The sequence below is a fragment of the Shewanella sp. TB7-MNA-CIBAN-0143 genome (genome assembly GCF_040310065.1).
In the GTDB taxonomy this organism is placed as follows: domain Bacteria; phylum Pseudomonadota; class Gammaproteobacteria; order Enterobacterales; family Shewanellaceae; genus Shewanella.
On sequence record NZ_JBEOPL010000026.1, the window covers coordinates 1 to 57,671 of the forward strand.

General features: G+C 40.8%; 54 protein-coding genes. 18 read left to right on the forward strand and 36 right to left on the reverse strand.

Annotated features, from left to right (window positions below):
* Positions 1-610 precede the first annotated feature (610 nt).
* Positions 611-1,171: a D-glycero-beta-D-manno-heptose 1,7-bisphosphate 7-phosphatase gene (gene gmhB / locus AAEY97_RS18180; RefSeq protein WP_350979295.1), complete on the reverse strand. Its 561-nt coding sequence runs from the start codon at positions 1,169-1,171 to the stop codon at positions 611-613.
* A gap of 201 nt (positions 1,172-1,372) precedes the next feature.
* On the opposite strand from gmhB, the gene AAEY97_RS18185 reads away from it, so the two are divergent.
* Entirely contained in the window at positions 1,373-2,047 is a 675-nt protein-coding gene (locus AAEY97_RS18185) for a GntR family transcriptional regulator (protein WP_101088186.1), read from the forward strand.
* Positions 2,048-2,160: 113 nt separating this feature from the next.
* Positions 2,161-3,243: a ketoacyl-ACP synthase III gene (locus tag AAEY97_RS18190; RefSeq protein ID WP_101088184.1), complete on the forward strand. Its 1,083-nt coding sequence runs from the start codon at positions 2,161-2,163 to the stop codon at positions 3,241-3,243.
* A 53-nt stretch (positions 3,244-3,296) separates the two neighbouring features.
* Here AAEY97_RS18190 and AAEY97_RS18195 read toward each other — a convergent pair whose 3' ends face one another.
* The 4 genes from AAEY97_RS18195 to AAEY97_RS18210 form a co-directional block, all read right to left on the reverse strand.
* Positions 3,297-3,986, reverse strand: coding sequence for an exonuclease domain-containing protein (locus tag AAEY97_RS18195; RefSeq protein ID WP_101088182.1), 690 nt, complete (start codon positions 3,984-3,986; stop codon positions 3,297-3,299).
* Positions 3,986-5,833, reverse strand: a complete 1,848-nt coding sequence (locus tag AAEY97_RS18200) for a DUF294 nucleotidyltransferase-like domain-containing protein (RefSeq protein ID WP_351000609.1) — start codon at positions 5,831-5,833, stop codon at positions 3,986-3,988. Before AAEY97_RS18200 ends, AAEY97_RS18195 begins: the two co-directional genes overlap by 1 nt.
* 131 nt (positions 5,834-5,964) lie before the next feature.
* Positions 5,965-7,683 (reverse strand): sodium:solute symporter family protein, encoded by a 1,719-nt coding sequence (locus tag AAEY97_RS18205; protein WP_101088178.1) that lies wholly within the window; start codon positions 7,681-7,683, stop codon positions 5,965-5,967.
* Positions 7,684-7,694: 11 nt separating this feature from the next.
* Positions 7,695-7,961: a DUF4212 domain-containing protein gene (locus tag AAEY97_RS18210; protein ID WP_011637017.1), complete on the reverse strand. Its 267-nt coding sequence runs from the start codon at positions 7,959-7,961 to the stop codon at positions 7,695-7,697.
* Positions 7,962-8,320: 359 nt separating this feature from the next.
* Between AAEY97_RS18210 and AAEY97_RS18215 the strand changes: the two genes are divergently transcribed.
* Positions 8,321-10,489, forward strand: coding sequence for a diguanylate cyclase (locus AAEY97_RS18215; RefSeq protein WP_351000612.1), 2,169 nt, complete (start codon positions 8,321-8,323; stop codon positions 10,487-10,489).
* Here the strand turns inward: AAEY97_RS18215 and AAEY97_RS18220 are convergent.
* Complete coding sequence (locus AAEY97_RS18220; protein ID WP_192115924.1) at positions 10,479-11,978, reverse strand: alpha/beta hydrolase; 1,500 nt, start codon at positions 11,976-11,978, stop codon at positions 10,479-10,481. The two genes, AAEY97_RS18215 and AAEY97_RS18220, sit on opposite strands and share 11 nt — an antisense overlap.
* 102 nt (positions 11,979-12,080) lie before the next feature.
* On the opposite strand from AAEY97_RS18220, the gene AAEY97_RS18225 reads away from it, so the two are divergent.
* Positions 12,081-12,647, forward strand: coding sequence for a DUF6942 family protein (locus AAEY97_RS18225; protein WP_351000616.1), 567 nt, complete (start codon positions 12,081-12,083; stop codon positions 12,645-12,647).
* Between the two features lie 4 nt (positions 12,648-12,651).
* Here the strand turns inward: AAEY97_RS18225 and nadE are convergent, their stop codons facing one another.
* From nadE to recR, 6 genes are all read right to left on the reverse strand, one after another.
* Positions 12,652-13,482 (reverse strand): NAD(+) synthase, encoded by an 831-nt coding sequence (gene nadE / locus AAEY97_RS18230; protein WP_101088172.1) that lies wholly within the window; start codon positions 13,480-13,482, stop codon positions 12,652-12,654.
* Positions 13,483-13,598: 116 nt separating this feature from the next.
* Entirely contained in the window at positions 13,599-14,903 is a 1,305-nt protein-coding gene (locus AAEY97_RS18235; RefSeq protein WP_101088171.1) for an inosine/guanosine kinase, read from the reverse strand.
* A gap of 610 nt (positions 14,904-15,513) precedes the next feature.
* A complete protein-coding gene (adk, locus tag AAEY97_RS18240; protein ID WP_101088169.1) occupies positions 15,514-16,158 on the reverse strand; it encodes an adenylate kinase in 645 nt (214 codons plus the stop codon).
* 136 nt (positions 16,159-16,294) lie between these two features.
* The gene (locus AAEY97_RS18245) at positions 16,295-17,158 is read right to left on the reverse strand and encodes a tetratricopeptide repeat protein (protein WP_351000619.1); all 864 of its coding nucleotides are present in this window, start codon (positions 17,156-17,158) and stop codon (positions 16,295-16,297) included.
* A gap of 66 nt (positions 17,159-17,224) precedes the next feature.
* On the reverse strand, positions 17,225-19,138 hold the full coding sequence (gene htpG / locus AAEY97_RS18250) for a molecular chaperone HtpG (RefSeq protein ID WP_101088165.1): 1,914 nt from the start codon (positions 19,136-19,138) through the stop codon (positions 17,225-17,227).
* A 278-nt stretch (positions 19,139-19,416) separates the two neighbouring features.
* Complete coding sequence (recR, locus tag AAEY97_RS18255; RefSeq protein WP_101088163.1) at positions 19,417-20,016, reverse strand: recombination mediator RecR; 600 nt, start codon at positions 20,014-20,016, stop codon at positions 19,417-19,419.
* Between the two features lie 618 nt (positions 20,017-20,634).
* Between recR and AAEY97_RS18260 the strand changes: the two genes are divergently transcribed.
* Entirely contained in the window at positions 20,635-21,471 is an 837-nt protein-coding gene (locus AAEY97_RS18260; protein WP_182745035.1) for a GGDEF domain-containing protein, read from the forward strand.
* A 61-nt stretch (positions 21,472-21,532) separates the two neighbouring features.
* On the opposite strand, the gene AAEY97_RS18265 is transcribed toward AAEY97_RS18260, so the two are convergent.
* Together AAEY97_RS18265 and AAEY97_RS18270 are read right to left on the reverse strand one after the other, a co-directional pair.
* Entirely contained in the window at positions 21,533-21,766 is a 234-nt protein-coding gene (locus AAEY97_RS18265) for a helix-turn-helix transcriptional regulator (protein WP_101088159.1), read from the reverse strand.
* Complete coding sequence (locus tag AAEY97_RS18270) at positions 21,759-22,259, reverse strand: hypothetical protein (protein WP_059746794.1); 501 nt, start codon at positions 22,257-22,259, stop codon at positions 21,759-21,761. Before AAEY97_RS18270 ends, AAEY97_RS18265 begins: the two co-directional genes overlap by 8 nt.
* Before the next feature lie 335 nt (positions 22,260-22,594).
* On the opposite strand from AAEY97_RS18270, the gene AAEY97_RS18275 reads away from it, so the two are divergent.
* Positions 22,595-22,867, forward strand: coding sequence for a hypothetical protein (locus AAEY97_RS18275; protein WP_351000624.1), 273 nt, complete (start codon positions 22,595-22,597; stop codon positions 22,865-22,867).
* Positions 22,868-22,928: 61 nt separating this feature from the next.
* On the opposite strand, the gene AAEY97_RS18280 is transcribed toward AAEY97_RS18275, so the two are convergent.
* From AAEY97_RS18280 to AAEY97_RS18310, 7 genes are all read right to left on the reverse strand, one after another.
* Positions 22,929-23,261 (reverse strand): YbaB/EbfC family nucleoid-associated protein, encoded by a 333-nt coding sequence (locus tag AAEY97_RS18280; protein WP_011637860.1) that lies wholly within the window; start codon positions 23,259-23,261, stop codon positions 22,929-22,931.
* A gap of 143 nt (positions 23,262-23,404) precedes the next feature.
* Positions 23,405-26,251, reverse strand: coding sequence for a DNA polymerase III subunit gamma/tau (dnaX, locus tag AAEY97_RS18285; protein WP_351000626.1), 2,847 nt, complete (start codon positions 26,249-26,251; stop codon positions 23,405-23,407).
* A 150-nt stretch (positions 26,252-26,401) separates the two neighbouring features.
* The gene (gene apt, locus AAEY97_RS18290) at positions 26,402-26,953 is read right to left on the reverse strand and encodes an adenine phosphoribosyltransferase (RefSeq protein ID WP_101088153.1); all 552 of its coding nucleotides are present in this window, start codon (positions 26,951-26,953) and stop codon (positions 26,402-26,404) included.
* A 134-nt stretch (positions 26,954-27,087) separates the two neighbouring features.
* Positions 27,088-27,453 (reverse strand): YbaN family protein, encoded by a 366-nt coding sequence (locus AAEY97_RS18295; RefSeq protein WP_101088151.1) that lies wholly within the window; start codon positions 27,451-27,453, stop codon positions 27,088-27,090.
* A 378-nt stretch (positions 27,454-27,831) separates the two neighbouring features.
* Positions 27,832-28,593, reverse strand: a complete 762-nt coding sequence (locus AAEY97_RS18300; RefSeq protein WP_351000629.1) for an HvfC family RiPP maturation protein — start codon at positions 28,591-28,593, stop codon at positions 27,832-27,834.
* Positions 28,593-29,456: an HvfB family MNIO-type RiPP peptide maturase gene (locus AAEY97_RS18305; protein WP_162022809.1), complete on the reverse strand. Its 864-nt coding sequence runs from the start codon at positions 29,454-29,456 to the stop codon at positions 28,593-28,595. The genes AAEY97_RS18300 and AAEY97_RS18305 overlap by 1 nt, the downstream gene beginning before the upstream one ends.
* Before the next feature lie 100 nt (positions 29,457-29,556).
* Positions 29,557-29,985 (reverse strand): HvfA family oxazolone/thioamide-modified RiPP metallophore, encoded by a 429-nt coding sequence (locus AAEY97_RS18310; RefSeq protein WP_101088145.1) that lies wholly within the window; start codon positions 29,983-29,985, stop codon positions 29,557-29,559.
* A 327-nt stretch (positions 29,986-30,312) separates the two neighbouring features.
* Between AAEY97_RS18310 and dusC the strand changes: the two genes are divergently transcribed.
* Both dusC and AAEY97_RS18320 read left to right on the forward strand, forming a co-directional pair.
* The gene (gene dusC / locus AAEY97_RS18315) at positions 30,313-31,257 is read left to right on the forward strand and encodes a tRNA dihydrouridine(16) synthase DusC (protein WP_351000633.1); all 945 of its coding nucleotides are present in this window, start codon (positions 30,313-30,315) and stop codon (positions 31,255-31,257) included.
* Positions 31,258-31,603: 346 nt separating this feature from the next.
* Positions 31,604-31,975, forward strand: coding sequence for a TraR/DksA C4-type zinc finger protein (locus tag AAEY97_RS18320; protein WP_157822830.1), 372 nt, complete (start codon positions 31,604-31,606; stop codon positions 31,973-31,975).
* Between the two features lie 123 nt (positions 31,976-32,098).
* Here AAEY97_RS18320 and AAEY97_RS18325 read toward each other — a convergent pair whose 3' ends face one another.
* The 12 genes from AAEY97_RS18325 to trmJ all read right to left on the reverse strand — a co-directional run bounded on the left by AAEY97_RS18325 (position 32,099) and on the right by trmJ (position 44,298).
* Positions 32,099-34,636 carry a TonB-dependent receptor plug domain-containing protein gene (locus tag AAEY97_RS18325; protein WP_351000636.1) on the reverse strand — a complete coding sequence of 846 codons (2,538 nt, stop codon included), beginning with the start codon at positions 34,634-34,636 and terminating at the stop codon, positions 32,099-32,101.
* A gap of 792 nt (positions 34,637-35,428) precedes the next feature.
* Positions 35,429-35,860, reverse strand: a complete 432-nt coding sequence (gene ndk, locus AAEY97_RS18330) for a nucleoside-diphosphate kinase (RefSeq protein ID WP_041413046.1) — start codon at positions 35,858-35,860, stop codon at positions 35,429-35,431.
* A 164-nt stretch (positions 35,861-36,024) separates the two neighbouring features.
* Positions 36,025-36,921 (reverse strand): 30S ribosomal protein S6--L-glutamate ligase, encoded by an 897-nt coding sequence (gene rimK, locus AAEY97_RS18335; protein WP_101088137.1) that lies wholly within the window; start codon positions 36,919-36,921, stop codon positions 36,025-36,027.
* Positions 36,922-37,093: 172 nt separating this feature from the next.
* Positions 37,094-37,429 carry an ISC system 2Fe-2S type ferredoxin gene (gene fdx, locus AAEY97_RS18340; protein WP_101088135.1) on the reverse strand — a complete coding sequence of 112 codons (336 nt, stop codon included), beginning with the start codon at positions 37,427-37,429 and terminating at the stop codon, positions 37,094-37,096.
* An 8-nt stretch (positions 37,430-37,437) separates the two neighbouring features.
* Complete coding sequence (gene hscA, locus AAEY97_RS18345) at positions 37,438-39,297, reverse strand: Fe-S protein assembly chaperone HscA (RefSeq protein ID WP_350979285.1); 1,860 nt, start codon at positions 39,295-39,297, stop codon at positions 37,438-37,440.
* Positions 39,298-39,369: 72 nt separating this feature from the next.
* Complete coding sequence (gene hscB, locus AAEY97_RS18350; protein WP_101088130.1) at positions 39,370-39,894, reverse strand: co-chaperone HscB; 525 nt, start codon at positions 39,892-39,894, stop codon at positions 39,370-39,372.
* A 56-nt stretch (positions 39,895-39,950) separates the two neighbouring features.
* A complete protein-coding gene (iscA, locus tag AAEY97_RS18355) occupies positions 39,951-40,274 on the reverse strand; it encodes an iron-sulfur cluster assembly protein IscA (RefSeq protein ID WP_011637876.1) in 324 nt (107 codons plus the stop codon).
* 14 nt (positions 40,275-40,288) lie between these two features.
* Entirely contained in the window at positions 40,289-40,672 is a 384-nt protein-coding gene (iscU, locus tag AAEY97_RS18360; RefSeq protein ID WP_011637877.1) for a Fe-S cluster assembly scaffold IscU, read from the reverse strand.
* Between the two features lie 72 nt (positions 40,673-40,744).
* Positions 40,745-41,959, reverse strand: a complete 1,215-nt coding sequence (locus AAEY97_RS18365) for an IscS subfamily cysteine desulfurase (protein WP_101088128.1) — start codon at positions 41,957-41,959, stop codon at positions 40,745-40,747.
* Positions 41,960-42,041: 82 nt separating this feature from the next.
* A complete protein-coding gene (iscR, locus tag AAEY97_RS18370; protein WP_101088228.1) occupies positions 42,042-42,503 on the reverse strand; it encodes a Fe-S cluster assembly transcriptional regulator IscR in 462 nt (153 codons plus the stop codon).
* 232 nt (positions 42,504-42,735) lie between these two features.
* Entirely contained in the window at positions 42,736-43,557 is an 822-nt protein-coding gene (gene cysE / locus AAEY97_RS18375; protein WP_182744315.1) for a serine O-acetyltransferase, read from the reverse strand.
* Positions 43,558-43,575: 18 nt separating this feature from the next.
* Complete coding sequence (gene trmJ / locus AAEY97_RS18380) at positions 43,576-44,298, reverse strand: tRNA (cytosine(32)/uridine(32)-2'-O)-methyltransferase TrmJ (protein ID WP_182744314.1); 723 nt, start codon at positions 44,296-44,298, stop codon at positions 43,576-43,578.
* A 150-nt stretch (positions 44,299-44,448) separates the two neighbouring features.
* Here trmJ and suhB point away from each other — a divergent pair, with 150 nt between their 5' ends.
* From suhB to AAEY97_RS18425, 9 genes are all read left to right on the forward strand, one after another.
* Entirely contained in the window at positions 44,449-45,252 is an 804-nt protein-coding gene (gene suhB, locus AAEY97_RS18385; RefSeq protein ID WP_011637882.1) for an inositol-1-monophosphatase, read from the forward strand.
* Between the two features lie 291 nt (positions 45,253-45,543).
* On the forward strand, positions 45,544-45,948 hold the full coding sequence (locus AAEY97_RS18390; RefSeq protein ID WP_041413049.1) for a phosphate-starvation-inducible protein PsiE: 405 nt from the start codon (positions 45,544-45,546) through the stop codon (positions 45,946-45,948).
* Between the two features lie 295 nt (positions 45,949-46,243).
* Positions 46,244-46,546, forward strand: coding sequence for a PilZ domain-containing protein (locus AAEY97_RS18395; RefSeq protein ID WP_162022806.1), 303 nt, complete (start codon positions 46,244-46,246; stop codon positions 46,544-46,546).
* Positions 46,547-46,648: 102 nt separating this feature from the next.
* Positions 46,649-47,317 carry an AAA family ATPase gene (locus tag AAEY97_RS18400; protein ID WP_011637885.1) on the forward strand — a complete coding sequence of 223 codons (669 nt, stop codon included), beginning with the start codon at positions 46,649-46,651 and terminating at the stop codon, positions 47,315-47,317.
* Positions 47,304-47,654 (forward strand): replication protein RepA, encoded by a 351-nt coding sequence (locus AAEY97_RS18405; RefSeq protein WP_101088122.1) that lies wholly within the window; start codon positions 47,304-47,306, stop codon positions 47,652-47,654. Before AAEY97_RS18400 ends, AAEY97_RS18405 begins: the two co-directional genes overlap by 14 nt.
* Before the next feature lie 402 nt (positions 47,655-48,056).
* A complete protein-coding gene (locus tag AAEY97_RS18410; protein WP_351000641.1) occupies positions 48,057-49,733 on the forward strand; it encodes a LytS/YhcK type 5TM receptor domain-containing protein in 1,677 nt (558 codons plus the stop codon).
* The gene (gene btsR / locus AAEY97_RS18415) at positions 49,730-50,440 is read left to right on the forward strand and encodes a two-component system response regulator BtsR (protein WP_351000644.1); all 711 of its coding nucleotides are present in this window, start codon (positions 49,730-49,732) and stop codon (positions 50,438-50,440) included. The genes AAEY97_RS18410 and btsR overlap by 4 nt, the downstream gene beginning before the upstream one ends.
* Before the next feature lie 174 nt (positions 50,441-50,614).
* A complete protein-coding gene (locus tag AAEY97_RS18420) occupies positions 50,615-52,075 on the forward strand; it encodes a carbon starvation CstA family protein (protein ID WP_101088116.1) in 1,461 nt (486 codons plus the stop codon).
* A 109-nt stretch (positions 52,076-52,184) separates the two neighbouring features.
* Positions 52,185-52,577, forward strand: a complete 393-nt coding sequence (locus AAEY97_RS18425) for a VF530 family protein (RefSeq protein ID WP_101088114.1) — start codon at positions 52,185-52,187, stop codon at positions 52,575-52,577.
* Positions 52,578-52,605: 28 nt separating this feature from the next.
* Here the strand turns inward: AAEY97_RS18425 and AAEY97_RS18430 are convergent, their stop codons facing one another.
* From AAEY97_RS18430 to AAEY97_RS18440, 3 genes are read right to left on the reverse strand one after another with little or no spacing between them, the layout of a single operon-like run.
* Positions 52,606-53,538 (reverse strand): hypothetical protein, encoded by a 933-nt coding sequence (locus AAEY97_RS18430; RefSeq protein ID WP_351000648.1) that lies wholly within the window; start codon positions 53,536-53,538, stop codon positions 52,606-52,608.
* A gap of 21 nt (positions 53,539-53,559) precedes the next feature.
* Positions 53,560-54,168, reverse strand: a complete 609-nt coding sequence (gene ribA, locus AAEY97_RS18435) for a GTP cyclohydrolase II (protein WP_101088110.1) — start codon at positions 54,166-54,168, stop codon at positions 53,560-53,562.
* 37 nt (positions 54,169-54,205) lie between these two features.
* A complete protein-coding gene (locus AAEY97_RS18440; protein ID WP_059746680.1) occupies positions 54,206-54,562 on the reverse strand; it encodes a YibL family ribosome-associated protein in 357 nt (118 codons plus the stop codon).
* A gap of 449 nt (positions 54,563-55,011) precedes the next feature.
* Between AAEY97_RS18440 and AAEY97_RS18445 the strand changes: the two genes are divergently transcribed.
* Complete coding sequence (locus AAEY97_RS18445; RefSeq protein WP_351000652.1) at positions 55,012-57,489, forward strand: TonB-dependent receptor; 2,478 nt, start codon at positions 55,012-55,014, stop codon at positions 57,487-57,489.
* Positions 57,490-57,671 lie beyond the last annotated feature (182 nt).

The window sequence follows — 57,671 nt, forward strand, 5'->3', positions numbered from 1 at the left end:
GAAGAACAGAAGACAATTTCGAATAACTCAATACCTGTGAATGTCCACACAGATTACTTGATAAATTGTTAAAGAGCGGACCTGGTAACTAGCGTTAGACGCTGCGTTCCGTGTCAGTGGGGTGTATTATAGGGAAAACTTTTTATAGCGCAAGAGCTTTCTACGGTTTTTATGACTATTACGACCCAACTGCATACTATTTGAACTTAAAGCCATATTTATTGAAGTTTTTGCTGACTTTATAACCATAAATGGCTCGCTACAACGAACAGCAAATTTATTTTATCTACCTATATAAGGCTTATTATGCGGCTCAGCGTGGTTTAAGTGGCTAATTTAGCTTGTTGAGACCAAAACATAACTGAAACGGCGTTAATTTCATGTTAACTTCGTAGCAACTTTTAGTAGCACGAACGATTTGGCGTTAATGGATGACATATCTTTATTTGGATTAGGGGTTTGTTAGCAACAAAAATATGCTGACTAGTATATAAAGGAAGAGAAAGTCTAAAACTAAGTAATTGTTACACTGAAAATCTCTGTTCATATATAAGTCGGTGAAAGCTTATATATGAACAGTTGAAATGATAGCTTTGCATTGGCGATTCTATTATTTTGCGAGTAATTGACTTAGCAGACTCGGAACGTCAGCGATACTGTCAACCACTGCACTGGCAAGTTCAACTCCGGCTTCGTCTACTACTTTACCTGAACGAACCAAAATGGCAGTGTTAATGCCAGCCGCTTTTGCTGCGCGCATATCATCAGCTTTATCACCCACCATTACAGACTGGCTCATATCGATTTTCAAGAATTCTGCAGCATCGAGCATCATGCCGGGTTTTGGCTTTCTGCAATCGCAATCTTGCTTATATCCACCTAGGCCTTTTTGTGGATGATGCGGGCAATAGTAGATACCATCAAGTTCGACACCTTTATCGGCAAAGTTCCAATCCATCCATTCCGTTAAATGATGAAAATCATCTTCACTGTACATGCCACGAGCAATGCCGGATTGATTGGTCACCACTATTAATAGGTAACCCATTTGCTTTAATGCAAGACACGCTTCAAATACACCGTCGATATATTCAAAGTCGTCCACTGTATGAACGTAACCATTGTCTTTATTGATCACACCATCACGATCGAGAAATACTGCTTTATTCAACCTAACACTCCTTAAACTCTTTCTTGTGTCGATTATCCCATTGAGATGAATTTGGGGCCAGATAATCTGAATATTTTTATTAATTTGTTTATTTACCGCCATTTTATGAGCTTAATCTGCATAATTGTATAGGTTTCACTTTATAAAGCGGCGGCTAAGCGTTACCCTTGCTCGAAGAAATTAGTGATTATTATAGAATACATGAGCAATATACCTCCTATTATTCATAAAACGCGTACGCAACTTGTTGTAGAGGCGCTCAGAGAACGGATCCTTTCTGGTGATATACAAGGAGGAGAACCGCTCAGGCAGTCTGCTATTGCAGAACAGTTAAATGTAAGTCGCATTCCCGTTCGTGAAGCGTTAGTTCAGTTAGAAGCTGAAGGCTTAATTAATTTCGAACCGCATAAAGGCGCGACGGCAACATTGTTATCTGTTGAGCAAGTCACTGAATTATTTGAATTGCGCGCTATGATCGAATCGGATTTGTTGGCTAAGGCCATCCCTAACCTATCTGACAATGATATTGCCGAAGCTGAAGCCGTACTGGTTAAACTTGAATTGGCATTTAAACTGAAAGAATCAGTAGCCAGTTGGAGTGAGCTTAATACTCGATTCCATACTCGTTTATACCAAGCGGCTAATCGACCTCATACAATGGAAGTGGTTAACGGTTTAAACACCAATTGCGATCGCTATATTCGTCTGCAGTTGTTATTTACTGGCGGGATCCCTATCGCCGAAAGAGAACATCGAGTGTTACTCGAATTATGTAAAAAACGTGACATCGCAAAAGCCACTACTTTACTGCGTGAGCATATCTTGCATGCTTCGGCTTCAATCACGAAACTGGTAGAACAAAAGATTAAGTCATAATAACAAATCTTAGTCATGACCATTTAAGCATTTAATATCAACAGATTAATTTTAAGCTGTTGTTTTTGTATATAAATTCAATTAACTATTGAAACGTATTGAGAGAACTTCTTATGCAGTATGCACACATTACCGGTTGGGGGAAGTCAGTTCCGCCCGCAACATTGACCAATGAAGATTTAGCCACATTCATGGAAACGACGGATGAATGGATTAAAACACGTACTGGTATTAGTAAGCGTAACATCAGTCACGTCAATACTTCTGAAATGGCGTCGGTTGCAGCTAAGCATGCACTTGCCGCTGCAGGGATTGATGGCAGTGAATTAGATTTAATTATTCTAGCCACCGCCAGCCCTGATACCTTGATCCCAAATATTGCATCTACGGTACAGGCAAATATTGGCGCTACCTGCGGTGCATTTGATATTAACGCTGCTTGCAGTGGATTCTTGTATGGCGTTGGCTTGGCTAGCTCAATGATAAAAAGCGGCCAAAGTAAGAAAATTCTGATTATTGGCGCTGAACGTTTATCTTTTTACCTTGATTGGTCTCGACGTGAAACCGCTGTGTTATTTGGTGATGGTGCTGGTGCTGTTGTGCTAGAAGCCAGTGACCAACCTGGTGGCGTATTAGGTTATGAATTAAATAACGATCCTGAAGGTCGCGATATTTTAAAGTCTAATTTTGGCACCCAGATGGATAGATTTGACAATGACTCATTGGATTTTTACATTCATATCAATGGTCAAGACGTGTTTAAACGTGCGATTCATGGCATGGGAAGTTTAAGTAATAAGGTATTAGACAAATGTGGGATCAACATCGATGATGTCGACTTTGTTATTCCGCATCAGGCAAACGAACGTATTATTGATACTTTAGTAAGCCGAATGAAAATTCCAAAAGAAAAAGCTTTCGTCAATATCGCTGATTATGGCAATACATCGGCTGCCACTATCCCGATTGCGATTTGTGATGCGTTATCTCAAGGTAGAATTGAAGCCAATCAAACGATTCTATCTTGCGCGTTTGGTGCTGGATTAACCTCGGCAGCCTTACTGCTAAAATGGGGCGAACGCACCACACCAATTAACACCAGTGATGCAGCATTACCGCCTTGCGATAAAACCGCACTTGAATTGATTAAACCTGCGGTTGATTATTTTTTCAATAAAGCTAAAAACGCAGAATAAGCAGTATTGTGCGTTTAATAGAAAAGCCAGTCTCGATGACTGGCTTTTCTTTTCTAGCGAAATACATTAATTAAGTCTTTAACCGACAACTTTTTAATATCGCCCATCGCTGCCACTTGAGCCAACAATAATTCTGCACAAGATAATGCATCAATAAGCGCATTGTGAGCAGAATAAACGGGTAAACGGTAACGTTCACGGCTTGCATTTAAGCGTAACGAGCCTTCTTTCAATACCGATTGTTGCATTAAACAACGTTTTTTTTCTATGGCCAACGTATCGATAAATACCAACGGAATTGATTGACCAAAACAGCGTATCAACTGCTGCTGAATAAACTGTATGTCTAATGGTGCATGGTGCGCCACTAAAATATAGCCCTTTGTTTGTGATAAAAACCAATCAATTGCCTCGGCTAACGTTAAAGCCATATGCAATTGATTATCCACAATACCGTGAACCGTCGCGCTATGACCCACACTGCCACTAATGGATATCATCATATGTTGTGCTTTTTCAAGCGGAATGACACCGTTGATAATTGGTACCAAACCGATACTGATGACTTGATCATGGATTGGATCTAAGCCAGTCATTTCAAGATCTATCGCCATCAATGGAGCATCTAGAAATAGTGTTGTTAATGCCGGCGTGATTGCTTCTAAATATGTATTTAATGGCGAAGGTAAAGTGGTCATCTTTTTACGCCACAACACCGTTTTTACCCACCAAAAATTGACCACTAGAAACTCCTCATGAACTTAAGCTTTATTCCTGCTTGTGCATCGTGCACCACTTTAAATGCATCACGAAGCTGATGACGCATTAATGAAGAAAGATGTTGTGGTTTAAGATAATTGTTCACTGGTAAATTATTGGTGGCTTGGTAACCTTGATTAGCTAGACGCATGTGCGCAATGAACTCATGGGCGTCCGCCAAATTAAGTGCATCTTTACGATTAATAATATTAGCGTCCATTAACGCTCTGATCCGCTTAGCAGTATTAACCTCTTTGATACCTGCACTTAAAGCATACACTCTGGCAATGTCATTAATTAATGCACTGCCCTTATGCTTTAAATCCATACCTTTCACTTCACTTCCATCACGCTCAAGGACAAACTTCCTAAAAAAGCCCAATGGCGGTGATTCAGTTAACGAGTTCCCCGCCATTCCGGCAAGGAAAATATCGTTATTTTGTGTAGCGGCTAAAACATCATCTTGCAGTTCACTGAATAAACTCAATGGCCCAAACACTGGGCGCATGTCGAAAAATATACTGGCATGCATTAAAGCTTTTGGTTCCGGCGTGTTTACCCATCTAGAGAAAAGCCCTTTCCACTTCACCAGTGACAAGCGCCATTTGGGATTTTGCGCCATAATGTCACCAGGGCAATAAATATAACCACATTCATCTAAGCCCTTACATACCGCTTTTGTTAATGCTTCAAAATAAGCACCAGCAAATTCATCGGGTTCATGTGCCAGCAATAAGCCATTATCTTGGTCAGAACAAGCAACCTGATCTTGCCTGCCTTGGGAACCAAAAGCCAACCAACAAAACGCCATTGGTGCCTGACCTAAAATCTGTTGATTCAATTCAATCAGCCGACGCGTTAATGCATCAGTTACCGAGGTTAATACTCTACCTATCTCTTCAGCTCTAGCATCGGCACTGATTAAATTTTGTAATAGTAGCGGGATTTGCTTACTCACTTGAATAAGTTTCTCTATATTTGCTTGCCGGCCTATTTCGCCAATAAGCAGTAGAGGTTGTGAGCTTTGCGAACGCAAAATATCAGTACTAGTGATCATCCCTAACGCACGGCTTCCATCAACCACAGGTAAGTGGTGAATATTATGTTCACTCATCGCCAACATTGCTTCGAATACTAGCGCGTTGGCATGAGTTGTCACGGGATTGATGGTCATGGCTTGACTCACCAGCGTATTGACATCTAAGCCTTCTGCGATAATTCGATTACGTAAATCTCGATCGGTCAAAATACCGGTTAATTTTTGATTATCGATAACGAGCACCGATGATACCCGGTGTTCACGCATTAATTTAGCCGCATCCATAACACTGGCATGAGCGTCGATGATAATGGGCTGAGATGACATAATTGAAGTAATACGGCTAGTCGTGGTCAAGTCTTTAGCGGTAAATTTAGTTTCATTACGTAAACGTTTAGCAAAAGCACGAGCAAAAAATTGATCAAAGCTGCGATGTTCAGAACGTAATTGGGCAAAGACTGATTGTGGTAAATGATAAACCAAACCATCTTCTAAAATGGCCACTTTATTAATGACTTTTTCACCCGATAATAAGGTGGAAAAACCAAAACATTCTCCTTCGCCAACACGGTCAACCAATACACCTTCAGGATCGCGCACTTCAAATGCACCGCTGCGCACAATGTACAATTTAGGATTGTCTTTATCGAACTCAACAAAGGCAGACGCTTTACTGTAATAACCGACGCTAATCTTTCTCGCACAATATTGAATACTATCTTTAGGTAGCGTGTCGAAAGGCGAATGCGCTGCTAAAAACTGCTCTACGGGTTGTAACTCACTGGCATCCATTAATCATTTCCCTATTGTGCATGGGTGAACAATATCACTATAACAAAGCGTTTCGCTTATCTGCTATAGGACTAAAGCCCAACAAAAAGAGCGCCTAAGCGCTCTTTTTAAACAGTGTTGATTACAGCAGTTTAATGATCGTGTGCTTCGCCTGACCCTTTAGGGAAACGAATAGACTCAACCATTGCGACTATTTCGTCAGGAATTTTAGCGGTAACTTTACTGACAGCAAAAGCGACACCAAAGTTAACCATCATTCCCACCATACCAATACCTTCTGGTGAAATACCAAATAACCAGTTTTCAGATGTATTCGATGCAGGATTAATAAACTTAAAGTAGGCGATATAACTAGCAGTAAATAATAGCCCGATCACCATACCTGAAATAGCACCTTCTTTATTCATGGTTCTAGAGAAAATCCCCATGATAATAGCAGGGAATAACGAGGCTGCTGCGAGACCAAATGCAATGGCCACCACCGCGGCTACGAATCCAGGAGGATTAATACCAAAGTAACCCGCCATAACAACCCCGAAACCAGCAGCTATCCGTGCATACATTAACTCTTTCTGATCCGAAATATCCGGCATTAGATTTTTCTTGAGTAAATCGTGCGACACAGAGGTTGAAATTACCAGTAATAAACCCGCAGATGTAGACAATGCTGCAGCTAAACCACCCGCGGCAACTAATGCAATAACCCATGCTGGAAGATTGGCAATTTCAGGCGTGGCAAGAACCATAATATCGCGGTCAATGTTCATCTCATTTTTTTCACCATTGGTGTAAAAAATCTTGCCATCGTTGTTCTTATCGTCCCATGTAATTAAACCCGTTTTTTCCCAGTTTTTAATCCAAGTTGGCGCAGTTTCATAAGGCACGCCAGTTGATTCTGGTCCATTGATGGTTTCAATCATATTAACGCGAGAGAAAGCAGACAATGCAGGAATAGTGGTGTACATAATAGCGATAAAGACTAAAGCCCAGCCCGCAGAAATACGCGCGTCTTTTACTTTAGGAACAGTAAAGAAACGTACAATCACATGCGGTAAGCCTGCTGTACCAAACATTAATGCACCGGTAATAAAGAACACATCTATCATCGACTTGGAGCCTTCGGTATATTGGGAGAACCCGAGTTCTGCCGATAATCCATCGAGCTTATCGAGTAAATACACCCCCGTACCATTACCTGCGGCATCAATCATCTCAGCGCCAAAACCAATTTGCGGTAATATGTGACCTGTCATCATTACTGAGATAAAGATAGCAGGAACCATAAAGGCAAAAATAAGAACGCAGTATTGTGCTACCTGTGTGTAAGTAATCCCTTTCATGCCACCTAATACAGCATAAAAGAATACGACTGCCATACCAATGTACACCCCTGTTTCTACGTCAACTTCTAAGAAACGAGAGAACACTACGCCAACACCACGCATTTGGCCTGCAATATAGGTAAAACAAATAAAGATGGCACAAATAACAGCGACAGTACGTGCCGTCTGAGAGTAGTAGCGATCACCAATAAAGTCCGGAACCGTAAATTTACCAAATTTACGTAAATAAGGCGCCATACATAATGCTAATAGCACATAACCGCCGGTCCAACCCATTAGATAAACTGAGCCATCATAACCAGTAAAAGATACAATACCGGCTAATGAAATAAACGATGCTGCTGACATCCAGTCGGCTGCAGTTGCCATACCATTTAGAACAGGGTGAACACCACCACCTGCAACATAAAACTCTTTAGTTGAACCAGCACGAGTCCAAATGGCGATCCCGATGTACAGCGCAAAAGTCGCGCCGACAATTAAATATGTTAGTGTTTGAACATCCATCTTAGTGCCCCTTAGTCTTCCTGAACATTGTATTTTTTGTCTAATGTATTAGCTTTCGCCACATAAACAAAAATCAGCGCCACGAATACATACATTGCACCCTGCTGCGCAAACCAGAAACCCAGTTTGAATCCCATAAAGGTAATTTCGTTTAACACATCTACTAATAGAATACCGCAGCCAAATGACACTGCAGCCCAAATTGCAAGCAAGCTAAGTACTAAACGTAAATTCTCACGCCAGTAACCCGCTGCCTTATCGTTATTTTCGAAACTCATTGCGACTCCCCTAAGTTATTTTTTGTAAAGCCATTGTTAATTTAGCAATTCAGGGGGCCATCACAATCAAGACCTTAGTCGTACTTGATTAACAAACGTTAACGTAAAATATTAAAATTCATACAAATCAGATGATTGAGAAATAATGAATTGAAATGAACTTCTTGTTTTTCAATTTAATTAGACCAAGGTCGAACAAGATTTCGCCATTAAAAGATTGAGATCTGCATCACAAAAGATAAAAAGGAATATTTGTGAGTAAAAAAAACTTCGTTTGCGTTGAAATCTGTTCTATTTCCTGAGATAAATGCTTAGATAGGAATAAATCTTTTTAGAATACAAATAATAAGGATATTTTTTTGACATTGCCTAGCATTAATCAACAACACCTTTTATTCTCAATTATCTTGGGAGTAATAGGATTGTTCATCAATTGTTACCCGATACAATTTTTTGCTAACGTGCAATTTGTATTAGGTAACACGGTGACTGTCATTGCTGCCGTTTTATTGGGGCCTTGGTATGCCTTTTTGACCGCTATGATGGCATCAACAGGATTAATGTTGATATGGGATAGCCCGCATGTTTACTTATTTTTTGGGCTTGAAGCATTATTTTTAGGCTATGCCAGACGCCGTGATATCTATGCCTTATATGCCGATGCCGCTTATTGGTTATTTATAGGTGCACCAATGGTGTATTTATATGTGGTTCTATTGATGGATATACCGCCATCTCACTTAGGCTTTATTATTTCAAAGCAAGGCATCAACGGACTGATATATACCAGTATTGCATCATTACTTATTTTAGCTATTCCAAAGTTATGGTTTTTAAAAGACAAAGTTAAAGACCGCAACCGTAGACAATTAAGCGCGCAACTGACTTATTTCTTCACCTTAATGGTGACGTTAACATTATTGTTTTCAGCGTTAATCTTTAATTTTTATTTTTTAGAACGTCAACAAGTCATGTTAAAACAAAACATGACGGAAGCGGTCGCTCACCTATCGACCTCAGCACAAAATTATATCAAAAACCATCAAACCGTGATCCAAAATACAGCAAGTCAATTAGATTTAGTTGCCGATAAACCAGAGCAATGGCAAGGCATTTTATCAAGTTCACATCAAAACTATCCCGGTTTTATCAGTATGTTGATCGCCAATCCGGCAGCCAATATTGTGGCAGCAAGCCCAGTATCAAGACTATTAACACAGCAATTACCAGAACAAAGTATCAACATTAACGATAGAGATTATTTTATTGAGTCATTCTATAACCAGCGCCTATTCGTATCATCTGCCTTTCTGGGCCGCGGTTTTGGTAATGACGCGATTATTGCCATGAGCGCTCCCTTTTATCTCGATGAGCAACGCACACAAGTAGCAGGAATAGTAGAAGGTTCGCTTGATTTAACTCATTTTTCACATATTGATCAAGTTAATGAATATACCGAAGATGAATCTGTAGTGATGGTTGATGAACAAAATCAAATTATTTATGCTTCCAAAAAACTCGGTTTAAAACCACTTTCACAATTTAATTTTGCAATAAATAAAGGTGTGTATCGTGCCAATCTTGAGTTAATCAATATTCACAATACTACCTCAATTGTGCCTGAATATATGTATGCTCACCGGGAGCTCGATAATGGTTGGACAGTGTATATTTTAAAAGAATTTTCGCCGCTACTAAAACTCGCTGAAGAACAAATGTTCAGTAGTTTTATCATGCTGTTGATTGCATTATTGTGTACCTTCTATATTTCAAAAAAGCTCAGCGCGTTGTTAACGGTGCCATTAGAAGCTGTCGCCAATCAATTCAGTCAGTCATATTCAAGTCCAGAAAAAACCTCGGCAATTGACGATAGTTCACCCAGAGAAGTATTCAACCTGTATCAACGATTAGCAGCCAGTAAGCAACAACTCATCGCGCATCAAGTCGAATTAGAAGAGACTGTGGCTAATCGTACCGCGGAATTAGAAAAGGCCAACAAAAAACTCACCGAGCTGGTTGATAGAGATCCGTTAACTGGCTTATATAATCGCCGTTATGCTGAACGTAAATTTGGTGAGTTAGTGGATTTTTGTTTGCGAAGCGATCAGGCCATTACTGTTGTATTGCTTGATTTAGATTTCTTCAAAAAAGTAAATGACAATTATGGCCATTTAGCTGGTGATGAGTGCTTGCGGAACGTGTCGCATTTATTGCAGAAATACTTTAAACGCGACATTGATATTGTGGCCCGTTACGGCGGAGAAGAATTTTTGCTTATTCTGCCTTTGTCCAATACCTTACATATTGAACACCATCTCAATGGCTTTAGAGAAGCACTGTCGCAATTAGAAATCACCTCACCCGAAGATAAACAGTCATTCAACGTGACGGTCAGTATTGGTGCTATTACGGCCAGTGCTGATTATGAAGCTGAACTCGATAAGTGGATTAAAGTCGCTGATGATAATCTCTACCAAGCAAAACAACAGGGACGTAATAAAACAATTATTAGCATCATTAGCGACTAATGTTTACTGGTTTACTGTCTAATGGTGACTCAAATTGATGCCCTTGAGTAAACTCATCAATGCGAGTCATCATATAAGGATAAAATGGATTCCACTTCTGACGCAACATGTCATCGGCCGTCACACTGAAAATGCCCCGTTCACCTTGATAAATTGCTCTGCCAATTTGGATTTTATCCGAATCAATGCCTGGTAGAGGCCCGTAAAGGGTATCTTCAATCGGAAAACTTAACGCCACATGAGATAAAGAATACACATCATTAGGCCAAGTTAAACTTAACGCTAACACATCATTGGTTATCGATTTATCAGCTAGCTCCCTGACTTGAACATGATTATCCCGTTGCGGATCATTTTCAACCAAACTTAAACGGTAAGGTAATTGCTTTGGTAGCCAAAATGGAGCAAAAGTCGCCAGTGGATCTTGAAACAGTAATTGGTTGTTACTCTTCGTCCTATTGACATCAAAGAGCACCAATTGATGGCCTTTGTTTAGCGGCAATTTTTGATATAGCAAATCAACCACAGCAAGTGAAGAGACCGTATCATCAACAACTGACTGAAACGTTAGTATTGCAGGAATAGCATCAAACTGTTGCGGCGATAATGACGCTAATAAGGTCTGGTTACGCTGAGTTAACTGATATACAACATCGCCAGCATTAACAGCAAAAGACCGATATTTAAAGGGATCATATTCCGTTTGAATGCTGTTCCAATACAGTTTATCTTGGCCGAGTAATTTACCCAGTTTAGCTTGCCAATAAGCGCCTGCTGCAATGGGAGCAAGGCCAATGGCTGGTGATAACATGACCATACCGGCAAAGCTTGTAGGCTTATCTAAACTGATATTCTCAAGTTCATGGTTTAATGCTAAAGCAGCACCTGTCGAAAACCCGACCACATAAATCGGTTTACCGGGTAATTGGGCAGACAAGCGGGCAACAGCAAGTGATACCGCCCCAGCAAGATCAGGCCAAGTAATATCGGTTAATCCTGACGGAATGGTACCGTGTCCTGGCAAGCGCAACCCTAAAACATAAGCCTGGTGCTGATAATGCTGCGCAAAATGCGACATCACATAAGGTGAGTCAGACATGCCGTGTAGTAATAAAAGGCCAAACTCAGCTTGGGGGTTTTTCCATTCGAAAGAACGATTCCAATTTTGTTGCCATAACCCAGGATCAGACAGGCTATTACGCTCATAACGATTAATTGGGGATGCTATTTCAGGTTGATATTGACGGTAAACCTGCTGTTCTACTTCAGCAAAAAGTTTATCTTCTAATTGTAAATATTGGCTAAAATCAGTTAAACCAGACTGTTGATGGTATTCAGAGGTTAGGTGTGTCGTGTGCCATAATGATAAATTAGGCCGCGCATTAAGCATCCAAACAGCAGTAATAATTAACGCTAACCCAATACCTAAAGCACCATAAAATGCGGCAAATAAAAAATGTTTTGTCGATCCAATCACAATTGCACGCATAATTACCTTAAAAAATAGATACCGAATACAAACAAAAATATAGCGTAACATTTACTGCTGAACTGTCAGGCACTTACTATTCATAACAATACTGGAAATAATATGTCATCAGGTTTATATAGCCATATATGGGGACCGATGAATCCCGATATCATTTTTTATTTACCTACGCCTCCAGAGCTACCCGCGCACTGGCAAGCCACGCATCCCGATGCAATCACACAACTGGTCACATTAAATGGTAATCACTGGCGGAAAATTGTCACCATAATGGCGAAGATTTGCTGTTTAGAGCACGATATTAATGCTAATAAAGGGATTAATTGGAAACAGATCCGTGACCAATTATTTAATGACCATCATGACCCACAAACCGGAAAACACATCAACACTCCATCACGCTTGCATTGCCAATTACGTATTGTTAACCCCAATATTGAACATCACGACGAGGTAGTATTTCTTCCTGAATTTTGGCATATTTTATGTGGTAAAGAAGCCCAGCAACGTATGGGAATATCCGATCCTCGGCAGTATACATCACTAGATGAAAAGCAGAAAATACAGCACCAGCACACGGTGTTACTGACGCCATATTTAGATTATCGACAATATGCTAATGCGCTAATAGAACTCACCCGACAACACATCACCTTAAGCAAAGTGTAAGATATTAATCGTAAATCGTCGGAATAGGCTCACGTTTATGCTGGGTACGTTTATAGATACTCACCAATTTATCTTCCACAGACTTAGCAACATCTTTACCTTCTAAGAAGTCATCAATTTGATCATAGGTCAGCCCTAAAGCGACCTCATCTTCAAGTTGAGGTTTATTGTCTTCTAAGTCAGCTGTAGGGGCCTTTTTGACCAATATCTCTGGCGCGCCTAAATGGGCTGCTAATTGACGTACTTGACGTTTATTTAAGCCAAATAACGGCGCTAAATCGCAAGCCCCATCGCCCCATTTGGTATAGAAACCAGTAATATTTTCCGCACTATGATCAGTGCCCACAACAAGGCCGCCCATAGCACCTGCGATATCATATTGGACTATCATGCGCATTCGGGCTTTAACATTACCCTTGAGAAAGTCAGTCTTAGCAGCGTCTGTTGATGCTAAACCCGCGGCGGTGAGACCCACTATAGTGGCATTATGGATGCCAACAACACCATCATGAACATTCACGGTCACCTGTTTTGAAGGCTGAATAAACTGACAGGCTAGCTGAGCTTCAGCTTCATCTTGCTGAACATGGTAAGGTAAGCGCACTGCAATAAACTGATACTCGTCACTGGTTTTTTCTTGATTAAGGCTATTCACTGCCAGTTGGCATAAACGTCCAGCAAGTGATGAATCAACACCGCCACTGATCCCCAAGACTAAAGTTTTGCTGTGAGCATCTGATAATTTTGCCTTAATAAAAGCAATTCTGCGTTGGATCTCAAACTCAGGCTCAATAGCCTTAAGTACATGCATCTCTCTTAAGATTTGTCCTTTCACGTGACGCTCCTGATTGCTTATTAATATTCTGACTTTCGGTGCCTATTCTATAAAAATCTACACAAAAAAAAACGATAATGATGCATCATTATCGTTTTATTTTTATCGATGACCAATCATCGTTCCCAATATGACTCTTCTAGACTGTCTTCTCGTTCAGGTAAACCACGAGACAGACGCGGGCTGTGCTGAGCTAACACTTCGTATGCAACGCGATTAGCGTATTTACACACTTGTGAAAACGACGAATAACATAAACCATCTCGTTTATGTTTACTCGAACCAGGCACATTGGTTTTATGGAACGTATTGGCTGATAAATCATGAAGCAACGCAGACAAAGCTCCATCACCAGCACCATTGGTATTACGAATTAATTCAGGTCCACCCATGTAAGGGGCAATGTGAGCGTACACTTTTATGGGCGTATCGCAATCCACTTGTAATTTAGGGCGAGAAAACTCATAACGGTTAAATTCAGGAATGGCGCCCGGTAATAAGGTATGGCTGGTTTCACGCTTTTCAGCATCTTCAGTATAACCCGCAGTATAAAGCCCTATCGCACCCGCCGTGGTTAGCACCATGTCACACCAATCTAGCGCCATTTCACTGGCAAGCAACGGGTCTTTAAAACCCGTTAACGCTTCACCTTCGTCTTCATTCATGGCTAAAATAGTGACATGCTCATTAATAAAATTTTGCCACCATTGCGGATCTTCTTGAATTAAAAAGCGTGTCCCTAAGGTTAACACCACTGGTACATCGGCTTCTTTAGCGTAATTAATGGCCGTCATTGCCGCATCAGTAATGCCATCACCTTCGCTTGCTCGCATCAGGTATGCCGTTAATACTAACGCCGAACTGCCTTGTATCACCTCTTTATCGATATACTCAGGTGTTAGCTTATCCATCGCGCCTTTACTGATAGCAAACGTGCGTTCACCACAATCGGAAATTAACGTAAAACAGCGACCGATAGGACCATCGACAGGTTGTAAAAAGTTAAGATCAACCTTTGAGGAAGTGTTACATAAATAGCGATATGCATAGCTACCCACCATAATATGCTGGCTCATAACTCCAAAAAGCACTGAGCGGTCATCGGCTAAAATCGAATAATTATGGACGGTGTTACCAATAGTGCCACCGGCAAATTCATCGCTAATCATCTCATTGGATTTAAGTTCATGGTACAAATTATGGGCTTGCTCATCATTAATGAGAGTAGAGTTGCCTTTAGGTAAGCCATATCGCTCAAGTAACTCGTCTTCTACTTTAGCCTCGATATCAACCAAGGTTTGATCTATACCGCAAATGTAAGTAGAAAATGGTTGAGGCTGCTGCGTAAGTTGAGCCAATAACGGATCACGACTGTTTACAGGGAAATAGTGTTTTGACTTACGTTGACCAGGAAACTTCATATTGGGCTCTCATAGCTTGGCGTCCGTGCAAGTGTGAAATTAATTACCACTGACACTCATTCAATTTTATATGAGTCGTCATCCGCGAAAATGGCGGCAGATTTTATCATAGGTAAGCGTCAATCCTATATCACTTTTATCACATTCACGGCCTAAATATATTCCGTTGAGGTCATCAGTCTTATTTTATTAGTTTTTGACCTACACCGATATATTGCCTCTGGCTAAATCAACTGGACAATATTAGTCCGTTCAATCACACATTAGCTTCAATAGTGCTGTATTGAATAACTTAAGTTTGGGCTGATAGATTGGGTAAATCGAGTAAAAGGACTGTTCAACAGTCATGTGAAACTTGCCATTGTATGACTATCAAGGCGCATGAAGACTTCAATAGCGAGCCGATGCAATGGTGGCATTAGAATTTGATAATCGTGTTTACAATCTCGAGCGGAGGTTAAATAAACATTGATTCTATATGAGTGATTCAATATCAGTGATTAAATGTCAGTGAAAAGTATTCCCACTAATATACAGCAACGGTTAGGTTATTCTTTAGGCATAAAAAAAGCCTGCAAAGCAGGCTTTTAATGGCGGAGCTAATCGGCGATTATTTTAATACGCTGGCTAGTTGCTCACTCACTTTAGCGACAGATTGAGTACCGTCATACTTGTTGTACTGAGTCTTACCAGCAGCAGCAACTTTGCCATAATAATCAACTAATGGCTTAGTTTGCTCATGGTAAATGCTTAAACGCTTGCGTACGGTACTTTCTTCGTCATCTGGGCGGATAGATAAATCTTCGCCAGTGACATCGTCTTTACCTTCCACTTTCGGTGGATTGAACACCACGTGGTAAACACGACCAGAACCAGAATGAACACGACGTCCGCTCATACGCTTAACGATTTCTTCATCAGGCACATCGATTTCGATAACATGATCAATCTCAATACCATTTTCAGCCATAGCATCAGCTTGAGGAATTGTGCGAGGGAAACCGTCAAGTAAGAAGCCTTTTACGCAATCTTCTTGAGCAATACGCTCTTTCACTAACCCAATGATAAGATCGTCTGAAACTAATTGACCTGCATCCATCACTTTCTTAGCTTCTAAACCTAATGGCGTACCAGCTTTAACCGCTGCACGTAACATATCACCAGTTGAGATCTGTGGGATACCATACTGTTCCATAATGAACTGAGCTTGGGTACCTTTACCGGCACCTGGGGCACCCAATAAAATAATGCGCATCTCAAAAGTCCTCTTTTAAGTTTGTGTTCTTTTTAGGGCGGCGATTTTCGCACATCTGCCGCACTTTTAATAGCGCTTTTGTTATGACATTAGACCAAGATCTAATAAGGGTTGTAACAAAACAGCTTCAATTTGTTTAATACAACAAGGTATACAATTTACGGCGATATTGATTGGCTAACGTATTGCCCTGACCTATCGCGGTTAGAATTTCCATGAAGACTTGTTTAACTTTGCCATCAGCAGCACTCATATCTTTTTGTAAAATAACAAACAATAATTCAAGGGCTTCTTCGTTACGTTGAGCAACATTTAATGCTTTGGCTAATATAACAACTGCGTCTAGATTATCAGGTTGCTCTGCGACATTTTGTTGCAGCTGACGAATTTCTGGAGTATCTGCCGCATCTTCCGCTAACGCTAATTTAGCCACTAAATTATGATAGTAACTATCTTGATCCGCTAAACCTATACGGGCAAGTAGCCTTTTGGCTTCTGCGAGTAAACCTTGCTGTAACGCCACATCAGTCATCACCAATGCAACTTCAGGTGCTTGTTGTGAATCGATAAAAATTGTTTTTAACTGGTCAGAAATTTTAGCTAAATCTTCTGGCGATAACTCACCTTGGGCTAATTGCTGCTTAACATCATCAAACTCTTGTATCCACATTGGCGGTAAATGTTTGTCGAGCAAATCACTAATTTGTTCTTGGCTTTGCGCCCCAGAAAAACCATCAATGGGTCTACCTTTATCTAAAATCAATGTGGTCGGTACGTTCTGAATTTGGAAGTAATTCGCAATTTCTAACTCAGTTTCACAATCCACTTTAGCGAGAATAAATCGCCCACCTTGGCTATTGGCAAGATGCTCCAGCGTCTGCAACATTTGTACACTTTCGGGCTGTTGTTGCGCCCAAAATGCTAATACCACCATTTTTTGCATTGAGGTATCAACAACTTGTTGAATATTATCTTTAGTAAGATTAATGAGGTAGTCCATATTGCCTCCGCAGAATGACAAAAACAAAAGCGGACTTATTGTCCGCTTTTACTGCTTAAATCGAGTTTACTTTACACTCGCCAATAACATTTGATTGGTCAGTTTAATAAACGCTGAAGGGTCAGCCAAACTGCCTTTCTCGGATAACAATGCCTGTTGTAATAACAAGTTAGCCCAATCAGCAAACAATTGCTCGTCAGTTTCGTTATTCAAATGCTCAACCAAAGGATGCGTTGGGTTAATCTCAAATGTTGGCTTAGACTCTGGCACAGGCTGACCAGCTGCTTGCATTAGCTTAATCATCTGCGTCGACATTTCACCTTCACCCGCTACCACACACGCTGGCGTGTCAGTTAGGCGTGAAGTAACACGAACCTCAGAAACGCTGTCTGCTAACGCAGCTTTAACACGCTCAATTAAACCTTTAGACTCTTCGGCTACTTTATCATGCGCTTCTTTATCAGCGGCATCTTCAAGTTCACCTAACTCTAAATCACCACGTGTCACTGAATGCAACTTCTTGTCTTTGAACTCAGTTAAGTGATTAACTAACCACTCATCGATACGCTCAGACAATAACAATACTTCGATGCCTTTTTTACGCAGCAACTCAAGATGAGGACTATTAGCAGCAGCTTCATGACTGTCAGCAACGATATAATATATTTTGTCTTGACCGGCTTTCATGCGCTCAATATAGGCCTCTAATGACACTGTTGTTGCGGCAGAGTTGTCATGAGTAGAAGCAAAACGCAATAAACCTGCAATGCGTTCTTTATTAGCAAAGTCTTCTGCAGGGCCTTCTTTTAATACTTGCCCAAATTCAGCCCAGAAAGACTGATACTGTTCTGGCTCATCTTTAGCCAGTTTTTCAAGCATGCCTAACACACGTTTGGTGATACCCACGCGCATTGCTGTTGTTACTTGATTATCTTGTAAAATTTCGCGAGATACGTTTAATGGCAAATCATTTGAATCGATTAATCCACGTACAAAGCGTAAGTATGTAGGTAAAAACTGTTCCGCTTCATCCATAATAAATACACGTTGAACAAACAATTTCAAGCCATGCTTATGGTCGCGGTTCCACATATCCCAAGGCGCTTTAGCTGGGATGTACAGTAAACTGGTGTATTCTTGCTTACCTTCAACACGATTGTGAGACCATTTTAATGCGTCGCTGTAATCGTGAGAAATGTGCTTGTAAAATTCTTGGTATTCTTCTTCCGTGATGTCTGACTTATTACGAGTCCAAAGCGCTGTCGCTTTGTTCATCACTTTCCACTCACCTTCCGTTGCCGCGACTTTCTCTCCATCAGGGCCGTCTGACTCAGGTGTACCTTCATTCCACATTTGAACTGGAACAGAGATGTGATCAGAGTACTTAGTGATAATTGAGCGTAAACGGTAATCGTCTGCAAATTCAGTTTCTTCGTCACGTAAATGCAGCACAATTTCAGTACCACGTTCATTTTTAGTGATACTTTCTACATTGAATGAACCTTCGCCTTCAGATTCCCACAAGACACCTTCGTTAGCAGCATGGCCGGCAGCGCGAGTGCGTACAGTAACTTTTTTCGCCACGATAAAGGCCGAATAAAAACCCACACCAAACTGACCAATTAATTGTGAATCTTTTGACGCTTCGCCTGAAAGATTATTAAAAAATTCTTTAGTGCCAGACTTGGCGATAGTCCCTAAATGTTCGATGACGCTATCGCGGGTCATACCAATACCATTATCTGAAATGGTGACTGTGCCCTTTTCTTTATTCGCACTTACACGAACGCGTAAATCACCGTTACCTTCATATAAGGTATCGTCAGTTAATGCTAAATAGCGAAGCTTATCTGCTGCATCGGCCGCGTTTGAGACTAGCTCACGTAAGAAAATCTCTTTATTCGAATACAGAGAGTGGATCATCAATTGCAGAAGTTGTTTTACTTCGGTTTGAAAGCCATGAGTTTCTTGTTGTGACATGAGTATTTCCCTTGGTGTTACGTTTAAACAATCACGAGTCGAAAAATCCACTCGCCTAAAATTCTGTGTTAACCAAGAGATGGGGGACGTTACAATATTTTCAAGGGGCAACACCGCCTTGTTGAATAATAAATCATCAGATAAGACCAAATCGGCTCAATATGACACATTTTTGTAGCCTGTATTCCTCATGACTCATCCAAGATTGAATAAAAAAATGCCAACAAATCTAATTTTTGACTTGCTGGCATCTTGGTTTCTAATCAGCTACGGGGCTATTACAGCGGAATACGACCATTAAAAGATAATGCTAAAGTGGTGCTATCAACGTATTCAAGCTCACCACCCACGGGAACGCCATGTGCGATACGACTAATCACCACATTGTGTCTTCTGGCCATATCAGCAATAAAATGTGCAGTGGCATCACCCTCAACGGTCGGATTGGTAGCAAGAATAAGCTCGCTCACGTCATCTGATGTTAAATGGCGTTCAAGTAACGCTAAACCCAACTCTTCAGGACCAACACCGTCTAACGGCGACAAGTGCCCTAACAGCACAAAATAACGGCCATTAAAATGACCACCAGCTTCAATAGCAAGCACATCAGCAGGCGTTTCAACCACGCAAATGATCCCAGTATTGATGCGACGATGGCTACTGCATATAGGGCATAAATCTTGTTCGGTAAACGTACGACAACTTTGACAATGTCCCACCTCAGACATGGCTTTTTGCAACGAATCTGCGAGCTTAAGGCCCACTTTACGTTCACGCTCAAGTAATTGAAATGCCATACGCTGTGCAGACTTAGGGCCGACGCCAGGCAACGCACGTAAAGATTGAATTAATTCATCGACCAAAGGACTAAATTTCATAAAATTGCCAATACCTTAATAGCTAAACTCATTGTAATGTCATGGTGAAACCGTCTTGTGATCGGCTAAGCCAATATGCGGAAACACCAAAGCAGTGCGATTATTGTCTGTGCAGCGTTTGAATGCAAAGATTAAAACCTCTGTTGCAATAAATGAAGCCACAATCGACGAATTAACAGTGTTCTTATTGAATACTGTAACTCTATGGCCACAGCCATCATAGATAAGGGAATTGCTCAACGACTACTTTTTAGCAAAAAAGTTACGGCGATTACGGGAGCAGATTAATAACGAAACAACGTGTCGCTACACCAATTTAAAACCAAGCAAACCAAGCAAACCAAGCAAACCAAGCAAACCAAGCAAACCAAGCAAACCAAGCAAACCAGCTTAAAGATACTCTATTGACTCATCTTTGTTACTTTAGACACAACCGCAAATAAGGCGTTAATTAACTTTTGAAAGCCATCACTTTTTTTGTTCAATCCATCTGATATTCTACTATTCAGAACTTAATATTGCCTGTGAGGACCTAAGGAGGTCATTCACGATAATATTTAAAACACCACCAAAAATATGAGTTTTCAAATTAAAGTGTCACCTATACAAGGACCCAATATGCAAGATAGTTTACCATTATTAGCTAGTGGGTTGGTTATTTGCGGAGCGCTAATACTTGCAATGGCTATCAAACCGGTATGGACGATATTTAGCCGACTTCCAACCGGCGAATTGCGCCACAGTTGGGGATTTCTTATTCTGCTGATCCTGTTTTTCATCACAGGTTATGTCATTTACGCTAAATTTTGCGTGGTTACATTTTCTCAACCACTCGATTTAGTAGTGCCAGTGATATTTTTTTGCGGAGCTATTTTTGTATTTGTTGTGTGTAGCCTATCCCTCAAAACCACCAGTGACATTATGCAGATACATGCCCTTAAACAAGAAAACATCACCGACTCACTAACAGGGATTTTTAACCGTCGATACTTAGATCGTCGCCTCAAAGAGGAAACACAAAGGGCGCAAAGTTATTCTAAACCACTATCCATCTTCCTTATCGATATTGACCATTTCAAAAACATTAATGATAAGTATGGCCATCAGATTGGTGACTTAGTTTTGAAAAATATCGCCCAGAACATTAAAATGTCGTTAAGAGAATCAGATATAGTGGCTCGTTATGGTGGTGAAGAGTTTATTGTCATCCTCCCGCTAACCCAAGTCTCCACATCTTATACACTTGCTGAACGACTCAGAACGATTATCGAAAACACTCAGTTAGTACTGCCTGGTGAGTCTGAGATAGATATACTTCCCATTGGTGTCACTGTGAGTGTAGGTGTTGCTGGAATGACATCTGAATGTAAAGATTACCAGTGTCTGATTAAAAATGCAGACAGAGCACTCTATCAATCAAAACAAAATGGCCGTAATCAAGTGAGAGTGGCTTAGACAGGACGCAAATAACGTAACAAAAGGCTGTTTGAGGGGATTTTATTATCACGTGTTTAGGTTACTTACCTGAACGATAAGTAAAAACCTTATCCAGCGGTAAATTAAACACCTCTGCAATTTTAAACGCCACTTCAAGTGTTGGAGAGTATTTATTTGACTCTATTGCCATCACCGTTTGACGCGTCACACCAATTTGTTCGGCCAGTTGCTTCTGCGTCATTTCGTTATGTAAAAAGCGTAACGTACGAATAGTATTTGAAATCCCTACTTTTACATCATCCCGATTATCCATAAATATCACCAGTGCGCCCCTTATACAATTGCACACCGTAATGTGCCAGTTCAGCAGTTAGAAAAGCCACAATTAAAATATGCAGTGGTAAATACGGCACAGTCCGTTGTTGCATAAAATCAAAATCTTGGGCGGCGATATTATACTGAAAAATGGCAAATACAACGCCCACTTGCAAAATGATAGCCGAATATTTATAACCGACTAAACTGATTTGTTTTTCTCTCACATCCATCGGTTGTGATAACTCATCGTCGCTAATTAACGCTAATAAAATATAACTGACAACCATCAGTACAATTGAGTAAATGATGATCTCAAGCAGTAAACTTGATAACCATTCAATAGATGCAAGTTGCTCTGGGGTTGCATTAAACAACTGGCTCAAATAAAGATAGAAAATATAACCTGTTACCAAAAAATCTATCGATAGCGTTAGCTCGCGAAAGCTGGTTTCTTGCAACCATTGGTGTACTTTTTGTTTATTACTCATGTTAACCCCAGCGAACTCAAAGTAAAAAATATTTAACTCACCTCATGATAGTTTGATGTCAATCAATGTCAAATATTTTTTACTTTGAGTTAATATTTAAATGCTTTACATAAGGGTAATAGCAAAGTCTATGGCTGCATGAACCGACACAAGGTTGGTTATCTAAATAGATTGCTTAGATTGGTCAAACTCATAACTTAATGAGTAAAATAACTAAGTTACAGAATAGAGAATAAATAACTTATTGATTATATTTAGTTTTTATTTTGGCGTATAAATTGCTATAACTAGATGAGTTACTCATGGATTTATAGAATAATATTAAGGACATTATTGTGAAAAAAATCATCATTGTTATTGTTGCAGTTTTATTAGGTTACTTTATTAACCTCAAATTTGTTGAAATCGCATACTCATTAGGTTTCGCTGAATTAAAAAAAGAAACACTATTGATTAATGATAAAAAAATGAAAGTGAAATGCGACTCTTATGCTTTAGGCTTTTTTGATAAAGTTAAACTTGAAAATAAGTTTCAGCAATGCATTAATGATTACCAAGCACAAGACTGTGTGATTATTGACCAACAAGCTGCGATGAAAGCGGTTTAAAGCTGGAAATAAAAAAGCTCAAGCATTAATGCTTGAGCTTTTTTATTGATTCACGGCACGATTAAAACGGCATTTTCATTCCAGGAGGTAATTGCATACCACCAGTCACTTCGGCCATTTTAGTCTTTTGATTTTCTTCAATACGACGGGCTGCGTCATTACACGCTGCGGCGATAAGATCTTCTAACATCTCTTTATCGTCTTCCATCAAACTTGGATCAATTTCAACTTTACGCACATTGTGGTTACCTGTCATGGTTACTTTAACCAAGCCAGCACCCGCTTCACCCGTCATTTCTGTGCGCGCAATTTCTTCCTGCACTTTAGCCATTTTGTCTTGCATCATTTGGGCTTGTTTCATTAAATTGCCCATACCGCCTTTTCCACCAAACATAGTCGTCTCTCTCTAATTAAGGTTGTTAGCAAGTCGTCATAATGGCGACAATCTTACTGAAATAAAATCGATTGGCAATATTACAGATACATTTTTGAGATGAAGATATATTCATTTTCTGTAAAACCACCCTATTTGTGTACTTATGAAGCGCTGATGAGTGCAATATCCTGCGCTATTTGCCCTAGTTGCTCCGATGGATATTCAATCGTGTCACTGTCTAACTGAGCCGATAAGTGTTGGATCATCCACTGAACGTTGTCATCAAGCAAAATAGATTGTTGCGCTTGCGCAATAAGCTCCCGATGAAAACGTTTACGTAACTCAAGTGGTGTTTCTCGTTTTTGCACCACACCAATCTGTATCTCAACTTCAGTTGGTCGCTCAAGGTACTCAGATAACGCTACTTGTAATTGATCGATAGCAGTTTGCGCAGACAAATGTTTCTGGTCTGGTTTTAACACCAATACTATTGGGTTTGACAATGTTGGGCACACGGAGTTCACCCCTAATTGCCTAACCCTTCCGCCAACGGACACATTAGTCATTATTTTATACCAATGTAAATCAACTTCATCGCCTTGAATGCTGTGTGGTTCAAATTTGGCGAGCACATTAGATTGAATCACCGGCTCTGCATTAATGTTTTGCGGATCAGCAGCCAGTGAACGGGTTATTTGTGCGCTGGCCGGTTTTTGATGTTGATGACCAGCTTGCTGACTGACTGAACTCGATGGTTGAAATGTTGCTTCAACTGCTGGTTTAGTCTCTTGATTAATATCTGCAAACGCATTAACGATCTCACCCTCTTTGGGCGCGACCCAAGGAGGCCTATCATAATCGGCCACAACTTTAGACTTGTCTGTTCCGTTGAGCGTTACAGATGATGCTTCGTTGGCTGTAGGTGCGCTAAACTCAGCCTGTTCTGACTTATCAGAAGACTCATTAGCGGCCGTTGTTGATGTTGATGCCGCAGCCGCTTTGCTCACTCTAGAACTGATTGTTTTTGTAGACTCTTTTTTAGCAAGTTCTTCTTGTTGCTGTAATACACCAACATCTGCAATGAGAGAATCTCGGCTGGCTAACACTTCATCTAAAAAGTCGTCTAAGTTATCATCTGCGCTAGTGAGGTTTTGACGAGCATTATCACTCATCAAGTCGCTGTTATTGTCAACAAGATGATTAACCGTTTTCGGTTCAGACATCGACTCCGAAGCTTCAGTAACATTGTTAGCTTCAGTTATCTCGTTTGAAACCGAAAACGCAACATATTCGTCATGATCCGAGGGTTGATATTCCATTGACGGATCGTCTGCTTCGTCATAATCCATAAAGGAATAGGCATCAAGTGAGCTGTTATCTGCACTATCACTGGATTGGCTATTTTCTACTGTATTGGTGTCTGCTTTACTCGGCACTAATGTAGGTTGCTCTGCAACCTCTTCAGACTCGGTAATATCATTAGCCAAATTTTCAGTATTGGATTCAACAGTTGCTTCAGTATCAGCATTATGAACAACATCATCAGATGAAGTTGCACTAACAACATCAGCTTCGGCAGCTTTATCGACATCATCATTAATAAGCTGGTCAGACTGCACATCGACACTTTTGGGCGGCAATGAGTTAAACCCTAAGCTTTGTGCTTGGTCCAACAATAAAGCTTGCTCAGCAACCAACGATGGCTCGACAGCGATATCATCGAGAACATCAATATCTTCAACTTCGGGGGTCGGCAACTCTTCAGCCTGAATAGCGGGTACTGCTATCGTTAAATCATTATGCGTTTGAGGCAGAACATCAGGCTTTGGGCCTGTTTCAATGACCTCTTGCGCTGAAGTTGATGAGTGATCAATAACACTTAAATCAATATTAGCCGGTGTCGTTGTTACCCAACGTTTTACTTGTTTCTCGGGCGTAAAGGCTACCGCACGAAGCAGTGCCATTTCCAAGCCCGATTTAGGATCGGGAGCAAAGGGTAAATCTTTACGGCCGTTAAGCAGCATTTGGTAATAAAGCTGTACTTGTTCAGGCGCTAATTGCTGCGCGAATGCCAAAATTTGCTCACTAAACAGCGATTGCTGTGCAGCAGCTGGGGCAAATTGAGTTAAGGTGATTTGATGTAATAATTCTAATAAGCTACGCAATACTTCTTCGGCATCTGCGCCAAATGCCAATACTTTTGCCACTGTTTGCATTAATGGCCCAACATCGGCATCACACAAGGCTTTCAATAACGCGAGCACATGTTGCTCATCAATACTGCCCAACATGGTTTGCACTTGTGTAAGCATCACTTGGCCACTGCCAAACGCTATCGCTTGATCCGTTAAACTGAGCGCATCACGCATACTGCCATTAGCCGCTTTGGCTAATAAACTCAGCGCTTGCGATTCGAATGGTAACTTTTCTTGAGTAATTACATACTCAAGTTGCTTGCTAATTTCGTCCTGCGATAAACTTTTCAAATTGAACTGTAAGCAACGGGATAACACAGTAACTGGCAGTTTGTGCGGATCGGTCGTCGCTAATAAAAACTTAACGTGCTCTGGAGGCTCTTCTAAGGTCTTTAGGAGTGCGTTAAAACTACTACGCGATAACATGTGGACTTCATCGATTAAGTAAACCTTAAAACGACCACGGGATGGGCGATACTGTACATTGTCGAGAAGTTCACGAGTATCATCAACTTTGGTGCGCGAAGCAGCATCGACTTCAATTAAATCGACAAATCGACCTTGGGCAATTTCAATACAACTAGAGCATTCACCGCACGGCGTAGCAGTAACGCCTGTTTCACAATTAAGACCTTTAGCAAACAAACGTGCCAAACTGGTTTTACCCACGCCGCGCGTACCGGTAAACAGGTAAGCATGATGTAAGCGTTGTTGGCTCAGTGCATTGGTTAATGCCATTAATACATGGGATTGGCCGACCATTTGTTCAAATTTAGCTGGACGCCATTTGCGGGCGAGTACTTGGTAAGACATGAAATTCCCCACAGAGAGCTATCGGGAGTCAATCCCTTTAAAGGGGTTAACAATAACATGCCAAGGGCCGGCATGCTATTGTTGAGCAAGCATTTGATAGAGCAAAATCTAGTTAACTGCTTAATAAAATGGCAGTTTATTTTACTTTACTTACTCGCCGTCAAACTCGCATAAACTTAACACTTCAATTCCCATACCTTGTAAGCGCTTCTCGCCACCAATTTCTGGTAATGAGATAACAAACGCAGCATGGCTCACTTCACCGCCTAATTGACGAATAAGTTTTACAGTCGCTTCAATCGTGCCACCGGTGGCTAATAGATCATCAATAACGAGCACTTTATCATTAGCATTAATCGCGTCGACATGAATTTCTAAGGTGTCTTTACCGTATTCTAAGTCATAAGTTTGGCTTATGGTTTTACGGGGTAATTTACCCGGTTTACGTACAGGTACAAAACCAACGCCGAGCTCTAACGCAAGTGGGGCACCAAATAAAAAACCACGCGCTTCAGTACCAACCACTTTAGTGAAACCTTTTGATTGATAATGAGCTACTAGAATCGCAATCGTGGCTTTATAAGCTTCTGCATTTTCAAGCAAACTGGTGACGTCACGGAACATGATGCCTGGTATTGGATAATCAGGAATGGTTTTAATGCTCTGCTTAATAAGCGCTAAACTGTCTTGGTTCATCATAATGTAGTTAACTCTATCTGAAAGTGATTACGCAATAAAAAAGTCCACGTCAATGGTGGACTCTGGTAAAAATACTGGTGTGATCTTATGCCCGTTTAATCTCAGTTGCAACAGGCATGCATTAACCAGGCTATTTATTATTCTAACTCTGGGATCCGCCACAAGAAAAATAATAAAACAAGCATCATGCACAACAACATAATTTTCACCCATATTATCGGTACAATCATAATACTAATCGTAAAACTAAGGCCGCTCATTAACATGGCTTTTCGCTTGAGCGATCGGCTCAACGCACGTTTCGATTGCCACTGAGAGATACCTTCAGCAAACCAAGGGTGATTGATTAGCCAATGATGAAGGCGATCACTAGAACGAGCAAAACAAAACGCAGCCAATAAAATAAATGGCACTGTAGGTAAAAGAGGCAGTGCAATGCCAATAATGCCTAACACTAGACTGCACAAACCAATAATGAGAAAAAATCCGCGTTTCACTGCCATATGTGCCCTCATACAAACAAAAAAACCACTCTATCCGAGTGGTTTAATAAGACAATATCATGACAGGTTAACCTGAAGTAAGCGTTAAATTAATCCTGTTGCTTTCAACCATGAAAGACTCGCGGGTAATGTTGGAATTAATAAAACCAAAATAAAACCAATAAAATAAAAGATGTTAAACGGGTCTTTAAACGGCTGACTCATGATTATTCCTAGATTAAGGTGATGTTGTGACTGCGATAACTCACGTCTTTCATGTGTTATATTATGCCAACTGCTCAGTTAGCATAGCGGACAATAGACGTGAAGTGGATCACAAAAAGTGGCTTATTTTAGACCCATCTTCACAAAATAAAAACCTTAAATATAATAAGCCTATTATGACTCGATTGATGAAATAACAATGCCCTTTTGGGCGAGTTGTTGCAATAAAGGCAAGCAACCTGACAACAAGGTGTCATTTGGCATTTGTGGATAATGCTCACTTAACCAACTTATAATGGCATCGACTGTTACACCCTGTTGAGAATGAGTCATTTGTTCAATGTAAGCTAACACTTGCGCACTTAATGGTGTCAGCTGTAAAAATGCGACGTCATCATCAGCACCTCTAAATACACAAAAAAAGTTCGCTTGTGCTGTCGGCTCTATAGGCTGGTAGTCAACACTAATATGTTGAACGTCAAAGGCATATTGCGCCACTTTGGCACAAGCTGCTAGGCATAACCTATGCTGGTTTAGTTCGATGGTATTGATCGATTGAGCTGCGGGAGTATCTGGCGCGACGGCGACACATAATTCTAACCATTCATAATGTGCTAACGGCAACATAAAAACAGGATCATCTTCTGTCATCTGGTATTCATGTTGTAAAAACGCTAAAAACTCACCGGCTATTTCAACAAATATTGGTGTCTTACAATCGTGGGTGACAAAAAATTGCTGTACTAAGGCCTGCCATTGGTCGTCCTGATATACACTTTTCAACACCGGAAACGCACTCGACACAAAACCTGCAATATTATTAAAAAATAATTCTCGATAGATTTTCATGCGCCTGGGTTCAATCCCCTCGGGCAATGGCAAACTAGGATCGCGGATATAGTCCATAAATTGTTGTTGTACTTCAATGAAACCCATTATGCCTTCCTCAATATTGACTGCTGCGTTAAGGCATTTTGTTGATACTGATGAATTTGATTAATCTCATTAAGAAGTATGTCTGTTTTAGGAATATTAAAGTCACGCTCAAGCAAGGTCGGGTGCACGCCATGTAATTGGTAACACTGCTGCAATAAGGCCCATACAGGATCGATAATATCCGCACCGTGAGTATCAACCATTAAGTCGGCCTCTTCTTCATAGTGCCCTGCAATATGCAGATAAGCGATTCGTTTGGTAGGCATAGCCGCTAAGTAAGCTGCAGCATCGTATTGATGGTTAATTGAATTAACGTAAATGTTATTTACATCAAGCAGTAATTTGCAGTCGGCCTCTTGCAGCACCGCATTAACAAACTCTTGTTCGGTCATTTGTGCACCTGGCGCCGCATAAAATGACACATTCTCTAAAATAAATGGACGCTCGAGTATGTCTTCGACTTGCTTTATCCGCTTAGCGGTATGGATGACTGCATCATCAGTAAATGGGATTGGCATCAAATCATACATATGGCCAGTCCCTGAGCAATAACTTAAATGCTCTGAATACACTTCTATATTATGCTCATCTAAAAAGCGTTTTATATTTTGTACAAAGTGACTATCAAGCGGTTCAGGACTACCAATGGATAATGAAAGCCCGTGGCAGAAAAAAGCGTGTTGGTCAGTTAATGTTTTAAACTGACGCCCAAACTTGCCGCCTAATGTCATCCAATTTTCAGGCGCCACTTCGAAAAAATTAATGGCAGATGGCACCTGCTGACAAAATTCATCCAGCATTTCACGGCGAAGTCCTAAACCAACACTAGCCTGACCCTGTGCGTTGCGATGCTGAATAGACATAATGCGTCCTTAAAAATAAAAAACAGATAAAACTAAGGCCTGAATCTCAGGCCTTAATTGTGTCAGATAAGCCAAGGCATTATCAAATAGAAGTCATTAATTATTTCTGACCGCCACACTTACCTTCACCACACTTACCTTCTTTGGCTTTCTCAGCAGACTTTTTCATGTCACCGCCACATTTGCCTTCGCCGCACTTACCTTCAACCGCTTTCTCAGCGGATTTTTTCATGTCGCCGCCGCATTTGCCTTCGCCACACTTACCTTCAGCTGCTTTTTCAGCAGACTTCATTTTATCGCCGCCACACTTGCCTTCGCCACATTTACCTTCGGCCGCTTTCTCAGCAGACTTTTTCATGTTCTCGCCGCATTTGCCTTCACCACACTTGCCTTCTCCGCCATCAATTTGATAACCAGAAGTTAATTGTTGAAAACCAAATGGGTTAGCTTCTACTTGAGCAGAAAAGCCTGCAGTCATTACAACAGAACCTAATGCAACCGCTAAAGTAGTTTGTTTGATTGAATTCATAATAATTATCTTCCTATATCTTGATTGTGTATGGTGACCAACATCATTGCCGGCTTGGTTAAAGAGACCTGTAGTGAGTAAATTTTATTGCAAAAAAATTAAAAAAACGTGAAAATTGTCTATTTATTTAACACAAATACTTGTTAGGCAAGCCTCAAAACTAATGCCATGTATATTTAACATAAATACAACAAGATCGCTATCAATATGATTATTAGCAAGAATTTGTTTAGTTAATCGACAAAAAAACGCGCATAGCAATTTAGTACTGATATCAAAGAATAAACACGCTAAAATAGCGCACTTTTGACTTCAGCAAGGTGTACTGTGCGCGTTATTTTAGCTCCAATGGAAGGTGTGGTTGATGACCATATGCGTGAAATATTATCTGCCATCAATCCATTTGATCTGGTTGTGACGGAATTTGTCAGGGTCGTCAATCAACTCATACCAGACAAAGTGTTCTATAAATTGTGCCCTGAGCTACTCCATCAAGGGCTAACCGCATCAGGAACACCTGTACGTGTTCAGTTATTAGGCCAAGAACCTGAGTGGATGGCACAAAATGCCATAAGAGCTGTAGAACTAGGTTCAAATGGCGTTGATGCTAATTTTGGTTGCCCAGCCAAAACCGTCAATAAAAGCAAAGGCGGCGCAGTATTACTCCAATATCCTGAGAATATTTACAGTATCGTCAAAGCCATGCGCGATGCAGTGCCTTTAGAACATCCTGTTACTGCTAAAATCCGTTTAGGCTACGAAGACAAGTCATTATTTATGGAAAATGCCTTAGCGGTATATGAAGCTGGCGCAACAGAGCTTGCAATTCATGCTCGTAGTAAAAGCGATGGTTATAAACCACCGGCATATTGGGAATACATTACTGAAGTAAGACAACGCCTGCCAATTCCTGTTATCGCTAATGGAGAAATTTGGAATGCCGCTGATGCTCAGAGATGCATGGATGTCACTGGCTGTGACAGTATAATGATTGGCCGAGGAGCTATTTCTTTGCCTAACTTAGGCGATACGATTAAAACCGGCGCTACCCCATTCAGTTGGCAACAAACCCTAAGCTTACTTATGGCCTATACCGATAAAGAACTCAACGGTCGTAAGTCCGATTACTACCCTTCACGGATTAAACAGTGGTTTAGTTACTTGAACCGTCAATATCCCGAAGCGGATACTTTGTTTAGAGAATTACGAATATTCAAAACTACTGAAGAAATCGTTAAGGTGCTACAGCATGCTCATAGATCGCTCATATAAGCTTGCAACAACGCACCAACTATACTATTTCGGATTAAATCAACCTTGATGAAAATGTGTCATCAAGGTTATAAACCGTATTAATCCTAAGTCATCACAAAATAGCGAAATTATCTTTTTTTGTGTTCAATCAGCTGCGATTAATTAACCATATATATGCGACAATCAATCCTAGCTTATCGCTAAGACAGACACATAACGTTGGCTGAGATGAATAAATGATAAATTATTATTCATGTTTTTATCACAGAAATCTTATCGAGAATTGATCTTCGTCATAACGCCTGCTTTATTTGTGCCTAAAATAGATTACCTACATTGGCATAGTCAGTTAAGGTTATCTCAGTTGCACAACACTCAGGACATACAGCAAAAACTTCAACAACTTGAACTTATTTTGAGGCGTGAGTTAATGCTGGTTATCAAGGATTCATTAAAAGCTACTGAAGTTGCTCATATTTCAATGGAAACCCCTCTGGTGAAAGTGATTGATTACCTACCACAAGTCAAACTAATCAATACTGATATTTTTACTAAGTTCATGAAGCTAGATGCTGCTTATTGTCAGCTTGAACTGGGTTTATATGGTCTTTGCTCTGATTGTGAAATGGACATAGAACCGCCCCGCTTAATCGCCGATCCAACAGAACAACGTTGTACCGGTTGTGAACAAAAATTCCGTCGAGAACATCGACATGAATTACGCTTAAATCACTAGATTTCTATATTACTGACATAAAAATCAACGTAATAAAAAGGCCTACAATAATGTAGGCCTTTTTAAGTCAGACAATGTAACTGTCACATTGTCTGATGTTTAGTTCAATAACTAAACTGTTATTTAGAACTTAACAGTTACGCCACCGAAGTACTGACGGCCAATAGTGTCATACACTTCAGGAACAGTACCGCCATCGCTACCGTTAGAAACACGTGATGGCTCTTCGTCGCTTAAGTTTTTAACACCAGCGCTTAAGGTAATCATGTCTGTAACATAATAAGTACCTGAAACATTATGGTACAGAATTGAATCAACATCTGTGCCTTCTGCTAAATCAGTCATCTCACCGACATAACGGTTGAAGTACATTACACTCCAAGAATCTTGACCAGCTGAAACGCTAAAGTTGTTGCGAACTTTCGCGTAAGCACCAAAGTTACCGTCGATAGTATCAGTATAATCTTGACCATCTTGCTCGAAATTAAGCAGATAAGTCATGTCATTGTTAATTTTCCAATCTAAACCTAAACCTTCAAAGTTATAGGCTAAGTTAAAGTCAACACCACTAGTATCTTGAGTACCCACGTTAGTTAACGCATTTGTTAAACTACGTAAATCACCTTCTTGTGTGATATTAAACGTTTCACAAGCAGACGCTTTACCAGCTTTACAATCGTCTAAACCAGCTTGAGTGTCTAAACGTGCAATTGCGTTATCAACTTTGAAACGCCAGTAATCTAATGTTACAGACATACCTTCAACATAGTTTGGTGAGTACACTAAACCTGCAGTGTATGATTCTGACTCTTCAGGTTTTAGATCTGGATCTGATGTACGATTAACTAATATTTGACCTGGTTGATCAGCGTCTGATAACCAAGGATCTGTTAAGTAATCGAATGAACCTGAATTACCTGCATACAATTCAGATACACTTGGAGCACGGAAACCAGTGGCTGCTACTGTACGAAGCATCAAATCATCAGTTGCTTCATAAGTTAAACCGACTTTCCAAGTAGACGCTTTACCGAATGTTGAGTAATCGTCATAACGCAGTGCAAATTCACCAGTTAACTTTTCAGTGAAAGGTACGCTAACCTCTTGGAAAAAAGAGATAACGTTGTACTCACCTTCAGTTGGATCTTGTTGTGCAGCAGTACTTTCACCAGCGACCACTATTGGATCTGGATTGTAGAAACCACTTTCACGACGATACTCAGCACCGATAGCAAAACCAACCGCACCAGCAGACAATTCAAATAACTCACCATTTAAACCAGCAGACAGAGTTTGTTGCTCGTTACCACCGTTAGCTTTCTCTGAATATCCTACAGCATCTTTTTGATCTTGAGTTAACGGAGCGCCAGAAAACCATGAATCTTGATCAGCATAAATTGAGTTGATCATATCATTTGCATTGATAGAGTTATCAACTGACGTTGACGCTTCGTTCTTACCGAAAGTGTAAGACACATCCCAGTTCATACCGGTGTGTACATCAAGTAATCCTGCTAAACCTGCAGACATACGCCATGTATTCGTATCTTGAGAATATATACGAGGACCCACATCCTTGGTACGTCTTGCATAGAACACTTGACCGTCATCATTAGCTTCAATGCCAGCCGCAGTCATGCTGCTGTCAATGGTCATACAGTTTAAAGGATCGACACCTGGTTGACCGCACACATCTAAATAAATCTGTGCAGGCTGTCCCGCTAATTGTTGGTTTGAACGGCGATTAGTGTAAATAGCATCAGCAGTTAATACGACATCATTACCTAACTCTTGTGTCATATTCGCAAACAAGCTACGACGCTCACTCGGTGTTTGATAGTAGCTATCTTGGGTATAGTCATAACGTTCATAAAGATCAGCGCGAGGAACCCAGTTACCACTAGAGTCTCTTGATAAGCCCTCCAACGTGCCTGTAGGAATAATGCTACTTGTCGCTAATTCAGTCCAATCGCGGTCTGACTGCACAATATCACGACGGTCAGAGAAAGCTGCACCAATTGTGTAGTTACCGCCATCGGTATTGAAACCGTAAAGCATACTTACGTCACCGTTTTCGCCATCACCTTTATCGGTGCCACTGCCGTTAACGTCCAACTGTAAACCTTCGAAATCTTTCTTGGTAATAATGTTCACTACGCCAGCAATCGCATCTGAACCATAAACAGCTGAGGCGCCGTCTTTTAAGATCTCAACACGTGCAATCATTGCTACTGGAATAGAGTTCAAATCAACAGAGCTATCTGCACCTGAACCTGAGTTAACCATACGGCGGCCATTCACTAGTACTAAAGTACGTGCTGCTCCCATACCACGTAAATCAACTTGTGCTACACCATCTGCACCGTTGTTTGTGCTAGAACCAACAGCAGCACCAGCCATTGACGTTTGAGCTTGAAGTAGTTGGTCAACTGAAGTGAAACCTTCTGCGCGAATAGCTTCTGCAGAGATAATGGTAACTGGAGAAGCCGTTTCCATGTCTTGACGCTGAATACGAGAACCGGTGACTTCGATTCTTTCAACTTTCTGCTCATCGGCAGCAAATGCTGCTGAAGAAAATAAGCCTGTTGTCGCGACACTTGTTGCTGCTACTGCTAGTAAACTACGGCGAATTGCCTTAGCAGTTAATGTGACTGAACTCATGAATAAACTCCCTATAACTTGATATAAAATAAAACAAGTCGTTATATTTTTAATTATGAATAATTGGTCATTGCCAATTATTGAAAAACATTATTAATGAATAAAAAACCTTTAGTCAATAAGGGCAACATGTGAACAACATCACATTTAACATGTGGATTGATAATTAATTTGACTTAAACCGATCCATTTAAAATCAATAAGTTACCGAATTTAACGGCATTTATCAAGATTGTTAACATTTTAAACCGCAAATAAAAATACAAATTAAAGACCATAAAAAAACAAATAAATACATATTGAAATACAAAAAATAAACACAGATAACAATTTAAAAACAATTGATCACAAAATGCATCAAAAATTAATTTTCAATATTTTAAATAAAATAGATTATTTGTCGTAAAAAACGTCAGAATGACATTTCAATATTACTGAGTATTTATTCAGAAAAGTAACTTGTTAGCATTTTTATAGACTAAATCTATTCAAAATAGCCCTAATATCGGTCCTGACAAGCCCTGTTTATTAAACGGCAAAAAAGCCTGTTTGGTGATATTTAGTATAAGATTAGGAACTTTCTGACGGAGTACAGATACCTTATTTAACACTATATCAACACACCAATTCGCAATATTATTGTTAATTAAATGTTGTGTTTTTAGTCAACGCAATACGGTGAAATAGTCGATTTAAACACGAAGAAGTCGTTATCAAACAAAGTGCTCAATATCTGAAGAGCGGACACAAAAAAGGAGCCGAAGCTCCTTTTTTATCAACTTACAGCAACGATTAACGAGTGCGTGGGCACACTTCGTCAGCGCTGAAGAAGTAAGCAATTTCGCGTGCTGCTGATTCAACTGCATCAGAACCGTGAACTGCGTTTTCGTCGATGCTTGCAGCATAGTCAGCACGTAAGGTGCCACGAGCAGCTTCAGCTGGGTTAGTTGCACCCATGATTTCACGGTTAGCTAGAACAGCGTTTTCGCCTTCTAACACTTGAACCATTACTGGACCAGAAGTCATGAAAGAAACTAAAGCACCAAAGAAAGGACGTGCGCTATGTTCAGCGTAGAAACCTTCAGCTTGTTCTTTAGATAGTTGTACCATTTTAGAAGCAATGATCTTAAGACCAGCTGATTCAAAACGGTTATAAATAGCGCCAATGTGGTTTTTAGCAACTGCATCTGGCTTGATAATAGAAAATGTGCGTTCGATCGCCATAACTAGCTTCCTTAATGTGAGCAAGTTTAAAAAATTCGCGCGGATTATACGTAATTTAGCCATATATTCCTAGCCTTATCCGCTTTTACGGTGATATTTCATCACTAAATTGAGTCATTTTTATTAACATGACCCAATTTCTGCTCTTTGGTAATCGCTAAATCTTATTGTGCTGACTTGATGGACTTGTTGGCATTCTTTTCCATAAAGCCAATAATGGCGTCGGCAACGTCTTTTTGAGTCGCTTTTTCAATGCCTTCTAAACCAGGAGATGAGTTAACTTCCATCACAACCGGACCATGGTTAGAACGTAATAAATCAACCCCAGCAATATTTAACCCCATTGTTTTTGCAGCGCGAAGCGCGACTGATCGCTCCTCCGGAGTTAATTTAACCAAAGTAGCACTGCCGCCACGATGTAAATTAGAACGAAACTCACCCGGCTTTGCTTGGCGCTTCATCGCAGCAATCACTTTATCGCCCAGCACAAAACAGCGAATATCAGCGCCTTGTGCTTCAGCAATATATTCTTGCACCATAATATTGGCTTTGAGTCCCATAAAGGCCTCAAGCACGCTCTCTGCAGCTTTGCGGGTTTCAGCTAATACCACGCCAATGCCCTGAGTACCTTCTAACAATTTAACCACTAATGGCGCACCGCCGACCATATCAATCAAATCAGGGATATCGCTGGGTTTATTGGCAAAACCAGTGATTGGCAAGCCAATACCTTGACGTGATAACAGCTGCATTGAACGCAATTTATCTCGTGAACGCGCAATTCCAATTGAACCATTAACCGCATACACACCCATCATTTCAAATTGACGTAATACTGCAGAACCGTAGAAGGTCACTGAAGCACCAATACGAGGGATGACAGCATCAAAATGACCCAGATCTTTACCCGCCATATGAATGCTAGGTTTGGTCATATTGATATTCATATAACACTTTAATGGATTAATAACTTTGACTTCGTGTCCGCGGGCGACAGCAGCTTCAACTAAGCGTTTAGTAGAATATAATTGCGGGCCTTGAGACAGTATTGCGATGCGCACAGAGTGCTCCAAAATTGGAATTTTCGCGCATCATACGCTGAGTTTATTTAAAATCAATGACTGGAATGACCACAGATAAAAAAAGAGCCAATCTAGCAAGATTGGCTCTTTTTTTTGTGATCAATTACCCGCTATAAATGGGATTATTGATACGCTAATACTTCGGCAAACACTAACCTTCGCTGACCATATTGACTGTGTATTTAGGAATATCGATAATCATATCGCAATCCACCACTTTAGCTTGGCAAGATAAACGACTTTCAGGCTCAAGTCCCCATGCTTTATCTAGCATGTCGTCTTCTAACTCATCACTTTCGTCAAGCTGTTCAAAACCTTCACGCACAATGACATGGCATGTAGTACAAGCACATGACTTTTCGCACGCATGTTCAATATGAATACCGTTACGCAGCGCAACGTTTAAAATGGTCTCACCCACTTCTGCTTCAAGTACTGCGCCGTCTGGACAAAGTTCTTGATGGGGTAAAAATACTAACTGTGGCATCATTTCACCTATATGTTGTCGACCGACTGCCCTTTTAGCGCCGCTCTAATAGAATTATCCATACGTCTTGACGCAAAATCTTGGGTTTTATCATCGAGATTTGCAATCGCTTTTTCAATGGCATCAATATCATCTTGCTGTGCTACGGCATCAAGTTGGGCAATCGCAACGACTAACTCTTCGCGTTCTTGCTCATCTAGAAGCGCTGCATCTTTTGCCAAAGCAGCATTAAGCGATTCGATCACCCGCGCCGCTTCAACTTTTTGTTCAGCCAGCATACGACGAGTAATGTCATCTTTCGCATACTTCATCGAATCTTTTAACATGGTTGCTATTTCAGTATCAGATAAACCAAATGACGGTTTAACTTGAATCGATGTCTTAACCCCGGTGGACTTTTCCATCGCAGTAACACTAAGCAAGCCATCAGCATCTACTTGGAATGTCACCCGGATATGTGCAGCACCTGCCGCTAGAGGCGGAATACCGTGTAAGGTAAAACGGGCCAATGAGCGACAATCATCAACGAGTTCACGCTCACCTTGCACCACATGGAATGCCATGGCCGTTTGACCATCTTTAAACGTGGTAAACTCTTGTGCGCGAGCAACGGGAATAGTGGTATTACGAGTAACCACTTTTTCAACCAGGCCGCCCATGGTTTCAACACCTAGGGATAATGGAATCACATCTAATAGTAACAAATCCGATTCAGGCTTATTACCAACAAGAATATCTGCTTGAATCGCGGCACCAATAGCAACAACACGATCAGGATCGATTGATGTCAATGGTGTCTTTTTGAAAAAAGTTTCAACTTGTTCACGCACCAATGGCACGCGAGTTGAGCCACCGACCATGACGGTTTCAATAACCTCATCCACACTCACGCCAGCATCACGTAAAGTACGACGACAACTGCCGATGGTTTTTTTCACCAACGCGCCAATTAACTCGTTAAGTAAGCTTTTATCGACAATGCAGGTTAATGTCTTTTCAGCCATGACGACAGAAGCTTCAACGCTGTCATTGTCAGTCAACGCTTCTTTAACTCGGCGAGCTTCAATCAGTAATTGACGTGCTAATTGACTGCCTGGTTCTGTTATCTGCCATGCCTGTTGTAAATGGCTCACGAGTAAGTGATCGAAATCATCACCACCCAATGCAGAATCACCACCTGTGGCTAACACTTCAAATACGCCACGGTTTAATCGTAAAACCGAGATATCGAAAGTACCGCCGCCCAAGTCGTAAATGGCAATCACACCTTCTTGCTTTGAATCTAATCCATAAGCAATGGCTGCAGCAGTGGGTTCGTTCAATAAACGTAATACTTTAACACCCAATAATTCAGCAGCATCTTTGGTACCTTGACGTTGTGCATCATCAAAATACGCAGGTACGGTAATCACCACGCCTTCTAATTCACCACCTAATGTGGTTTCAGCTCGCGCAATTAAAGGTTTTAAAATTTCGGCAGACACTTGAATAGGATTAACTTGTCCCATCGGCGTAGTAAACACTGGCAAGCCGTTTTCACTCGCGTGTAATGCGTAGGGTAAACGATGTACACCAGACTGAATATCAGTGAGGCTACGTCCCATAAAACGCTTCACAGAAACGATGGTGTTTTGTGGTTCTAAAGCTGATTTGTCTTGAGCTTCATAGCCCACTAACACATTGGTTTCGCCATAATGCACCACAGACGGCAATGAATGACGACCTTGCTCATCAGGCAAAGTTAATGCTTGAGCACTTCTTACCGCAGCAACAAGTGAGTTGGTGGTACCAAGATCAATTCCAACCGCAAGACGATGCTGGTGCGGTGCGGCGCTTTGGCCAGGTTCTGCAATTTGCAACAGTGCCATAGTGTTCCAACTTGTTGTGTTATCGATTAGCCAAGCTAATCATAAATAATAAGGTTTAGAATTTAGGGCCAATTAGTCGAGCAAGCCATCTTCAATACGGGCTAACTCATCATGTAATTTTGCCATAAATTTTAGCTTACGAATTTGATCTGCCGCTAATAAAGCATCTGAACTTTCATCACTAATCAATAGCGTCGCTAGCTTAGTGAATAATGTTGACTCAAATTCAGCAAACGAATCATACAGTTCATCAATTGATGACTGTGGTTCACTACTATCTTTGATGTCTTCAAGTGCTTCACGCCACTCCATTTGCTGCATCAAAAATGCACCATCTTTCAATGTTGTGGTTTCATGACTTAATTCAATTCCGCGCAAGCTCAACATATGTTCAGCACGGCGTAAGGGATTCTTTAACGTTTGATAGCCATCATTAACTTGTGCAGTACGCTGTACTGAAAGGAGCTTTTGTTGCTCTGTATCATTAGCGAATTTATCGGGATGAACCGCCCTTTGCAGGTCGCGATAGCGCTCTGCAAGTAAGGCGGTGTCGATATCAAAGGCAGGTACTACATTAAACAGGTCGAAATAATTCATGGGCAGATATCATGCTTACTGTTTGATATAAAACGGCTTAATTAGGTGAACAATGATTAAACGGTGAAACTTTCACCACAACCACACTCACCCTTTGCGTTAGGGTTATTGAACTGAAAACCTTCGTTTAGGCCTTCTTTGACAAAATCAAGTTCAATACCTTGCAAATAAATGAAGCTTTTTGCATCGATGATGATATTCACACCTTCGATATTATAAAGTTCATCATCGTCATTGAGATCGTCAACGAACTCAATGACGTATGCCATTCCTGAACAACCTGATGTTCTCAACCCAAGGCGCAAGCCGAGGCCTTTCCCGCGATTAGCAAGAAACGATCTAACTCGATCAGCCGCAGCGGGGGTCATTGAAATTGCCATCTTAACTCCAGGTATTACTTAGCTTGTCTGCTTTTGTACTCTTCAATTGCTGCTTTAATGGCATCTTCAGCCAAAATTGAGCAATGAATTTTAACCGGCGGCAATGCTAACTCTTCGGCGATGTCTGCATTCTTAATCGTCGCTGCTTCATCAACGCTTTTGCCTTTGACCCATTCTGTTACTAATGAGCTAGATGCAATTGCGCTACCGCAACCATAGGTTTTGAATTTTGCATCTTCAATAATGCCGTCAGCATTAATTTTAAGTTGCAATTTCATTACATCACCACAGGCGGGTGCACCAACCATACCAGTTACTACTGATGGATCGTTCTTATCAAATGAACCTACGTTACGTGGGTTTTCATAATGATCGATTACTTTTTCGCTATAAGCCATGATACTGCTCCAAAATCTGTGTCGTTATCAGTTTACGATTTAATGGTATTACACTCATTTAATAAGATTAAATTAGTGATGTGCCCATTGGACTTGCTCTAAATCGATACCATCTTTGAACATCTCCCATAATGGAGACATTTCACGTAACTTATCGATAGATTCAGTTATCGTTTTGATAGCGTGGTCAATTTCTTCATCAGTCGTAAAGCGACCAATAGAGAAACGAATCGAGCTATGTGCCATTTCATCATTTAAACCCAAAGCACGTAATACGTAGCTTGGCTCTAAACTTGCTGAAGTACAGGCTGAACCTGAAGAAACCGCTAAGTCTTTCAAGGCCATCATTAACGACTCGCCTTCAACAAAGTTGAAGCTCACGTTAAAAATACCACTATAGCGTTGTTCCATATCACCGTTGATATAGGTTTCTTCAATGTGTTTAATACCGTTCCACAACTTATCGCGTAGATGAGTAATACGTGCGCTATCAGCTGCCATGTCCTGTTTTGCAACAACGGCAGCCTCACCTAAACCAACGATTTGATGTGTTGCTAGTGTGCCACTACGCATACCGCGTTCGTGTCCACCACCGTGCATTTGCGATTCAAGACGAATACGTGGCTTACGGCGAACATATAATGCGCCGATACCTTTTGGTCCATACATTTTATGGCCAGAAATCGAAATCAAATCAACTTTGGTGGTTTGAACGTCAATTGGTATTTTGCCAGCACTTTGTGCCGCATCCATGTGGAAAAAGATGCCTTTTGAACGACATAATTCACCAATTGCGTTGATATCATGGATAACACCAATCTCGTTGTTAACGTGCATAATGCTGACTAAAATAGTGTCATCACGCATCGCCGCTTCTAAGCGTTCCATTGGGATAATGCCGTTAGCATCGGGAACAAGATAAGTGACTTCATAACCTTCACGTTCTAACTGACGGCACGTGTCTAACGTTGCTTTATGTTCAGTTTTACTGGTGATGATGTGCTTGCCCTTTTTATGATAAAAATGGGCAATACCTTTAATCGCAAGGTTACTTGACTCTGTCGCACCTGATGTGAAAACAATTTCACGGTGATCAGCATTAATTAAATCGGCAACTTGATTACGGGCGACATCAACCGCCTCTTCTGCTTGCCAACCATAACGATGTGAACGCGATGCTGGATTACCAAACACACCGTCCATTGTCATGTGTTGCATCATTTTTTCTGCGACACGCGGATCTACAGGGGTTGTTGCGGCATAATCTAAATAGATAGGAAGCTTCATAACACACTCCGTACTTAGCAGTCTCAGATGAGGCTACATACAACGTACAAATAATAATTATATATCAATCAACATAGCTGAGTTACAAACTCACTCTATGTTCCTTTTGTATTTCATCTTGCTTTAACGAGATAAATCTTACATCTCGCTTTTGCATTAAACCTGCAAGAGAAATACTGTTTAAAAAATCTGAAATTTGTTTACTTAAGTCACCCCATAAAGAATGGGTTAGGCAACGAGTACCGCTTTGGCAGTTACCTTTTCCTTGACAACGAGTGGCATCTACAGATTCATCAACAGCATGCACGACCATGCCAACTGAGATATCGACGGCTTCTAAACCTAATCGATAACCACCACCGGGTCCGCGGACACTCGACACTAGACCATGTTTACGTAACTTAGCGAAGAGTTGTTCAAGATAAGACAAAGAGATACCTTGTCTTTCAGAAATATCGGCTAAAGGTACAGGACCAGTAGCAGAGTGAATCGCAACATCCAGCATAGCTGTCACTGCATAGCGACCTTTTGATGTAAGTTTCATAACTTGTACTGCTCCCAAAAAGTATGCAGTAATTTCAACATACCCGAGTAATTTAGTCAAGTATTAATCCTACTAAAACACTCGGGTATTATGGCATTGCTTATAACCAAAAGGTCCATGTTTTCGCAGGGCGTATTTAACCTTTTTATCTTGTAAGATTCAATGCCGACAAGGAAATTAATCGTATTATCGGCCATTTCTTTGACTTGAATCTACAATGACTTACGGATTATTAAATACTCGGGTCGAACTTATCAATGTCATGTTTACGATTAGTGGCCGCTTCTCGAGAAGCTTCATCGAATGCATCAACGGTTAACTCTGGCAACTTTTTAGTACAGACTTCACCGCCCATTTGTTGAATGGCATTACACAGTTCTTGTACTTTAGAGTCCATCAAATGCATATGGTCAAGCATTTGCCCAATCGCATTAGCGACCGGATCTGGATTGTCTGGTGACACAGCGTACGCATCAAAACCGTACTTTTTGGCCATTTCGGTGCGACGTTCAGTTTTTTCTTTTGACTGGTTGGTCGGCGAAGACACTACACGTCCAGGAATACCTACGACGGTATGATCGCTTGCGACATCTTTAACAACCACAGAATTAGAGCCAACACGTGCACCATCATGCATAGTGATAGGTCCAAGTACTTTGGCCCCTGCACCAATAACCACATTATTACCTAATGTAGGATGACGTTTGCCTGGCTGCCAGGTGGTCCCACCCAAAGTAACGCTATGATAAAGTGTGCAATCATCACCGATTTCAGCGGTTTCACCAATAACGACACCCATACCATGGTCAATAAAAAAACGTCGACCAATCGTCGCGCCAGGATGAATTTCAACACCCGTTAACCAACGCGAAAATGTTGATAAACAACGCGCAGTAAAGCGCCAGTTGGCAAGCCAGAGTTTATGACTAATACGATGGATCCAAATCGCGTGCATACCGGGATAATTAAATATTATCTCTAAGGTACTGTTTGCGGCTGGATCTCGATGATATATCGATTCAATGTCTTCTTTTAGTCTATCGATGACGCCCATGGTATGTTCCTTTACTGCTTAATCTTGTTTATCCATTTTCTTATCAATGGAAGTCAAAATACCACGAAGAATATTCATCTCAGGTGCTTCAATACGTGCACGAGTGTATAAACGACGAAGTTTAGTCATCACTTGTCCAGGATGATTCTTAATCACAAACCCTGTTTTAGACAACGTCGACTCTAAATGGACGAAGAAACGTTCTAGCTCAGAGGTTAATGGATATTCATCCGTTACAGTGGGTGTTTCTGTTTGCGCTAGATGGGCAACTCGAGTTTCATAACAAATAATTTGTACTGCTTGAGCCAAATTTAGCGAGCTATATTCTGGGTTTGCCGGAATAGCTACATGGTAGGTACATTTTTGTAACTCTTCATTACTTAAGCCATGATTCTCACGACCAAAAACAATAGCAACTGGGCCATTTAAGCTTTCTTTAGTGAGTTTCAAACCCGCTTCACGAGGATCAAGCATCGGCCAATCAAGAGTACGGCTGCGTGCACTCGTGGCAATGACTAGACTACAATCGGCTATGGCTTCTTCTAACGAATCAACTCGCGTAAGGTTTTTCAGAATGTCTGACGCACCAGCAGCTAGTGCTATCGATTGCCCATCAGGCTCTGTTCTTGGCTCTGCAAGATATAAATTTGATAAGCCCATGGTTTTCATTGCTCTAGCAGTAGAGCCAATATTACCAGGGTGTGAGGTACCAACTAAAACAACACGAATATTACTGAGCATGTAGCACTTTCTTTTAGCTAAAAATATTATCCGTATATTATCACAATCGTTAAAAATTACGTTATATGAAAATCTGCATTTGATATAACTGTCAAATTAAGTATAATGCGGGCGCTATTTTACTCGTTCTTTAACATCCAGGGGATTGCAATGCATCCGATGCTGACTATTGCCACGCGCGCTGCTCGCGCCGCGGGCCAAACTATTATGCGCGCCTATACTGAACTTGACCGTGTTGAGGTAAGCAGTAAAGGTATTAATGATTTTGTGACTAGTGTAGACAAGGAAGTAGAAGCAACTATTACATATCAAATTCGTAAATCTTATCCAGACCACACCATTATTGGTGAAGAAAACGGTGAAAACCGTGGTACTGATAAAGACTACATTTGGATTGTTGATCCTTTGGATGGCACTAACAACTTCGTTCGTGGTATTCCTCACTTCGCGGTATCTATCGCATTACAATATAAAGGCAAAATTGAAGTTGCCGTTATTTACGATCCTGTCCGTGAAGAATTATTTTCAGCGATTCGCGGCAAAGGCGCTAAGCTCAATGATTTCCGTTTACGTGTAACCAACGTAAATGATTTGAGCAGCACCATGATTGGCACCGGTTTCCCATTCAAAGCACGTCAACACACTGAAAGCTATATGGCTATTTTGGGTGAAGTATTCCCATTATGTGCTGATATCCGTCGTGGTGGTTCTGCTGCATTAGATTTAGCTTACGTCGCTGCAGGCCGTTTAGATGGTTTCTTTGAAATTGGTCTTAAGCCGTGGGACATTGCTGCGGGCGACTTAATTTGTCGTGAAGCTGGCGGTACTGTTACTGACTTTATGGGCGGACACAACTATATGGTTTCAGGAAACATTGTCGCTGGTAGTCCAAAAGTGACCACGCAATTAGTTAAAACTATGCGTCCCCTACTAAATGAAGGTTTAAAACGTTAATCGTTTACCTTTATTTAGACAAACCGCTAGAGCATCGCTTTAGCGGTTTTTTTATGTCTATTGAATGGCATGACTCTAGCCTCATGAAGGATTAATCTGAGCCTGGTAAAGATAAAACGCTAACTAATGACTCATAACGGCGTAAATCATACTATATCGATATTGAGTGGAGAGTATATTAACCACTTATTCTGCAAACCACAGTTTATCTCAAAAAATCGACCCAGATCACTGGGAAATTATGCGGAAGTCGTCAATAATAGTGTTTTGATTTTATTAATGAAGATGACTATGCCATTACTGCGAAAAGTAGGACTAAAATCCTTAAAAAATATCGAACATTTAGTATTATTAATTATCGCACTGGCAACGGTATTTGCTATTGGTGAAGAAATTCTCCACATGATTGCCATTCGAACCGTCGAGCTGGCCGATTTACTATTACTGTTTATTTATCTTGAAGTTTTAGCGATGGTCGTTAATTATATTGAGTCCGGTAAATTACCTATTCGTATGCCGCTTTATATTGCAATTGTTGCATTGGCTCGATACTTGATTTTAGACATGAAAGGCATGGAAGATTGGCGTATTTTAGCCATTTCACTGTCGACAATTTTACTGGCTGGCACGGTAATTGTGATTCGTTGGGGTCAGTTGAAAATGCCTTACCCTAAAAACCAAGACTACGATAATTAATCACCTTAACTGCCACTCAACATACCGAGTATCGATGACTCAGCATTATAATGATAATTTTGTCTTGCTTAACAAAGCAGTTATGCTAAAAATTACTAACAGCATAAAAAGGTAAATGTATAAGTCGATGTAAAACGTTAACACTCAGCACTGAATGTTAACGACAACAATAATGAGCTAAACAATAGAATGTTGTAAGGCTAGCGGTAATTAGGCATCTATAGTCTTGATGATGAATTATCGCCAAACAACAGTTCAAGATGCCGATAGACGGATCATTTCAAGGAGAAACAGGATGGGCCAAGAGCCAACAGGATTCGAAGAAAAACGCGGTTCGTTACGTGTAGATATGGAAGCTGAGCGGATCCGCCTAGATTGGATTAATACTCATGGTGAATCATGTGTCGACCATGGTATCTGCATCGATCTTGCTCGCAAAGGGGTATTATTTGATTTTAAAACCTCTTTTAAAGTGGGTGATTTGATAGCCTTAACGTTCAATGAAAACACCGATAAACAAAATACCATTAAAGGCCAAGTTTGCCGTTGCACCGAATGCTCACCTCATAGTTACCATATTGCTTTACAGCTAATTTAATTGATTATTTTCATGCAGTCCTTTATGGCTGCTCTATACTCAAGATAAAATACTAATCGATATTTTCGGTGCTACAAAGCGCCTAGCATCAAGGATCACAACATGATATTGCTGGTTGGTGGAGAAAAAGGTGGCAGTGGCAAAAGCTGTTTAGCACAAAATATTGCTGTACATATTAGCCAAAAACACGATGCAAATGTACTTATGGTTGACTGCGATCCGCAACGAACCACATCCGACTGGATCCAAGCTCGTAATAATGACCCCAGCCTAAAAGCCATCAATTGTATTCAGCTTTATGGCAAAATCCGTAATGATCTACTGAGTCTTAATGATCGGTTTGACTATGTCATTGTTGATTGTGGTGGCCAGGATAATCTAGCAATGCGAGCTGCCATGTCTGTCGCAACCTATGTTGTTATCCCACTTCGTCCTAAGCGACGCGATCTTAAAACCTTACCTCATATGGAAGACATGCTCAGTACTTGTAAAATGGTCAATCCTAAAATGATTGCCGCCATTGTGATAACACAATGCCCTGCACTGCCATCTCAAGGTAAACGGATTTTAGAAGCTAAGGAAGTGGTTGAGTCTTTTGGTTTACGCGCACTCAATTCAGTGACGTTTAGTCGTAACATCTATGATGACAGCGAAGAAAGCGGCTCTTCAGTGCTTGAAATCGATCCTAGCGGTAAAGCGGCAGATGAAATTAGAGCCATTGCCGATGAGCTTTTTGCCATTCCACCAGAAAATAGTTATGAGTTTAACTGATCTTAAGCGCAAGAAACCCAAAGATACCCGAGTAAAGGTATCTGTAGACGACTTTATCGAAGATGCTAATAATTATGCGTTAGGTCTTGGGGCATCGCATGGTCAACCCGATATCACTTCAACAACTCAAGAGTTCTTAAAAGGGCTCGATAAAAAAAGCACTAAAATTTATCGTCATGCCACTTTCACACTGACCGAAAAAAGCATTTCACAATTGGATGAGATAGCCAAAACCAGCAAAGTTGCCAAATCCAAAATTCTCAGAATACTCATTGATGAGTTTTATCAGCAAAGTAGTGTGAAACAATCTGATTTATTGCGTAAAACATCACGTTAACAGCAACAGTTTTTGGTTAATATCTTCAGAATATACTGGCATAGATGCGGTCCTGTGATGCACCAAATACCGAAGTTATAGCGTATTACCGATTGTGAGCAATGATATGTTGAGACAACTCATCATGGTCGACTCATTAGTCGTGACAAAACGTGGTAGTTCAGCGATGCATCGAAATACAATATCCCAGTTCTAAAACAACCTTAGTTGATAACCTATTGTTACTATTGATGGCTTTTTAACAACAGACTGAAATTGAAATAGTATGGTTTTATATTACATTCACATTCTGAAAACCAGATGCTGAGAACTAGACTTGACTAACCTGTTAATACACGCTCACAAGAGTCAATAATATATCCACCACAATTTGACTGCGTTTAATTAATCCAAAGAGAATATATGTCGTTAATAATACTGCTAACACAGCAAATGTGTGTTTACTTAGTTATCGTTTACTTAGTCAGTAAAACGCCATTGTTTAAACTTTTCGCAGAAACATCAAAAAGATTACCGCACAAAATTTTTATCTATCTGGTGTTCTCAAGCTTTTGCATTATGGCGACTTACTTTGGTGAGCAAACATCTGGAGCCATCGCCAATACTCGTGCTATGGGCGCTGTGTTGGGCGGATTATTAGGTGGACCAGTCACTGGTCTACTGGTTGGGTTAACTGGTGGATTACACCGTTATTCAATGGGTGGATTCACTGATATTGCTTGCGCCATATCCACCACCTTAGAAGGCTTATCCGCGGGTATGATCAGTTATTACTTCAAAAAAGCCGGTAAATCAGAAATAGTTTATCAGCCAATTGTGGTATTTGGTGTGACGTTTATGGCTGAAATAATGCAGATGTCGATAATTGTATTAATCGCAAAACCCTTTGACCAAGCCTGGGAATTAGTCAAACTCATCGCCCCGCCAATGCTACTGATTAACTCACTAGGCGCGGCGATGTTTATGAGTATTGTTCGCGACCAAAAGGCCATGTTTGATAAACTTTCTTCCAGCTTTTCGACTAAAGCACTCAAAATAGCTGAGCGCAGTGTCGGCTTACTGTCTAAGGGGTTTGATTTAGAGTCGAGCCAAAAAGTCGCCCAGATAGTAATAGAAGAAACCCAAGTCGGCGCAGTCGCCATTACCGACACCACTAAATTACTGGCATTTATTGGGCTTGGTGCCGATCACCATATACCTAATACGCCTATTTCCTCAAAAATCACTCTCGAAGCCATCGCACAAAATAGTGTGATGTTTGCTGATGGTGTCGATACCACTTATTCCTGTTCTATATCGCCCAATTGCAGTTTAGGCTCAAGCCTAGTTATTCCGCTGCGCAGTAACGACGAAGTCATTGGCACCATTAAATTATACGAGCCTAAAAACAAATTGTTTTTAAACATTAATCGTACTTTAGGCGAAGGTATTGCCAGATTACTGTCTAACCAAATTCTTTATGGCCGCTTTGAACAACAGCAAAACTTATTGATGCAAGCAGAGATAAAATTGCTACAAGCTCAAGTTAATCCACACTTTTTATTTAATGCACTCAATACAATCAGTGCAATTATTAAGCGTGACCCGCAAATGTCTAAACAATTATTGCAGCAGTTATCGCAATTTTTACGCATCAACTTAACCCGAACGACTGGACTTGTGACAATGGCTGATGAACTTGAGCACATAGACGCTTACCTAGCCATTGAACGCGCCCGTTTTATCGACAAACTGCAAGTCAACATAGATATTGCTATGATTTATCATCACCAAAAAATGCCTGCATTTACCTTACAGCCTTTGATTGAAAATGCAGTTAAACACGGTACGTCGCGGATGCTTGATGCTGGTGTTATTGATGTTAAAGCCACATTAGACGGCGATGACTTATTGCTTAACGTGACCGATAATGCCGGTTTATATCAACCCTCTAAAAACACAGATGGTTTAGGCATGAACTTAGTCCACAAACGAATTCAAAATTTATTTGGCAGCCAATACGGTATTGAAGTTGAGTGTGAACCCGATGTATTCACCCGCGTTAGTGTGCGTTTACCGTTAAAGGAAATTGACCAATGATCTCGTGCTTAATCATTGATGATGAACCCTTCGCCCGCCAAGAAGTGGCAGATTTACTCGACAAACATCCTGATATCAAAGTCCTTGGACAGTGTAGTAATGCCATTGAAGCACTACAACAAATTAACCTGTTAAAGCCCGATCTGATTTTTGTTGATATTCAAATGCCACGGATAAATGGCATGGAGTTAATCGCCATGCTTAATCCTGAAAAAATGCCACGAGCAGTATTTATTACCGCATTTAATGAATATGCGATCAAAGCATTTGATAACAATGCATTCGACTACTTACTTAAACCCATCGATGAAAAACGCTTTAACCAAACTTTAGACAAAGTACGCACCAACATGACGCCGCAATTAATGACGCAGATACTGCCAACGCAATTAGCCCATTTACCCTGCTACAGCGGCAATAAACTCAAAGTTGTCGCTACCGCTGATGTAGAATTTATAGTCAGTGATGTAGGCGGTATTCATGTGTGCTCCAATAAAGGTTTCAGTCACACCCAATTAACCCTTAAGGTATTAGAGCAAAAAACCGCGTTATTTCGTTGCCATAAACAATACTTACTGGCCCCAAGTGCTATTTCAGAAATTGAAATCACCGACACGGGTGCAGAAGTCACCACCCATAGCGGGGCAAAAGTGCCGGTGTCACGTCGTTATCTTAAAGAGTTAAAGCAGTTGCTTGGATTTCAATAACCAGGTATACACCACATAAAGCGTGACATGCACCACATTTGCCCAACCACCAACACCGCTCAGGATGACTATTTACCGCTTACTCAGCCTTTTTAACCTGTCACTCAGTTAGTCCCAAATACCCTATTTTGATGTTTTAAAATGATGTCACTATAAAAATGGGGAGATAACAAAATGACGTGGTTTTTACTTTGTGTAGGCCTGCTAATTGGCGGCTATTTTATTTATGGGGCTTTTGTCGAAAAAGTATTCGGCATTAACACCCAAAGACAAACGCCTGCTTTCACTCAGACAGACGGTGTCGACTTCGTACCGATGTCTAAAGGGAAAGTATATTTAATTCAACTGTTAAACATTGCTGGTGTCGGTCCAATTTTTGGTCCGATCCTAGGTGCCCTTTATGGCCCGGCGGCGATGCTATGGATAGTATTTGGTTGTATTTTTGCCGGTGCGGTTCACGATTATTTTTCGGGGATGTTATCGGTACGCAATAACGGTCAATCAGTTCCTAACTTGGCTGGTAAATATTTAGGTAAAAATGCCAAACACTTTATGAACTTGTTTGCCATTATCTTATTGTTGCTAGTTGGCGTGGTGTTTATCTCTGCTCCTGCAGGATTACTAAGCAAACTTACCGGACTAGATGTCACCATCTTTGTTGGTATCATTTTTGTGTATTATTTAATTGCTACCATCGTGCCTATCGACAAGATTATTGGTCGCTTATATCCCTTCTTTGGTGCATTACTGGTCTTTATGTCACTCGGACTGATTATAGCGTTAGCATTATCAACCGAACATACCATGTTACCTGGCTTTGAAATGGGTGACTTCTTTAGCAACTTAAACCCAAATGACATGCCATTATGGCCAGCCTTGTTCATCACGATTGCATGTGGTGCAGTATCGGGATTCCATGCAACACAATCACCTTTAATGGCGCGCTGCGTTGAAAATGAATCAAACGGCCGCTTTGTGTTTTTTGGCGCCATGATTGGTGAAGGTGTTATTGCATTAATTTGGTGTGCAATTGCATTATCATTCTTTGGTGGTGTTGAAGGATTGAATGTCGGTATGGCTGGTAACCCAGCAAATGTTGTATACGAAGCATCTAATGGGCTATTGGGTACATTTGGTGGCTTCTTGGCTATCTTAGGTGTCATTGTATTGCCTATCACCTCTGGCGATACCGCATTTCGTTCAGCGCGATTAATTTTGGCAGAGTTCTTTAACATCAAGCAAATTGAGTTACCGAAGCGTTTAATGCTCGCGTTACCATTATTTGTCGTCGGTGCCGTATTGACTCAAGTCGACTTTGGTATTATCTGGCGCTACTTTGGTGTCGCAAACCAGACTACTGCTGTATTAATGTTATGGACCGCTTCAGCTTACTTACTGCGCTACAATAAATTCCATTGGATTTGTACTGTACCGGCTATGTTCATGACCTGTGTTGTGATTAGCTTTATGTTGAACTCATCAACATTAGGTGCAGGTCTACCGATGACGGTGTCAACCATTGCAGGTTTAGTCACTACCGCAATCATTGCGACAATGATTATTATTAAAACCAAAGGCAAAGGGGATATTGACACTGACGAAGATGACAAAGTTGAACTAGTCAACGAGCTATAGAGGTTACTATCATCAATAAACGGCAGCTTCGGCTGCCGTTTCTGTGTTGATATCACTTTGGCAACAATGTGGGTATAATATTGCCAAACTTAATTAGCTCGCACGGCTCATGACACAAGCAAACAATCCGCTTCACGGCATAAAACTAGAAACTATCGTGACTTCACTCGTTGAAAAGTACGGCTGGGAAGAGCTCGCATCTAGGATAAACATTCAGTGTTTCAAAGATAACCCGAGTGTAAAATCAACCTTGAAGTTTTTACGTAAAACGCCTTGGGCTCGTGACAAAGTTGAATACTTATATCGTAAAGCAAACAAGCTGCCATTACCGCCGCCTAAAGAAGATAGCCGTGGATCATTTTCCGCTAAATCTCGGCCAGCCAAAGCCAAAGTGAATGCGGCTAAACCTGCAGCAAATAAAGTCGTTTCTGCTAAAGCTAGCTCAGAGACTGCATCGACAGAACCTGTGAATGCCAATATTTGGGGAACTAGCTCAAATTAATGTATTCACCTATTCACATTGGTAGGGCTTATAGCGGAAATTCAAAAATTAAGCGCCACACTTTAAGCCCACCACCGACTTGATAACTTAATCCAAAATGTTCAATTTCGACACTGTCTAAGCCTATCGCACTCAAGTTGATAGGTTTAGAGAATGCTAGCGTTGCGCCTATTTCATAGGTGTATGAGGTTAAAACATCTTTCCCAACTGGGGTAACAAATTTTAGTTTATCGAAATACCAGTGTCCGGCAATAAACAATCTCGGTTCAACCCGGACATCTTGCCACTGCCAATCATAATTAACCCCGAAATCTACACCTGTTTTAAAAACCGAATAGCCTTCTGTGCTGTCGTTTTGATTACTTTGGTAACCTGCATAATAAATCCGATTTACCCAAACAGGGGTAAACAAAGGCGCATCAAGTTTATAGAGTGCTGAAACACCAGTGGAAAAAATACCCACATGACTGTAAGTTGAAAAATTATGTCCATAGCCTAAATCAACATAGCTCTCAAGCGTTAACTTGTCGTCCACCAGCCAGTGATATTCAAGCCCAGGGGTTAGAGTAATTGTGCCGACACTGTTAGGAATGCTGCCTTGAGGTAGGTCATTAAAGGAGTAATCAAAAAAACCAAATGATGCAGTAAAGCGTAACTTCAATAAATAGTCATCTGTTGAGTCAAGCACAAATCCCATAGGAATATTGGCGACAGCAGCGCTTTGGCCAGAAGTTCGATACACACCGCTGCCTAGGTAATTGGCAAATGCATAATGAGACGCGTCAGGTTCAGTGATCAGCTCTGGTGGTGTAGTCGGCGTTAATTCAGCAGCATGACTCATACTGCTACAAACAATAAGCAATATCATCAAAGATAAGCGGAAGGTTACATCTATAAAACGCAGGTAATCAAACAATGATGATTCAATAAGCGGTAAGTTCTGCCTTTGTTTCATCATCATTTAGACTATTATTGTTGCAGACTATTCATCGTGGAAATGGTATTCCGACATCATATGGCCCAACTCTGTTGATTTGGTCTTTAAGTATGATTCGTTATAGCGATTCTTTCCCACTTGTAACGGAATACGTTCTGCGACTTCGATACCCATATTTTGCATCGCCATCACTTTACGCGGGTTATTGGTCATCAACTTTACTTTAGTCACGCCAATTTGCGTTAACATCGGCAAAACCATGTCGTATTTACGCATATCAGCTTCAAAGCCTAAACGCTCATTCGCTTCAACCGTATTGGCACCAGCATCTTGCAGCTCGTAAGCTCTTATTTTATTAAGCAACCCAATACCACGGCCTTCCTGGCGCAAGTACAGAAGAAACCCCTGCCCTTGTTCAGCAATACTCTGCATTGCTGCTTGTAATTGAAAACCACAATCACAACGTAAACTAAATAATGCATCACCGGTCAAACATTCAGAATGAATACGACCTAACATGGGCTCTGTGGGATCCAGTTGACCAAATGTCAAAGCAACGTGTTCTTTACCTGTGGCGGTTTCTTCAAAACCGTGCATAGCAAAAACACCCCAAGGAGTGGGTAACTTAGATGTTGCGATATACTTTACCGACATGAATTAACCTTACGACAACTAACTGTAAAAGAAAATATTAGAACTTAGCAGGCGCAAAACCCGTCACATCTTTTATGCCCATTTCACGGCCTAATGCCGTTAAAGGATGCACAACGACTAAACCTTTAACCGACTTGTTTAACTTACCCATATCGGCTTGTTCGGCTTTAGTCAGCACGCGCTTAAATCCTAACGCTTTCAGCGCCACACCTTCTTTGCTGAACTCGCGAGTTTGCTGGCCTTTAATGCTGGCGATTCGCTTAGTCACTGTCGCCACTTCTTTCTTAAACTGCAGGACAATCGTGGCATCGCCACGTGCTTCAGCCGCAGCTAACTTGCGACGAAACTTGTCTAATTTATCATTCAATGTCTGCAGTTCTAGCTTTAAATTCATTTGATTACCTTAAGTGCTTTGGCGTGTTAGTGAATCGTTTACGCTTATACGTTTATCACAACACCGTTTCGGAGGCAGATTATATACCCAAAACCACCTAAGATGCGAATAGCAAACGCTTCATATATGAATGTACAGGCAAAGTTTTTCACCCTGTACAAACAATCTGGATATTATCGCATTACAATTAATCATCAGCGTGAGACGCGGTGCACTTATTGGATAACAAATACTAATGTGTGCTTAAGCCACTTAATACCTAAGCTTTACCATGATTTATACCCTTTATTGGCAAGTTAACCATGTTCATTCCTCACTCAAATTGTGCAATTGATCAGCAATCAAATCACCAAAACCCATTCTTTGCCACATTTATCACAACACACCATTGCAATACTTATGATAATCATTATCATTCGCAACATTGTTAATAAAGAGCCTAACCCGTTATGACGCCATTACGTTTATCGCTACTCGCCCTTGCTTGTCAAAGTGTACTGTTTCCCGTTTATGCTCACGCACAAACGCCTACTTCCCAACCTGAGGTTACAACACAACCTGCAGATGATACGACCAATGCATCATCCTCTACCAATTATGAACGAATAACAGTTTATGGTAGACAAAACCAAGTAGTGATGAACTCCGGCTTAGCAACCAAATCTGATATGTCGCTGATGGAAACGCCTGCCGCGGTGGTGATTGTTGATGAAGCATTAATTGATGCCCAAGGCATCACCAACATGCAAGATTTGGTTCGTAACATCAGCGGCGTAACTCAAGCGGGTAATAATTATGGTATTGGCGACAATTTGGTCGTGCGCGGATTAGGCGCCAACTACACTTACGATGGTATGTATGGCGGTGCTGGATTAGGTAACACTTTTAATCCAACTCGTTCACTAACCAACGTGAGTTCCGTTGAAGTACTCAAGGGTCCTGCTACTGGTCTGTATGGTATGGGTAGCGCGGGTGGCGTGATTAACCTTATTGAGAAAAAACCTCAATTTGACAGTAAACAGTTGTTTGAAGCTGAAGTGGGTCAATGGGATAGTTATTCTCTCATGGCTGATTCTACGGGCGGAATAACTGACGATTTAGCCTATCGCCTCGTGGCAAAAACGGCTCGAAGTACAGGTTATCGAGATCTTGGTACCGACCGCGATGAAATATATGGCTCGATTAAATATGTATTGAATGAAAACCAAAATATTATGCTATCAACAGCATATATTAGCGATGCGATCCCCGTCGATTCAATCGGCCATCCTATCCGCATTTATAACGCAGCTTCAGTCGAGGGAAAAACCGCTGGTGAAGTCAGCTGGCAAGACTTAGTCAACGACCCTACCAGTAATGGTTTACAACTCACAGACGATCAGCGCCAACAATTAACCGACTCGTTAAGCGCAAATGATGGCCTAACACCGTATGAGTTTGGTCATAACGGTCTTATCTCACCAATGGCGAAAGACAATGAAGGCGAAGAGTTGCGCTTTAAACTAAGCCATAATGTGTACTTAACCGATGACTTATTTTTAAACCAACAACTGCAATACCGTAATTACGAAACCAGTTTTGCTCGTCAAACAGGGGCTTATAATTATGTTTATTGGCAACGTAGTGGCGTAATTAACGCTGACCCACGTGCGCCCTTGGTTGAAGATGGCACTCTATACCCTTATGCGGCACGCCGTCAGGAATACCGCAAAGTCTCGGCAGAAGAAAAGTCATGGCAGTATTTTGCCGACTTACGTTATGACTTCGACATTGGCAATATCAGTAACGAATTATTAGTTAATGCTAACTTTGAAGATCGCGATATTCGCTTTAAACAGTATTCAATTTACGACGCAGATTACACCTTGAAAGATGCCGATGGTAATTTGTCATATCAAGGTTCGCTACCGTATATTTATGATATCCGTAACCCCAATTGGGGCGAAGGTGAATTTGAAGACTACGATCCATTATTAACCAGTAACTACAATAAATCTGTCACAGCTTGGGGCTTGGGCTTACAACATGTGGGTTATTTAGGTGGCGGATTTACTAGCCGTATTGGTGTCGCATTCAATGAAATTAAACAAAGTTATGAACACTTGGGTGTCGATGCTCGTTACAGTAGTAGCTTAGCTGACCCTCAACCAGAAGCGGATACCACAGATAACGGTGTAACCTACAATTTAGGCCTAACTTATATGCCTACTGACGATATCTCTATTTTCGTTAATCATTCTAAAGGCCGTACAGCATACAGTGTGTTGGGCGATGTAAAAGGCAATGAAGCAGACCGTGAAGATTCTCAATCTATCAGTAATGATTTAGGTATTCGTGCCAAAGCATTTGATGATCAATTGCTTGCATCTTTGGTCTTTTTCAAAACATCACGTACTAATGTGGCTTATAGCAATCCAGAATACGAAAGCAGCGAAGCAACACCTGATATCTTCCCGTATTTTTACGACGGCAGCGAAGATACTAAAGGGGTGGAGCTAGATCTGAATGCATATTTAAGTGACCAATGGAAAGTCAACGTTAACGCGGTTTACCAAGATGCTAGAGACAATCAAAATCCAAATAGCAGTGATTATGGCCAACGCCAAAAAGGTGTACCTTACGTCACAGCGGGCGCTTGGGTAACTTATGCCGCAGAATTTGCCTTACCAGCACCGGTATCAATCAGTCTTGGGGCTAAATATGTCGATGAACGCAGCACACACTCTAGCTCATTTGGTATTCCAGATGGTTATGTGCCAAGTTATACGGTAATCGATTCAGCGATTAGTTATGACGTTGAACGTTATAAAATTCAATTGAACATTAATAACTTATTTAATGAAACATATTACGATAAAGCCATGTTCTTAGGCGGATTACCCGGCGAAGAGCGTAATGCGAAGTTAACCCTAACTTATCGTATTTAAAAACATATCAATCTGGATTTTGTTTGCTCGAAATCTAGATCTCAATTTAGCGTTAAATCTAGCGCTAAATTGAGTAACGAGATGATGAAAGCACTGCCTGTGGCAGTGCTTTTTTTATCCCTTTCTAATAAGGACAATTGACTATCTAGGCTACTTGTAGGATAAACAACACATTAATTCAG

Bases quoted from the DNA above. Each gene is read 5' to 3' on its own strand.
- AAEY97_RS18185 (WP_101088186.1), top strand. From the start codon at position 1,373: ATGAGCAATATACCTCCTATTATTCATAAAACGCGTACGCAACTTGTT.
- AAEY97_RS18190 (WP_101088184.1), top strand. From the start codon at position 2,161: ATGCAGTATGCACACATTACCGGTTGGGGGAAGTCAGTTCCGCCCGCA.
- AAEY97_RS18200 (WP_351000609.1), bottom strand. From the start codon at position 5,833: ATGGATGCCAGTGAGTTACAACCCGTAGAGCAGTTTTTAGCAGCGCAT.
- AAEY97_RS18205 (WP_101088178.1), bottom strand. From the start codon at position 7,683: ATGGATGTTCAAACACTAACATATTTAATTGTCGGCGCGACTTTTGCG.
- AAEY97_RS18210 (WP_011637017.1), bottom strand. From the start codon at position 7,961: ATGAGTTTCGAAAATAACGATAAGGCAGCGGGTTACTGGCGTGAGAAT.
- AAEY97_RS18220 (WP_192115924.1), bottom strand. From the start codon at position 11,978: ATGCGTGCAATTGTGATTGGATCGACAAAACATTTTTTATTTGCCGCA.
- AAEY97_RS18225 (WP_351000616.1), top strand. From the start codon at position 12,081: ATGTCATCAGGTTTATATAGCCATATATGGGGACCGATGAATCCCGAT.
- AAEY97_RS18235 (WP_101088171.1), bottom strand. From the start codon at position 14,903: ATGAAGTTTCCTGGTCAACGTAAGTCAAAACACTATTTCCCTGTAAAC.
- adk (WP_101088169.1), bottom strand. From the start codon at position 16,158: ATGCGCATTATTTTATTGGGTGCCCCAGGTGCCGGTAAAGGTACCCAA.
- AAEY97_RS18245 (WP_351000619.1), bottom strand. From the start codon at position 17,158: ATGGACTACCTCATTAATCTTACTAAAGATAATATTCAACAAGTTGTT.
- htpG (WP_101088165.1), bottom strand. From the start codon at position 19,138: ATGTCACAACAAGAAACTCATGGCTTTCAAACCGAAGTAAAACAACTT.
- recR (WP_101088163.1), bottom strand. From the start codon at position 20,016: ATGAAATTTAGTCCTTTGGTCGATGAATTAATTCAATCTTTACGTGCG.
- AAEY97_RS18260 (WP_182745035.1), top strand. From the start codon at position 20,635: ATGCAAGATAGTTTACCATTATTAGCTAGTGGGTTGGTTATTTGCGGA.
- AAEY97_RS18265 (WP_101088159.1), bottom strand. From the start codon at position 21,766: ATGGATAATCGGGATGATGTAAAAGTAGGGATTTCAAATACTATTCGT.
- AAEY97_RS18270 (WP_059746794.1), bottom strand. From the start codon at position 22,259: ATGAGTAATAAACAAAAAGTACACCAATGGTTGCAAGAAACCAGCTTT.
- AAEY97_RS18280 (WP_011637860.1), bottom strand. From the start codon at position 23,261: ATGTTTGGTGGAAAAGGCGGTATGGGCAATTTAATGAAACAAGCCCAA.
- dnaX (WP_351000626.1), bottom strand. From the start codon at position 26,251: ATGTCTTACCAAGTACTCGCCCGCAAATGGCGTCCAGCTAAATTTGAA.
- AAEY97_RS18295 (WP_101088151.1), bottom strand. From the start codon at position 27,453: ATGGCAGTGAAACGCGGATTTTTTCTCATTATTGGTTTGTGCAGTCTA.
- AAEY97_RS18300 (WP_351000629.1), bottom strand. From the start codon at position 28,593: ATGGGTTTCATTGAAGTACAACAACAATTTATGGACTATATCCGCGAT.
- AAEY97_RS18305 (WP_162022809.1), bottom strand. From the start codon at position 29,456: ATGTCTATTCAGCATCGCAACGCACAGGGTCAGGCTAGTGTTGGTTTA.
- AAEY97_RS18310 (WP_101088145.1), bottom strand. From the start codon at position 29,985: ATGAATTCAATCAAACAAACTACTTTAGCGGTTGCATTAGGTTCTGTT.
- AAEY97_RS18325 (WP_351000636.1), bottom strand. From the start codon at position 34,636: ATGAGTTCAGTCACATTAACTGCTAAGGCAATTCGCCGTAGTTTACTA.
- ndk (WP_041413046.1), bottom strand. From the start codon at position 35,860: ATGGCGATCGAACGCACATTTTCTATTATCAAGCCAGATGCAGTTGCT.
- fdx (WP_101088135.1), bottom strand. From the start codon at position 37,429: ATGCCACAGTTAGTATTTTTACCCCATCAAGAACTTTGTCCAGACGGC.
- hscA (WP_350979285.1), bottom strand. From the start codon at position 39,297: ATGGCACTGTTGCAAATTGCAGAACCTGGCCAAAGCGCCGCACCGCAC.
- hscB (WP_101088130.1), bottom strand. From the start codon at position 39,894: ATGAATTATTTCGACCTGTTTAATGTAGTACCTGCCTTTGATATCGAC.
- iscA (WP_011637876.1), bottom strand. From the start codon at position 40,274: ATGGCAATTTCAATGACCCCCGCTGCGGCTGATCGAGTTAGATCGTTT.
- iscU (WP_011637877.1), bottom strand. From the start codon at position 40,672: ATGGCTTATAGCGAAAAAGTAATCGATCATTATGAAAACCCACGTAAC.
- AAEY97_RS18365 (WP_101088128.1), bottom strand. From the start codon at position 41,959: ATGAAGCTTCCTATCTATTTAGATTATGCCGCAACAACCCCTGTAGAT.
- iscR (WP_101088228.1), bottom strand. From the start codon at position 42,503: ATGAAACTTACATCAAAAGGTCGCTATGCAGTGACAGCTATGCTGGAT.
- cysE (WP_182744315.1), bottom strand. From the start codon at position 43,557: ATGGGCGTCATCGATAGACTAAAAGAAGACATTGAATCGATATATCAT.
- trmJ (WP_182744314.1), bottom strand. From the start codon at position 44,298: ATGCTCAGTAATATTCGTGTTGTTTTAGTTGGTACCTCACACCCTGGT.
- suhB (WP_011637882.1), top strand. From the start codon at position 44,449: ATGCATCCGATGCTGACTATTGCCACGCGCGCTGCTCGCGCCGCGGGC.
- AAEY97_RS18390 (WP_041413049.1), top strand. From the start codon at position 45,544: ATGCCATTACTGCGAAAAGTAGGACTAAAATCCTTAAAAAATATCGAA.
- AAEY97_RS18395 (WP_162022806.1), top strand. From the start codon at position 46,244: ATGGGCCAAGAGCCAACAGGATTCGAAGAAAAACGCGGTTCGTTACGT.
- AAEY97_RS18400 (WP_011637885.1), top strand. From the start codon at position 46,649: ATGATATTGCTGGTTGGTGGAGAAAAAGGTGGCAGTGGCAAAAGCTGT.
- AAEY97_RS18405 (WP_101088122.1), top strand. From the start codon at position 47,304: ATGAGTTTAACTGATCTTAAGCGCAAGAAACCCAAAGATACCCGAGTA.
- AAEY97_RS18410 (WP_351000641.1), top strand. From the start codon at position 48,057: ATGTCGTTAATAATACTGCTAACACAGCAAATGTGTGTTTACTTAGTT.
- btsR (WP_351000644.1), top strand. From the start codon at position 49,730: ATGATCTCGTGCTTAATCATTGATGATGAACCCTTCGCCCGCCAAGAA.
- AAEY97_RS18420 (WP_101088116.1), top strand. From the start codon at position 50,615: ATGACGTGGTTTTTACTTTGTGTAGGCCTGCTAATTGGCGGCTATTTT.
- AAEY97_RS18425 (WP_101088114.1), top strand. From the start codon at position 52,185: ATGACACAAGCAAACAATCCGCTTCACGGCATAAAACTAGAAACTATC.
- AAEY97_RS18430 (WP_351000648.1), bottom strand. From the start codon at position 53,538: ATGATGATGAAACAAAGGCAGAACTTACCGCTTATTGAATCATCATTG.
- ribA (WP_101088110.1), bottom strand. From the start codon at position 54,168: ATGTCGGTAAAGTATATCGCAACATCTAAGTTACCCACTCCTTGGGGT.
- AAEY97_RS18440 (WP_059746680.1), bottom strand. From the start codon at position 54,562: ATGAATTTAAAGCTAGAACTGCAGACATTGAATGATAAATTAGACAAG.
- AAEY97_RS18445 (WP_351000652.1), top strand. From the start codon at position 55,012: ATGACGCCATTACGTTTATCGCTACTCGCCCTTGCTTGTCAAAGTGTA.